The following is a 57,671-nucleotide window of genomic DNA, read 5'->3' on the forward strand; positions in this document are numbered from 1 at the left end:
GCTGCTGCTGCTGCAGGAGCGAGGTGGTCTCGTTCTGCGCGGACAGGTACGACTGCGCCGTGTCGAGCTGGTGTACGTACGCGCCGCCGGAGCCCAGGGCCGCGACCGCGGCGGCGACGATCACGCCGAGCCAGGCCCGCCGCGCGATGGCCCGTTCGCGGCGCTCCGTGTGGACCTCGGGCGGGAGGAGGTCGACCCGCGGCTCACGCCCCGCGATCGAGGTGGACGCCGTCGTGCGCGGGCCGCGCGGAGCGCGACCCCGTCCGGGTCCAGGTCCGGTGGTGTCCTCGGGCGCTGCGGCCCGGATGTCGGTGGCGGTCATGCTGCTCGACTCCCCACTGCCAGCCCGTAGGCGACGGCGATCGCGTCCTCGTGGTCCGTCACGTCCTGCACCGGGATCGACCGTGCGAGGTCGACCCCCGCGAAGGCCGAGCCGCGCTGCACCGGGAGGTGGGTGTGCGCGGCGAGCGCCTCCGGGAGGCCGACGAGGCGAGCGCCACCGCCCACGAGGACGATGCGCTCGACGTGGTCGCCCGGGCGCGTGTTGACGAAGTAGCTGATCGTGTTCCGGAGGCTCGCGATGAGCTCCGTGACGGCGTCGGCGATGACCGACACGGCGCGCGCGTCGTCCGGCGTGCGAGCGCCCGTACCGATGCCGAGGTGCCGCTTCACGACCTCGGCCTGTCCGAACTCGATGTCGAGCGCTGCCGCGAGCGTCTTGGTGACGTCGTTCCCGCCCGTCGGGATGATGCGGACGAACTGGGGGACCCCGTCGCTCACGAGGACGACGGTCGTCGTGTCGGCGCCGAGCTGGACCAGCGCCGTGGTGCCGTGCAGCCCCGGCCGGCCCACGAGGACGCGGGTCAGGGCGAACGGGATGAGGTCGACGCCGACCGGGTTGAGGCCAGCGAGCTGCGCGGCCTTGACGTTCGCGAGCACCGCGTCCTTGATCGCCGCGACGAGCAGGCCGTGCACGACGGGACCGTTGTCGCTCATCGCCTCGGCGGTCGGGTAGAAGTCGAGGATCGCGTCGCCGACGGGAACGGGGAGCATGTCCTGCACCTGGAACGGCAGGCTCTCGCGGATCTGCGCCAACGGTGCGGCCGGGACGGTCAGGTCGCGGGAGAGCACGCGTTGGTTGCCCATGCCGAGCACGACGTCCTTCGAGCGGAACCGGCCGATGGACCACAGGGAACGCAGTGCCGACGCGACCGTGTTGGGCTCGAGCACCTCGCCACGGCTGACGGCGTCCGGCGGGGTCGGGACCTCGGCGAACCGCAGGACGGTCGGGCGTGCGCGGTCGGCGTTCGCGACCTCGACCGCGCGGATCGAGGATCCCGCGATGTCGATGCCCACGATGCTCTTGCCCATGTTGCTGCTTTCGTCGAGGAGTGGTCGGTGGAGGAGGCGTCAGGCGAGTCCGAGGACCCCGAGGTAGGCGGTCCAGAGAGCGTGTCCGTAGACGATGCCGATCCACGCGCCGATCAGCATCGACGGCCCGAACGGCACGCCACCGCGCCATCGCGCACGTCGTGTGGTGACCAGCGCGATCGCGACGGTACCTCCGACCACGAAGGCGCCGAAAGCACCCACTGCGAGGGGTCCCCATCCGAGGTACGCGAGGACGAGCCCGAGGACGACGGCGAGTTTCACGTCGCCGAGCCCCATCCCGCCCGGGACCGCGACGGCCAGCGCGAGGTAGGCGCCGCCCAGGACCACCGCCCCGATACCCGCCCGGCCGAGGGCCGCGAGGTCTCCGCTCAGCACCGAGACGACGACCAGGAGGACGACGAGGACCACGGCGGACGGGTAGACGATCGCGTTCGGCAGGGTGTGCGTCTCGAGGTCGATCAGCGCGAGGGCGACGGAGACCGCCATGAGGTAGAGCAGAGCCGCGAGGAGGATCGCCTGGGCCGCAGGGACACGAACGGGTCCGATCACCACGGGTCCGGAGACCGCGACGTCCGCGACCGCGACGAACAGCAGTGCGGTGGACAGCTCGACGATCGGGTACCGAGGCGAGATCGGCTCCGCGCAGTCCCGGCACCGTCCGCGCAGGAGCACCCAGGAGAGCACTGGCACGTTGTCCCGACGCCGGATGGCGTGTCCGCACCCGGGGCAGGAGCTCGGCGGCGACACCACCGAGAGGCCGGCGGGGACGCGGTGCACGACGACGTTCAGGAAGGAGCCGACGAGCAGGCCGAGCACGCCGGCGAGGACGACGACGATCGGCAGGACCTCGCCCACGCCGATCACCTGCACGCCCCCGTGCTGGTCGTCGCGCACGAGCCGTCCGCCTTGAAGGCCGCCTGCACCTCCACCTGCGTGGTCACGCCGTAGGAGGTCGACACGGGTTGGAGGAACTTCGGCGGCGCAGTGGTCAGCAGGCGCTGGTCGTAGACGTAGTTCTTCGAGAACCCCGTGCTGCCCGTGGTCGCGACGGGTCCACGCCAGTTCTGCGCGATGGAGCCGATGACCTTGAGCACACCCAGCTTCGACCCGATGTCGTAGTTCTGGTTCCAGAACGTCCCCGCGTTGCTCGCGATCGCCGCACTGATCGTCAGGGACTCTCCGCCGGAGCGGTTGAGGAGTCGGACGCCGCTCTGGTTGCAGCGTGTGGTGTCGGTGACGTTGCCGACGCCCCACTGGTAGACGGTCGGGTAGGAGGTGCAGCGTGCGGGGTTGTAGACCTCGACGGCGTTCTGCCCGACCAGTCCGAGGATGTCGTTCGTCGCGCTGACGTAGGTGATGTCGTCCGTCACCCAGATGGTGCCGGACGACGCGATGGTCATGGCACCGGCGAACGCGCCGCTGACGAACACGTCTCCCGCCGAGCAGCTGTACGTGTCCGACGCCGACCCGGTCTGTGCGTACGAACCCGACGTGCCGCCGTTGATCCACTCGCCGGCGGCCGGGAAGCCCTGCCCGTTGCTGAAGGGCTGGTTCGTCGTGGTCGTCGTGGTCCCGTTCGATCGCACGGTGACCGTCGTCGTGCAGTACGTGTTCGTGTACTTCGAGGGGAACGTGTTCGCCGCCCAGGAGTTGGCGTTGTTCGAGGCGGTCGGCACGTCCTGGACGTACATGAGGTTCGCCGGGAGGGTCGTGATGGTGGCACCGGCAGCGCTCTGCAGGTCCGAGATGGTCCCGCACAGTGCGGCGGACTTCGCGAGGTCGGCTCCCGCCTTGACCTCACCGGTCGACGCGACCACCTGGATCTGCGTCGCCTTGGACCACGGTGACCAGACGGTCATCTTGCCGTTGCCGAGGAACGACACCCGCGTCGGCCCGGTGTAGAGGCAGCCGGGACGAGGGACCGTGGTCGGGGTGTCCGTGCGGGTCTCCTGCGACATGTTCGAGTTCAGCGCGGGGAGCCCGAGGTAGGGCACCGCGGTCGCGGCGCCGCCGTTGAACACGCCGCTGCACGTCCCGCTGGACGGGCGGACGCTCGTGTCGTGCTGCTCGACGGTGCCGTTGAACACCGTCGAGCAGGCCGCGGTGAACACGTCGTTCGTCCGGATGGGACCGTTCAGGACGTCGGTCCCGGCGAACTGCACCGCCTGGCACTTCGTCCCGCTCTGCCACTGGTACATGGTGGTGCAGGAGCTGCCCGAGATCGCCGGGTTCGACGATTCGTAGTTCGTGAAGTAGAGGTAGTTGATGAAGCCGTCGCCCTTGAGGTTGGCGACCAGGGACCGCACGCTGCCGCCCGACTTGCCGGTCACGCGGACCTTCAGGACGCCCTTCGAGGAGTAGTTCGAGTTGTCGACCTCGTACCGGTACCACTGGTCCGTCGACCCGACGACCCCGGCCCACTTCGAGAAGGCGTCGTTGCCGTTCTGTCCGCTGAAGGTCGACCCGCTGTCCTTGCTGAACTGCGCGTCGGCGTTGCCGTAGAGGGCGTACCCGTTGTCGTTCGAGAGCTTCGACTGGTAGTCGGCGAGCCCCGCGTACGCGGCGGCGATCGCGTTCTGGAAGTTGCGGTCGGTCGCCGACTTCACGGCGCCGGACGTCGACACGGCGATCATGGTCGCGACGAGCAGCATCATGACGGTGCCGAAGATGAGCACGTTGGCGAGGATCATGCCCCGCTCGTCGCGCTGGGCCCGGTCCAGGAGTGCGTGGATCCGCCTCACGGGGTCCCTCCGGTGTTCGTCCCGTAGACCACGTTGAAGAGGTACAGGGTGTTCTGGATGTGGGTGTTCCCGGACAGGCCGGCCGTCGACGAGCCGAGCTCGAGGTTCACGCGCACGGCACGGACGTTCCCGAGCTGCGTCGCGGCGAGCGTGCCGTCCGACTGCGTCGGGACGGTGGTGCCGTTGGCCCCGAGGTACTCGAACAGCGGGTCGCCGTCGACCGTGGGGGACGCGACGGGTCCACCCACGACGACGCTGCGCGTCGGGGTCTGCGTGGTCGCGGGGAACGTCCAGAAGCCGTTGTTGGCGGTGCCGTCCCACTGGTCCAGGACGATCCGCTTCGCAGCGTTGACCGAGTACCGGATCTGGACGGGCTTGTCGGTGCTGTTGCCGTCCAGGTTGATGTAGGCGTAGAAGGTCGTCCGCGTCGGCGCGGCTTCCGTCAGCGCCGCGGCGTAGCTGCCGTCCGCCTTCGGCAACAGGCTCGCCGCGTGGACGTACCGGGTCAGCGAGTTCATCACGATCGACGCCGACCGTGCGTTCTGGTCGGACGTCGTGTTCGTCGAACCGGCCCGGAGCGTGGCGGTGAAGAAGCCGCCGACGGCGACGAGGATGACCATCGCCACGCTCACCGCGACCAGCAGCTCGGAGAGCGTGACGCCCGACTGGTCGGCGTGCAGCCGACGGAGGGCCCCGGTCACGACGTCTGCCCTCGTGGGTCGAGCGTGAGCGTGTTGTCGTAGCTGATGACCACGAGCGCGCTCTTCTGGTTCACGCGGCCGCTCGTGACCGCGTTCACGTTCGAGGCGTTCGAGGCGATCTCGTTCTTGGTCGTCGCGCCGAAGGACGTCCCCGAGTAGAGGGTCCAGGTCCCGAAGGGCAGGGCGATCGTCGCCGTGTCCGCTGACGAGAGCGGGAACTTCATCGTCATGCCGGCGGAGCACCCCGGGTCACCAGCAGCGGGGTTCGAGGACGACACCGCGGTCACGTAGCGGCTCTTGACCCCCTTCACCGTCGCGACGCCCATCATCACGGACGCCGAGGACGGCACCCCCGGTGACGTCTCGATCGTCCCCGGTGCCGAGCCGACTGCCCCAGAGGGATTCGGTGTCGACCATGCCGACGGGTTCGGGCTGAGACAGCTCGAGGACGACGCCGAACTGTTCGAGTACGGACCCGCGTAGACGGTGTAGCCCGACGTGAACGGGAACACCGGCAGGCTCGGCGTCGAGGCGGACGTGACGGCGAGCGAGGTGCTGGTGACGTCCCACGGCTTGACCGTGTCGAGGCCGCCGACCGTCGAGGAGAGCACCGTCACCATGTTCGTGGGGAGCGTCGCGTTGTAGCCCTTCGCGTACTGCAGCGTCAGCTGGCTCGCGCGGTCGTACACGAACGGGACCGGTGAGCTCGCGCCGGCGGAGACGGTGATCGGCGACTGGGAGGACGGCTGCGCCTGGTTCGTGTCGATGCCACCAGTGGTGTTCGCGGTGACCGTGTAGTCGCCGGGCGCCACGTTGACCGCGTAGGAGCAGCCCTGTGCGTCGGTCGGCTGGACCGCCGTGGTGAGCGCGGAGCCACCGCCGCCGGAGACCGGCGTGACGGTGATGCCGACGCCCGCGTACGGGGCACCGGACGCGGTCGCCACCGAGACGATGAGTGTGCCGTAGCCGGGGTCGGTCACGGCGTCGCTCGGGGCGATCGCCGAGGTGACCGAGGTCGAGCTCGTGCCGCCGCCGCGCGGGTTCGGCCAGCTCACGGTCTCGACGACGCTCTTGTAGGCCAGCTTGCCGGTCGATGTCCCGCAGGCTCCGGTCGCACCGTCGCTCTGCACCCAGGACACCGCACGGTCGATCCGGTACTCGACGTTGCCGACCGTCTTCCGGTTGTCGGCGCCCGCCTTGCCGACGACCTTGAAGATCCCGGCGGTCGACGCCGCGGCGGTCTGCCGGAGCGTGTCGATGTCCTGCGAGGCCAGCGCCACCGCGGTCTCACGGCCGCGGGTCGTCTGGGTGAGCTGCAGGGTGTTCGCGATGCCGTAGGCGATGCCCACCGACATCACCGCGAACACCATCATCGCGACCATGACCTCGATGATCGAGAAGCCGGCCTCGCCGTCGCGCTCGTCGCGCGGGCTGAGGACGTTCCGCAGTCGTTGGATCATGGTCACCTCCTGGTCGGTGTTCGGGTGAGCGAAAGGGCGGTCCGTCCGACGACGGACCGCCCTTCAGGCGATCAGTTGGTTCAGCAACCGCCGGTCTTGACCGACGTCGACTCCGTGATGCTGAAGGTGTTGTTCGCGGACGACGTCTCCTGGATGCAGAAGGTCGAAGCGCCCGCTGCCGGCGCCGTGCCGTACTTGAGGTCCTTGGTTCCGTCGCTGACGGTGAGTCCGTACTTGCCGAGCTCGGTCGTCGCGGCGAGGAACTTCTGGCCGGTCGTCGAACCGTCCGGCAGCGCGCCCTTCTCGGTCTGGTAGGCGATGACCGCGGTCTTGGCGTTCGCGAGGTCGCTCTTCGCCGCGGAGTCCTTCGCGTTGTTCTGCACGTTGAGGTACACCGGGATGGCGATCGCGGCGAGGATGCCGATGATGATCACGACGACGAGGAGCTCGATGAGCGTGAAGCCCTTCTCGTCCTCTTCGAGGAGTCCCTTGCGGCGAGCCTCGAGCTTGCCCATGAGAGCGAAGTACATGGTGTTTCCATTCTTTCGGGAATGCGATGGGAAGATTGTTCGGGGCGTGCTCGCCGCCGCTGACAAGAGTATTCAGGGCCAATTCCGGGCGGAATCCCGAGAACGGGGGGCAAGTGGGGAGCGAAATACCCCCACTCCCGGGGGCAGTGGGGGTAATTCCTCCCCCGCACGAGGGGTAGCGGAAAGTCGCTCCTACTTGATGAGGGACGTGATCTGGAAGATCGGCAGGTACAGCGCCACGATCATCCCGCCGACCACCACGCCCAGGAACGCGATGAGCAACGGCTCGATGAGGGCGGTCAGGGACTCTGTGGTCGCCTCGACCTCGGCGTCGTAGAAGATCGCGATCTTCTCGAGCATGACCTCGAGCGAACCCGCGTCCTCACCGACCGCCATCATCTGCGAGACCATGCTCGGGAATACTTTCTCATTTGCCAGCGGTGCGGAAATCGATTCACCTTTCCGAACGCTTTCCGCAACCCGTTCGAGTGCTTTGTGCCCGACGAAGTTGTTCGAGACTTCACCGACGATCTGCAATGCCTGCAGAATGGGGACGCCGGCCCCGATCATGTTCGAGAAATTGCGTGCGAACCGCGCGATGACGATCTTCTTCGTCAGCGGGCCGAACACCGGCAGACGCATCATCAGCGGGTCACGGACGGCGCGGAAACGATCGGTGTTCTTGTTGGCGCGGAACCAGAGCCACCCGACGACGACCGCGACGGCCAGCACGGGTCCGAGCCACCGCATCGCGTGGGACATCGTCACGAGGATCTGCGTCGGCACCGGCAGCTGCCCGCCGAGGCTCGAGAACATGTCCTGGAAGATCGGCACGATGAAGATGAGCATGATGACGACCGCGAGCAGCGACATCACCAGCACGACGACCGGGTAGGTCATCGCCGACTTGATGGTCGACCGGAGCTTGTGCTCCTTCTCGAAGTTCGTCGCGATGGAGTCCATCGCCTGGTCGAGGAAGCCGCCGGTCTCACCCGCCCGGATCATGTTGATCATGATCGGGGGGAAGTCGACCGGGTACTTCGCCACGGCGTCGGAGAAGGAGACACCGCGCTCGACGTCGTCCCGGACCTTCCCGAGGATCACCTTGAGCTTCTTGTTCTCCGTCTGGTCGGCGAGGATCGACAGCGCGCGGAGCAGGGAGAGCCCCGACGTCAGCATGGTCGACGCCTGACGCGACATGATCGCCAGGTCCTTGAGCCCCACACCCTTCTCGAACCCCGGGATCTTGATCTCGGTCTGCAGTCCGGTGCCGGGCTTCGCCTCGGTGATGGCGATCGGCGAGACGCCCATGCCCCGGAGACGCTGGACGACCGCTCCTTCGGAGGACGCGTCGAGCCGTCCCTTGACGAGCTTCCCGGCGCCGTCGCGCCCCCGGTAGTCGTAGGCGAGCGACATCAGTGGCCTCCTGAGTACTTGTCGCCGAAGTCGATCTCGGACGCGGCGATCGCGGCGGCCGAGGAGTCGGACGGGGACTCGACGCGCTGCACGAGCCGGTCGAAGCCCTCGTGGTCGTGCACCTTCTCCATCGCGGCAGCCCGCGTGACGGTGCCGACGTTGACGAGCTCGGCGAGGTCCTGGTCCATCGTGTGCATCCCCATGTCACGCCCGGCCTGCATGGCGGAGGTGATCTGGTACGTCTTGCCCTCGCGCACGAGGTTCCCGATGGCCGGGGTGGTCCTCATGATCTCGGTGGCGACGACCCGGCCGGCACCGTTGGCCTTCGGCACGAGCGTCTGGCAGACGACACCCTCGAGCGTCGAGGCGAGCTGCGTCCGGATCTGCCCCTGCTGGTGCGGCGGGAAGACGTCGATGACGCGGTCGATCGTGCCGGGAGCGCTCTGCGTGTGCAGGGTGGCGAACACGAGGTGGCCGGTCTCGGCCGCGGTGAGGGCGACGGAGATCGTCTCGAGGTCGCGGAGCTCGCCGATCAGGATGACGTCCGGGTCCTGGCGCAGCACGTGCTTCAGGGCGGCGGCGAACGAGTGCGTGTCGGCCCCGACCTCGCGCTGGTTGATGATCGCCTTCTTGTGGTCGTGCATGAACTCGATCGGGTCCTCGACCGTCACGATGTGGTCGGCCCGGGTCTCGTTGACGAGGTCGATGAGCGCGGCGAGCGTGGTCGACTTGCCGGAACCGGTCGGCCCGGTCACGAGCACGAGTCCGCGCGGCAGCTTGGCGAACTCCCCCACGTGCTCGGGGATGCCGAGCTGCTTGAGGGTCTTGATCTTGGTCGGGATGATGCGGAAGGCCGCGCCCCAGTTCCCGCGCTGCTGGTAGTAGTTCACACGGAAGCGGTACTCGGGCGACAGCGAGTACGCGAAGTCGAGTTCCTGCTCGTGGTCGAACTGCCCGGCCTGCTCCACCGAGAGCAGGGTCTTGAGGGCGGCGATCACCTTGTTCCGCGCCCACGGCCCACCGGGGACCGCCGGTCGCAGGGATCCGTCGACGCGCACGGTCGGGGCCGCGTCCGCGGTGAGGTGGAGGTCCGACGCACCCTGGTAGACGACCTGGGCGAGCGCGGTGATGAGGTCGGGGTCGGCGACCTCACGCGCGTGGCGGGTGAAGTTGATCTCGTCGTGGCCGGCGGGCGCGGGCACGTGGGTGGCCGCGACGTGGGCGACGGTCGGGAGGATCGTGGTCGGTTCCGCAGGCACGACCGGCAGGTGCTGGGTCACCGCGTCGGCGTAGCCGTAGGACGCGGTCGACGGCGGGACGGCGGCGGACGGCGTCGCGGGGCGGGCGTGCGGCTGCGCGACCGGCACGGCGACGGGGTCGCCGGACGGCGCCGGCCAGGACCCGCTCGGGACGTTCGCGGAGGGCGCGGCAGCACCGGGGACGGGCGCAGCCGGAGCCGGCCAGGCGGTGTCACCCGACAGGTCGTAGACCGGCGCGGCCGAGGCGGGGGCGATCTGCGCCTCCACGGCCGGCGACGTCGGCTGCTGCGCCGCTGCGGCCGCGAGCCGGGCTGCGCGGCGACCGCCGATCTCGTTGCCGGGACGGCCGGGGTGCCACCCCGCGACCGGCTCGTCGCCGGGCACGGAGATGTCGTAGACGGAATCGGTCATCGTTCCACTCCCACGCCTACGCGACCACGCGCAGGATCTCGTCGATGCTCGTCATGCCGAGCTTGACCTTCTCCCACCCGTCCTGGCGGAGGGTGAGCATGCCCTGCTGCTGGGCGACGCGGCCGATCTCGGCGCTCGAGGCACGCGAGACGGCGAGGCGCTCGATCTCCTCGGTCACGGTCATGACCTCGTGCAGGGCGATGCGGCCGCGGTACCCGGTGTTCGAACACACGGCGCAGCCGACCGGGCCGAAGAACTCCGGCACGTCGGTGTCCTCGGTGCCCACGAAGCCGAGCGCCACGAGCTGCGCCGGCGTGTACTGCGCCGGGGCCTTGCAGCGGTCGCAGAGCCGTCGTGCCAGACGCTGGGCGACCACGGAGTCGAGTGCGGACCCGACGAGGAACGGTTCGATGTCCATCTCCGTCAGTCGCGTCACGGCCGACGGGGCGTCGTTCGTGTGCAGCGTGGACAGCACGAGGTGGCCGGTGAGCGAGGCCTCGATCGCGATCTGCGCGGTCTCGTGGTCGCGGATCTCGCCGAGGAGCACGACGTCGGGGTCGGACCGGAGGATCGACCGCAGGGCCGACGCGAACGTGAGTCCGGCCTTCGGGTTGACCTGCACCTGGTTGATGCCGGCCATCCGGTACTCGACCGGGTCCTCGACGGTGATGACGTTGATCTCGGGACGGGCGACCGCGTTGAGGGTCGTGTAGAGCGTCGTCGACTTGCCGGACCCGGTGGGACCGGTGACGAGGATCATGCCGTACGGCTTCGAGTAGGAGCGCTGGTACGCCTGGAAGTTCTGCTCGAGCAGGTTGAGGTCCTTGAGGGACATCGACGTGTTCGTGTTGTCGAGGATCCGCATGACGACCTTCTCGCCCCACACGGTGGGGAGCGTCGCGACGCGGAGGTCGATCTGCCGGCCACCGTGGCGCACCGACATGCGGCCGTCCTGCGGCTTCCGACGCTCGGCGATGTCGATGTCGCTCATGATCTTGAGCCGGCTGATGACGCCGTTCTGGATGTTCTTCGGCGCCGGGGCCATCTCGTGCAGCACACCGTCGATGCGGTATCGCACCCGGACCTCGTGCTCGCCGGGCTCGATGTGGATGTCGGATGCGTGGTCCTGGATGGCCTGGGACACGAGCAAGTTGACGAACCGGACGATCGGGACGTCGTCGAGCGCGCCGTCCGTGAGGTCGACCTGCTGCTGGGTCTGCGCCGATGCCTCTTCCTCGAGCGAGGAGGTCAGGTCGTTCAGCTCGTCGTCGGCACGCAGGTAGCGGTCGAGTGCTGCGGCGAGGTCGCGCTCGTCGACCTGCAGCGGCTTCACGGGGCGTCCGGAGGCGGTCCGGGCGTCGTCGATCGCCAGCACGTTCGTCGGGTTCACCATCGCGAGGACGAGGACGTCACCCTCGAACCCGACGCCGAGTACGCCGTGCCGACGGCAGAGGGCCGCCGGGAGCATCGACACCGCGGTGCCGTCGACCGGGTAGTCCGTGAGCGGGACGGTCTTGGAGTTGTTCGACGCAGCGCGCGCGGTGATGTACTGCGCCTCGCTGACGAGGCCCTGGTCGACGAGCGAGCGGATCGAACGGTCGTCGATCTCCTCGTCGCCGGTCATCGAGTCGAGGTGCTCGATCGGCAGGGCTCCGTTGAGGATGAGGATCTCGGACAGCGTGGCCATGAGCTGCGGAGCCTCCTTCGGGTCGCGCGCGGTTCGTGGGGACGAGCGCCGCAGGGGTTCGACGCCCGACCACGCTACGTCCGCACGGAACGGCCACCGCAGTCCCACAACGAGGGGGCGAGGGGGTGTTCGGTGGCCCCAGTGCAGGGGTACCCGCGGGTATCGACACCGCCGACGGCGTGCGCGCCGAGGGCCGCGACGACCCCCGTCAGAGGGTCGTCGACGCGGTGACGTGCACCGGCCCCGGGACGAACCCGAGCCGCTCGTAGATGCGTCCGGCGCCGGTCGGGTTCTCGGCGTCGACGTGCAGGACCGCGGCGGACAGCCCCTCGGCACGCATCCCCTGCAGCGCGGCGTCGAGGACGATCGGCGCGAGTCCCGTCCCTCGTGCCGCCCGCACGACACCGACCCAGTGCACGTACCCGAACGACCGGCCGCGAGCGGCGAAGCCGTCCGGATCCACCTCGACGAGTGCGAACGCCACGATCCGGCCCGCGGGGTCGACGACGACCCGGCCGAGGTCGAGCCGGGCCGTCGCCGCGGTGAGGAACCCGCGCCAGTCGGACTCGACCATCGGTTGCGATCCCCAGTGGTCGCGGAAGGCGTCGTTCTTCGCGATCCGCAGCGGCTCGATGTCGTCGGACGTCGTCGCACGCACGCTGTACCCGTCCGGCAACTGCGGGATCGCGGGCCCGGTGCGCTCGTCGAGCACCGCCTGCATGTCCACCCAGTGCCGGACCGGCTCGAACTCGAAGTGGGCCGCCAGACGTAGCGGACCGGTCCCCTGCGCGGCGCCGACCTCGATCGTCGCCGGGAGGTCGAGGTCGAGCGCGGCGAGTCGCTGCCGCGCGCGCCCGATGAGCCACGCGAGCACACGACGGCCGATGCCCCGGCCGCGCAGTGCGGGGTGGACCGCCCCCTCGAGCACCACGCGAGCGGCGGTGATGCGAGAGGGGACGTCGATGACGATGCCGTACGCCTGCACATGCCCCTCAGCATCGACGCCGACGAGGGTGTCCCGAGCGAGGTCGAGCCCTTCGGTGGAGAACGTCCGCTCCAGGCTCGCTGTGGAGGGACGAGCGTGTGGGTCGTCGACCGCGGCCGCCGCCACGGCGAGGGCGTGCACGGCCGCCAGGTCGTCCCGGGTCGCCGCCCGGAAGGTCAGCCCGGCGATCGGAACCGGGAGCTCGAGGTGGGCTGGGGCGGTGATCCGTTCGCGCAGCGTTGCCATCCGGCCAGCCTGCCATCGGTCACGGGCGCGACGGCGGAAAGTGCTCGACGCGCAGCCCTGCCCCGGGACATGATGAGTCATGGACATCACGAGCGTGACCGTGGGGCTGCCCGTCACCGACATCGAGGCGTCCTGCCTCTGGTACGGCGCCGTGTTCGAACGTGCCGAACCGGACCTCGAGCCCGACGAGGGCATCGCCGAGTACGAGGTCGGCGGCATCTGGATCCAGCTCTACGAGGACGCCGACGCCGAGGAGAACCCCGTGAGCGTCCGCTTCGGCGTCGACGACGTCGCCGCCCAGCACGCGCGCATCGGCGCACTCGGGATCGACATCGGCCCGGTCGAGTGCGTCGACGGAGCCGTCGACTGGTTCGACGTCCGCGATCCCGACGGCAACGTCCTGAGCCTGTTCTCCCTCGTCGACGAGACCGGCCGGGGCTCCGGACGCGACAACGGGGCGGACCGCGCGGTCTGAGCCGTCACGCCACCAACGGGAACGGCCCCCGCATCCGAGGATGCGGGGGCCGTTCCGGTGGAGCTCAGGCTCAGTTGTAGGTGCCCGGCGTGAAGTCGTCCGACGAGAAGCTGTCGAAGTCGACGAAGCTCAGGTCGGCGTCCGAGAACGACGAGTCGTCCGCGAAGATGCGGTTCGGGTACCGCTCCGCCTTCGCTTCTTCCGTCGCGTTCACGTCCACGTCGCGGTACCGGCTGAGGCCCGTCCCGGCGGGGATGAGCTTACCGATGATGACGTTCTCCTTGAGGCCGACGAGGTGGTCCTGCTTGCCCTCCATGGCCGCCTGCGTGAGCACGCGGGTGGTCTCCTGGAAGGACGCGGCGGAGAGCCACGACTCGGTCGCGAGGGACGCCTTCGTGATGCCCATGACCTCCTGGCGAGCGGAAGCGGTCTTGCGACCCTCCTGCAGCGCCGCACGGTTGAGCTCGTTGTACCGCGAACGGTCCACGAGCTCGCCCGGGAGCAGGTCGGTGTCGCCGTGGTCGACGACGGTGACCTTGCGGAGCATCTGGCGCACGATGACCTCGATGTGCTTGTCGTGGATCGGCACGCCCTGCGAGCCGTACACGTCCTGCACACCGTTGACGAGGTGCTTCTGGACCTCACGGACACCCTTGACGCGGAGGACTTCCTTCGGGTCGACGGTGCCGGCGATGAACTGCTCGCCGAGCTCGACGTGCTGGCCGTCCTCGATGAGGAGCGTCGCACGCTTCAGCACCGGGTAGATGAACGGCTCGTCACCGTTGTCCGGCGTGAGGATGATGCGACGACCCTTGTCGGTGTCCTCGATCGTGGCGCGGCCGGGGGCCTCGGCGATCGGGGACGCGCCCTTGGGGGTACGCGCCTCGAAGAGCTCCGTGACGCGCGGCAGACCCTGGGTGATGTCGTCGGCCGAGGCCGAACCACCCGTGTGGAAGGTACGCATCGTCAGCTGGGTACCGGGCTCACCGATGGACTGGGCGGCGATGATGCCGACCGCCTCGCCGATGTCGACGAGGTTGCCCGTGGCGAGCGAACGGCCGTAGCACTTCGCGCAGACACCGACGCTCGACTCGCAGGTCAGGACCGAGCGCACCTTGATGCTCTCGACACCGGCCGCGAGCAGCTTGTCGATGAGGACGTCACCGACGTCCTCGCCGGCCTCGGCGACGACCGTGCCCTTCGCGTCCACGGCCGGGGTGGCCAGGGTGCGGGAGTACACGGTGTTCTCGACGCGCGGGTCGCGCACGAGCTTGCCGTCGGCGCCCACGGTCGCGATCGGGAGCTCGAGCCCCCGGGTCGTGCCGCAGTCGTCCTCGCGGATGATGACGTCCTGCGAGACGTCCACGAGACGACGGGTGAGGTACCCGGAGTCCGCGGTACGGAGCGCGGTGTCGGCAAGACCCTTGCGAGCACCGTGCGTGGCGATGAAGTACTCCGCCACGGTCAGGCCCTCGCGGTACGAGTTGATGATCGGGCGGGCGATGATCTCGCCCTTCGGGTTGTTCACCAGACCACGCATACCGGCGATGTTGCGGACCTGGAGCCAGTTACCACGAGCACCGGACGACACCATGCGGTTGATGGTGTTGTCGACCGGGAAGTTGTCGCGCATCTCCTGCGCGATCTCGTTCGTGGCCTCGGTCCAGATCTTGATCAGGTCGGCGCGACGCTCGGCGTCGGTGATCAGACCCTTGTCGAACTCGCCCTGCACCTTGGCGGCCTGGACCTCGTAGCCCGCGATGATCTCCTTCTTGCGAGGAGGCGTCACGACGTCGGAGAGCGCCACGGTCACACCGGAGCGCGTGCCCCAGTAGAAGCCCGCGTCCTTGATCCGGTCCAGCGCGGCGGCCGTCTCGGTCTTGGAGTAGCGCTCGGCGAGGTCGTTGACGATCGCGGAGAGCACGCCCTTGTCGGTGACCTTCTGGACGAACGGGTAGTTCGCCGGGAGGGTCTCGTTGAAGAGCGCACGGCCCAGGGTCGTCTCGAGCAGCACGGTGTCGCCCTGCTCGTAGCCCTCGGGTGCTTCACCCTCGGCGAAGTGGACGTCCGCCATGCGGATCTTCACGAGCGCGTTGAGGTGCAGCGTGCCCTGGTCCTTCGCGAGGATGGCCTCGGCGACGGAGGAGAACGCACGGCCTTCACCCACGGCGCCCTCGCGGACGGTCGTGAGGTGGTGCAGACCGATGATCATGTCCTGTGCGGGCAGGGTCACCGGACGGCCGTCGGACGGCTTCAGGATGTTGTTCGAGGCGAGCATCAGGATGCGGGCCTCGGCCTGGGCCTCGACCGACAGCGGCAGGTGCACGGCCATCTGGTCACCGTCGAAGTCCGCGTTGAACGCAGCACACACGAGCGGGTGGAGCTGGATGGCCTTGCCCTCGACGAGCTGCGGCTCGAACGCCTGGATGCCCAGACGGTGCAGCGTCGGCGCACGGTTCAGCAGCACGGGGCGCTCGCGGATGATCTCCTCGAGCACGTCCCACACCTGCGGACGCGAACGCTCGACCATGCGCTTGGCCGACTTGATGTTCTGCGCGTGCGACAGGTCGATCAGGCGCTTGATCACGAACGGCTTGAAGAGCTCGAGCGCCATCTGCTTGGGCAGACCGCACTGGTGCAGCTTCAGCTGCGGGCCGACGATGATGACCGAACGGCCCGAGTAGTCGACGCGCTTGCCGAGCAGGTTCTGGCGGAAACGACCCTGCTTGCCCTTGAGCATGTCACTCAGGGACTTCAGGGCGCGGTTGCCGGTACCCGTGACCGGACGACCACGACGACCGTTGTCGAACAGCGCGTCGACCGCTTCCTGCAGCATGCGCTTCTCGTTGTTCACGATGATCTCGGGGGCACCGAGGTCGAGCAGGCGGCGGAGACGGTTGTTGCGGTTGATCACACGACGGTAGAGGTCGTTGAGGTCACTCGTGGCGAAGCGGCCACCGTCGAGCTGCACCATCGGGCGCAGCTCCGGCGGGATGACCGGCACGACGTCGAGCACCATCGCGGCCGGCGAGTTGCCGGTGGCGAGGAAGGAGCTGACGACGCGCAGACGCTTGATCGCGCGGATCTTCTTCTGGCCCTTGCCCTCGGCGATCTGCAGACGCAGCGCCTCGGCCTCGGCGGCCAGGTCGAACGCCTCGAGCCGCAGCTTGATCGCCTCGGCGCCCATGTAGGCGTCGAAGTAGATCCCGAAGCGGTCCTGGAGCTCGTGGAAGACGGCGTCCTCGGGCTTGAGGTCGCCCACCTTGAGGTTGCGGAAGTCCTCCCACACGCGCTCGAGGCGGGTGATGTCCTCGTCGAACGACTTGCGGACCTGGGACATCTCCTTCTCGGCGGTGTCCTTGGTGCGGCGCTTGACGTCGGCCTTGGCGCCCTCTTCCTCGAGCGCTGCGAGGTCGTCCTCGAGCTTCTTGAGGCGGTCGGCGATGATCGAGTCGCGCTGCCCCTCGAGGTTCTTGATCTCGAGGCGCATCTCGTTCTCGAGACCCGGCATGTCGGCGTGACGGCCCTCTTCATCGATGTCGATGATCATGTACGCCGCGAAGTAGATGACCTTCTCGAGGTCCTTCGGCGCCATGTCGAGGAGGTAACCGAGGCGCGACGGGACGCCCTTGAAGTACCAGATGTGCGTGACGGGCGCGGCGAGCTCGATGTGGCCCATGCGCTCACGGCGGACCGAGGACTTGGTGACCTCGACGCCGCAGCGCTCGCAGACGATGCCCTTGAACCGGACACGCTTGTACTTGCCGCAGGCGCACTCCCAGTCGCGGGACGGACCGAAGATCTGCTCGCCGAACAGACCGTCCTTCTCGGGCTTGAGGGTGCGGTAGTTGATGGTCTCCGGCTTCTTGACCTCGCCGTACGACCACTGGCGGATGTCCTCGGCCGTGGCGAGACCGATCCGCAGTGCGTCAAATGAAGTTGCTTCGAGCAATGTTCTTCTCTCTAGCTGGATTCGTTACGAGTACGGGCGGGATCAGATGTCGTCGACGGACGACGACTCGAACCGCGAGGAGATGTTGATGCCGAGCTCTTCAGCGGCACGGAAGACCTCGTCGTCCGTGTCGCGGAGGCTGACCGCCTGGCCGTCGGCCGAGAGGACCTCGACGTTCAGGCAGAGCGACTGCATCTCCTTCATGAGGACCTTGAACGACTCCGGGATACCCGGCTCCTGGATGTTCTCGCCCTTGACGATCGCCTCGTAGACCTTCACGCGGCCGAGGATGTCGTCGGACTTGATCGTCAGGAGCTCCTGGAGGGCGTAGGCGGCGCCGTACGCCTCGAGCGCCCACACCTCCATCTCGCCGAAGCGCTGTCCACCGAACTGCGCCTTACCACCCAGCGGCTGCTGCGTGATCATCGAGTACGGACCGGTCGAACGGGCGTGGATCTTGTCGTCGACCAGGTGGTGCAGCTTGAGGATGTACATGTAGCCGACCGACACGGGCTCCGGGAACGGCTCGCCGGAGCGGCCGTCGAAGAGCTGCGCCTTGCCGGACGAACCGATCAGGCGCTCGCCGTCGCGGTTCGGGAGGGTCGAGTCGAGGAGGCCCTCGATCTCGCGCTCGTAGGCACCGTCGAACACCGGGGTGGCGACCTTCGTGCCGGGCTCCGCGCTGCGGGCTGCCTCGGGGAGGGCAGAAGCCCACTCCTGGATGCCCTCGACGTTCCAGCCCTGCTTCGCGAGCCACCCGAGGTGGATCTCGAGGACCTGGCCGAAGTTCATGCGGCCGGGGACGCCGAGCGGGTTGAGCACGATGTCGACGGGGGTGCCGTCGGCGAGGAACGGCATGTCCTCGACCGGGAGGATGGTCGAGATGACGCCCTTGTTGCCGTGACGACCGGCGAGCTTGTCACCCGCGGTGATCTTGCGCTTCTGGGCGATGTACACGACCACGCGCTGGTTGACGCCCGAGCCGAGCTCGTCGTCGCCGTCCTGCGAGTCGAACACCTTGACGCCGATGATCGTGCCCTCTTCACCGTGGGGCACCTTGAGCGAGGTGTCGCGGACTTCGCGCGACTTCTCGTTGAAGATGGCGCGGAGGAGGCGCTCTTCGGCGCTGAGCTCGGTCTCGCCCTTCGGCGTGACCTTGCCGACCAGGATGTCGCCGGGGCGGACCTCGGCACCGATGCGGATGATGCCGCGCTCGTCGAGGTCGGCCAGGAGGTCCGGGCTGACGTTCGGGAGGTCGCGGGTGATCTCCTCCTTGCCGAGCTTCGTGTCGCGGGCGTCGACCTCGTACTCCTCGATGTGGATCGAGGAGAGCGTGTCGTCCTTCACGAGGTTCTGCGACAGGATCATCGCGTCCTCGTAGTTGTAGCCCTCCCACGGCATGAACGCGACGAGGAGGTTCTTGCCGAGCGCGAGCTCGCCGTTCTCCGTCGCGGGGCCGTCGGCGATGACCTCGCCCTGCTCCACACGCTCACCGGCCGAGACGACCACGCGGTGGTTGTAGCTCGTGCCCTGGTTCGAGCGGTCGAACTTGCGCAGGTAGTAGGTCTGCGTGCCGCCCTCGTCGAGCTGCAGGGTCACGGCGTCGGCCGAGACCTCGGAGACGACACCGGCCTTGTCGGCGGTGACGACGTCGCCGGCGTCGATGGCGGTGTAGCCCTCCATGCCGGTGCCGACGAGCGGCGACTCGGAGCGGAGCAGCGGGACTGCCTGACGCTGCATGTTCGCACCCATGAGGGCGCGGTTCGCGTCGTCGTGCTCGAGGAACGGGATGAGCGACGTCGCGACCGACACCATCTGGCGCGGGGAGACGTCCATGTAGTCGACCTCGTCCTTGCCGACGAGCTCGACCTCGCCGCCCTTCTTCCGGACGAGCACCTTGTCGTCCTGGAAGTGGAAGGAGTCGGTGAGCGGGGCGTTCGCCTGCGCGACGACGAAGTCGTCCTCTTCCGAGGCCGTGAGGTAGTCGATGGTCGTGGTGACCTGACCGTTCACGACGCGGCGGTACGGCGTCTCGATGAAGCCGAAGGAGTTGATCCGACCGAACGACGCGAGCGAACCGATCAGGCCGATGTTCGGGCCTTCCGGGGTCTCGATCGGGCACATGCGGCCGTAGTGCGACGGGTGGACGTCACGGACCTCGACGCCGGCACGCTCACGGGACAGACCACCCGGGCCGAGGGCCGAGAGGCGACGCTTGTGCGTCAGGCCCGCGAGCGGGTTGTTCTGGTCCATGAACTGCGACAGCTGGGACGTCCCGAAGAACTCCTTGATCGCGGCGACGACGGGGCGCACGTTGATCAGGGTCTGCGGCGTGATCGCCTCGATGTCCTGCGTGGTCATGCGCTCGCGGACGACGCGCTCCATGCGGGACAGACCGGTGCGGACCTGGTTCTGGATGAGCTCGCCGACGGCGCGGATGCGACGGTTGCCGAAGTGGTCGATGTCGTCCACGTCGAGGCGCAGCTGCACCGGCTCGCCGTCACGGACACCGTCGAGCGTGGTCTTCTCGGCGTGCAGCGAGACCAGGTACTTGATCGTGCGGACGATGTCCTGCACGGTCAGGACCGAGTCGCTGAGCGGCGCGTCGATGCCGAGCTTGCGGTTGACCTTGTAGCGGCCGACCTTCGCGAGGTCGTAGCGCTTCGGGTTGAAGTAGAAGTTGTCGAGGAGCGCACGCGCGGCCTCGGCGGCGACCTGCTCGCCCGGACGCAGCTTGCGGTAGATGTCCTTGAGCGCCTCTTCCTTGGTGAGGATGGCATCCTTCTCGAGGGTCGACTCGATCGAGGCGAAGCCCTGGAACTCGTCCATGATCTCTTCGCTCGTCATGCCGAGCGCCTTGAGGAACACGGTGACCGACTGCTTGCGCTTGCGGTCGATGCGCACGCCCACCTGGTCGCGCTTGTCGATCTCGAACTCGAGCCAGGCACCACGCGACGGGATCACGCGGGCGGAGTAGATGTCCTTGTCGGAGGTCTTCTCCTGCTGACGCTCGAAGTACACGCCCGGCGAGCGGACGAGCTGCGAGACCACGACACGCTCGGTGCCGTTGATGATGAACGTGCCGCGCTCGGTCATGAGCGGGAAGTCGCCCATGAAGACGGTCTGCGTCTTGATCTCACCGGTCATGTGGTTCATGAACTCGGCGTTGACGTAGAGCGGGGCAGCGTAGGTCTTGCCACGCTCCTTGCACTCGTCGATCGAGTACTTCGGGTCCTCGAGCTCGGGCGACGTGAAGCCGAGCTGCATGGTCTCGCCGAGGTCCTCGATCGGGGAGATCTCCTCGAAGATCTCCTCGAGCCCGGAGTGCAGTGCGAGGTCGGTGCGACCCTGCTCCTGGCCTTCGGCGAGGCGGGCCTTCCAGACGTCGTTGCCGACGAGCCAGTCGAAGCTCTCCGTCTGGAGTGCGAGCAGATCAGGAACCGTGAGGGTGTCCGTGATCTTGGCGAACGAGAGTCGCGAGTGGTTGCGACCGTTCTTGGGGTTGGTGGATGCGTTGGGCGCAGCAGCCAAGGGTTTGACCTCCGGTAGGCCCCGTCGGGCCGGTACTGACGAGCAGCACGTAGGTGAGTGGATTGACGCTTCAGCGCACCCCTCGAAGACACGCGATCACGCGACGGCCGGTGAGCTGTGCACGTGTGCGATGATCTGGGTGGACGGGACCCGCCGACATATACGGGACCGGCACCACCAGGGCACGTTCTGGAAGAACGCTGCGTCGACCGCAATATGACGACACGGATGCCAGGGAGCGCGAACTGCCATCATAGGTCGGGCTCGTCGCGGATGTCCAGTCCTGGCTTGACCGAATTCGGCAGTGCCGTGTATAAGCCGGTGGACAGCGTGGGTATTCCCGCGCATGCGCCCGGAAACGCGGCCGTCAGCGCAGGGCGCGGAACGCCGCCTCAGGCTGCCGCGTCCGCACGAACGTGACGCGTCCGCGGTCGTCGGTGAACTCGATCCCGAGCCCCGGCGTGAGGATGAGCGCGCGGACGCCGCGTCCGATCCGGAGCCCGATGCCGCCGTACGTCGACGCGTCCGCCTCGACGAGTCGCACGTCGGTGATCCGGTCGCGGGCGATCCGTCGCGCGGGCAGCGGCCGGAAGTGCAGGACGACGTGGCTGTCCGTCACCGTCCACCCCGAGCGGGCGACGAGGAGCAGGAACCCGACCGCGACGCCGACGAGCGCCGGCACCAGCAGCGCCGTCTCCGGAGCGTCGCCCGGCCATCCGAGCACCGCTGCGGTCAGCCCGAGCCCGCCCACCAGCAGGACCGCACCCACCGCACGCATCCAGGTCGGCGCGTGCTCGCGCTCGGTGTGGGTGGACGGACGGGAGGCGCGGGTGGCGACCGCGGGACGGCTCGCGGTGGCGCGGCGGTACGTGGGCACGCTCATGGTGTCGGTCATGCGGGTCGACTCCTCGTGGGATCGGGTCCGTTCGTGCTCATATTTTACATAGCGCACGCAATGTGTTCAATGGTCACGGCAGGCGGACCACGGGCGGCGCGCAGGAGAGCGGGGAGCCCGGCGCACGCCGACGGCGCGCACACGAGGGGCAGTGGGGGTGCCGGACGGTCGCGCCGCGGTCACGAGCGGGGTGCGGAAGCGCGCGAGGTGTGGGGCACTGCGCGGATCGACGCACCGAGGTGACGACCCGGTGAACGGTAGGCGACGACCCTTGGCGTCCGCTGGTGGTGCATGTGCACGCATTCACCTGCGCCGGGTGGACCGGCCGGTCGGGACCGCGGACCCGGGTCAGCGCAGGACGAGGGCGACGGCCTCCGCGCGGGTGCGGACGCCGAGCTTCGTGAACACCTGGTTCACGTAGGACTTCACGGTGGGCACGGTGAGGAAGAGCTCGGCGGCGATCTGCGGGTTCGACCGGCCCTCGGCGATGCGCCCGAGCACGTCCGCCTCGCGCGGGGTGAGCGTCGGGAAGCGTGCGCGGAGCGACTCGGTCGGGTCCGGCGTCGCGACGGGCGCGGGCCCGGTGCCGCCGGCCAGCTGGGCGACGAGCCGGGCGCCCACGGTGGCGTCGAACGTCGACTGCCCCGACGCCACCGCACGGATCGCCGTCGCGATCTCGCCGCGGCCGGCGTCCTTGGTCAGGTACCCGCGCGCACCGGCCCGCAGCGCGGTCAGGATCGACTCGTCGTCGGCGAACGTGGTGAGGACGAGCACGGCGACCCCGGGGTACCCCGCGGTGATGCGTGCCGTCGCCGTCGGGCCGTCGACGCCCGGCATCCGGAGGTCCATGAGCACGACGTCCGGGGACTCCCGCTCGACCGCGGCGACCGCCTCGGCGCCGTCCGACGCCTCACCGACGACCTCGAGGTCCTCCACGAGGGAGAGCACCGTCACCAGCCCGTCGCGCACGATGGCCTGGTCATCGACGACGAGGACGCGGATGGTCACGGGCGGTCCCCCTCGGCGGCCAGCTCGTCGACCGGCAGGTGCATCGCCACGACGAACTCGTCGTCCGACCGGTCCGCCTCGACCGCGGCGCCGCTGCCGAGTTCCGCGAAGCGTTCGCGCATCCCGAGCAGACCGTGGCCGCCGCCGGACAGCGGGTTCGCGACCACGACGTCCACGGCGTCGCCGTCCCGGATGACGGACAGGGACACGGGACGGCCGGGGGCGTGCCTGCGGGCGTTGCTGAGCGCCTCCCGGACCACCTGGACCACGGCGGCGCGGTGGGCCGCATCGAGGTCGGTGAGCGCCGTGTCGCCCTGCGTCACGATCTCGCCGCCGAACGACCGGTGCGCGTCGACGAGGGCCGCCAGGCCCGTCGCGGGGTCGGTGGTCGGACGGGAGGCACGGTGCGGGACCGCGGACCGGCCCGCGTCCGCCTCGGCGTCGGTCTCGGTCTCGGCGTCGTCCCGCAGGGCGTGCACCGCACGTCGCGCCTCGGCCAGGCCGTCCGCGGCGAGCGCGCGGGCCTCGGCGGCGCGCTTCGTGGCGTCGTCGACCCGGCCGGCCTCGAGCAGGGCCTCCACCGCGTCGAGCTGGAGCACCAGGCCGCCGAGGGAGTGCGCGAGCACGTCGTGGATGTCCCGGGCGGCGCGGGACCGGTCCGCGAGGAGTTCGGCGCGCTGCTGGTCCCGCTCGGCCTCGCGCGCCCGCTCCGCCGCGATGCGGAACTGCCGCCGGCTGAAGCCGATGAGGACGCCCAGGAGCATGCCGCCGCTCGTCCCGAGGACGAACTGGACCGAGGCGTGCTCGATCGAGGCGGACACCGCGACGACCACGATCGCGGCGAGTGCGGCGACGGATGCCGCCCAGACCGGGACGCGGAGGTTCGCGCCGAGCAGGACGATCCCGACGATCACGGGGACGATCATGAGCGAGTCCGTCGGCACCACCGTCAGGGTGCCCGCGGCGATCATCAGGACCCCGGCGACGACGAGGAGCCGGGGTGTGCGACCGAACTCGCGGAGCGCCCACGCGGCGAGCGCCACCGCGCCGAGCACCCACACCCACGCGGGGTGCTGCAGGGCGATGCCGTTCTTCACGAACCAGAACGCGACGATCGCGATGCCGAGGGCGTTGAGCCCCCAGGCGGCGCCCGAACGGGACCGGCCTCCGGGGAGGTCGGTCTCGTCCTGGCCGGTCAGCAGGGTCACCGGACCATCATGCCGCGCGGCTGGCGGTCGCCGCGGGGGATGCGGCCGTCGATGACGACGGCGCGTGCGGCGCGGTTCAGCGCGAGGACGAGCAGGATCGTGCCGGTCGACGTGAGCAGGTGCGCGCCGAGGTGGCCGCCGAGCACGTCGAGACCGATGCGGACGGCGATGAGGACGAACCAGAGGCCAGCGCCGACGAGGCCCGTGCGGGACTGGATCGTGCGGCCCTTCGCGTCCGGGGTGCCGACCGTGCGGAAGCGGGTGATGCTGCCCATGGTCAGGCCGACCCCGATCGTGATGAGCGCCTCGATCCCGAGGAACACCACGTCGGTGGTCGTGATCGTCGCCTTCGTCTGGGCGAGGACGACCACGCCGACGATCGCCATGATGAGCGGCGTGCGCCAGATGCGCGCCGGGTCGAGGTACTGCCAGGTCGCCTGGCGGTACCCGAGGAACGCGACCAGGGCGATGCCGACGAGGATGTTCACGAGGAGCTGGACCGACATGGTGTCCGCCTTCCGAGGAGGTCCGGCGGGCGTCTCCCGGCCGGTGGTACCAGCCTCGTTCGACGGCGTCGGCGGGCACACCAACCAGGGGTGGGGACGCGGGTGGTGATCGCGGTGGTGTTCGATTGGTGCCATGGCTGATGCGTTCGACGGGTTCCGGATCGGTGCGGGGTACGCGGTGGTCGAGCCGGACCGGCACCGCCCGGGGTCGTTCACGCTCGTGGTGGACGGCACGCCGCAGTCGCACGTCGACCTCGAGGACCCGACGCACCTGGCGTTCGAGTACATCCGGCGGATCGGGCACGCCATCGACCTGCTCCCGGACGGCCCGGTCACGGCGCTGCACCTCGGCGCCGGGGCCCTGACGCTCCCCCGGTACGTCGCGGTCACGCGGCCGGGCTCGCGGCAGCAGGTCATCGAGCTGGAGCGGGACCTCGTCGACCACGTGCGGGACGCGCTGCCATTCCCCCGCGGGGCCTCGATCCGGGTGCGGTACGGCGACGCCCGCGAGGTCCTCGGCAAGCTCCCCGCCGGACTGCGCGGCACGGTGGACCTGGCCGTGGTGGACGTCTTCGGCGGCTCGCAGATCCCCGCGCACGTGACGAGCATCGAGTTCTACCGCGAGGTCGCGGAGTTCCTGTCGCCCACCGGCATCGTGGCCGTGAACGTGGCGGACGGGGCCGGGCTCGCGTTCGCCCGGGGGCAGGCGTCGACGCTGCAGGCGGTGCTGCCGTCGGTGGCGGCCGTCGCGGACACCGGGATGCTCAAGGGCCGGCGGTTCGGGAACATCGTGCTGCTCGGGTCGCCGACGGACCTGCCCGTGGCGGACATGCCTCGTCGGTACTCCTCCGACCCGATGCCGGCGAAGGTCGTGCACGGGGCGGAGCTGCGGGCGTTCATCGCCGGGGCGCCGATCGTCACGGACCAGACCGCGGTGGCGTCGCCGGAGCCGAACCGGAGCGTCTTCGGCGGCTGACGCGCGACCGCGGGTCGGGCCGACGGTCGCCGTGCGATCGGGCGGATGCCGCGCACGCGGAGGGTCCGCCTGCCAGGATGGGTCTGAACGACCGCGCAGGTGCGCGACCGAGCAAGGGGATCCCTGATGACGAACGACGACCGGAGCAACGAGGACCGGACGGGCGACGGCCAGGCGCCGAGCTGGGGCGGAGCGCCGCAGCAGCCCGCTCCCTCGGCCGACGAGCCGCGCTACGGCGAGCGGGTCGACCCCGCTCCCGCCTCCACGCCGCAGTACGGCGAGCCGGCCCCGCAGGCCGACGCGCCGCGCTGGGGCGAACAGGCCCAGCAGCACCAGGCCCCGCAGGGCGAGACCCCGCAGTACGGGTCGACCCAGTACGCCGAGCAGCAGGGCCAGTACGGGCAGCCGCAGCACGGGCAGCCCCAGTACGGCCAGCAGCCCTACGCGGCGGCTCCGGCGAGCGCCGGTGCCCCCTCGTGGCAGGGCTACGAGGAGCCGAAGGCCAAGAAGAAGACCGTCGGCGTCATCGCGTTCGTCGTGGCCGTCGCCGCGCTCGTGGTCGGCATCATCGGCGGCGCGCTGTTCGGCGGCGTCTTCGGCGGCTCCGAGGCGTTCCGCGAGTCCGTGCAGAACGGCGGGGCGACCCCGAGCGACTCCGACATCATGGCGCTCACCACGTCGTCGAGCGCCGTCACCGGGTCGCTGCTGTTCTACCTCGGCTCGGCGCTCGGCGTGTGGGCGATCGTGCAGGGCATCGTCGCCGCGGTCACGAAGCGCGGACGCGGCTGGGGTGTCTTCGCGATCATCCTCGCGGTCGTCGCGGCGATCGCGTTCGTGGTGGCCATCCTCATCTCGGCCGTCTCGGCCAGCGGGATGTCCTGACCCGACCAGATCGTCCCGGACGGCCCGTCGTGCACCCGCACGGCGGGCCGTCCTCGTCCCCGCGGGCGACACGAGCGTGACCCCCGTGCGCGTGGCACCGCTCGCTCTCGGGGCGGCGCGGTTACCCTCGAACCGATGTCCCTCCCGCCCGACGACCGCCAGCAGCCCGACCGCACCGACCGCGCCCGGGAACCGCGTCATGCGGCGCCCGTGACGGCCGGCGTGAGCCCCGGCAGCACCTTCGCTCCGATCAGCCTGCGCCCCGCGGTCGACGCCGACGCCGTCCAGCAGCGGCTGCGCGACCTCGGGCAGAGCCGCAGCACCGACGCGCTCGCGGAGCGTGCCGAGCTCCTCCGCCTGCTCGGTCGGCTCGACGAGTCGCTCGTCATCGCCGAGGAGGTCTTCCGCCTGACGATGTTCACGGGGGAGCGCTCGGACAAGGTCTCCGCACGGATCCGTCGCGCCCACGTCCTGCACGACCTGGGGCGGTACGAGCGTGCCGCGACCGAGTCGGCCCTGGCACGGGACACCGCCCGGACCGAGGAGTGGCCGGAGCTCGAGGGCGCAGCGGCCGAGCTCGAGGGCTGGTCGCTGTTCGAACTCTCCCGCTTCGACGAGGCCCGTGCCGCGCTGTCCCGGGCGTACCAGGCGTTCCGCCAGGCCGGTGCGCCGTCGGAGCGCACCGAGGCGCTCCGCACGGCGGTCGAGGCAGCGCTCCGGGCCTCGGTCGCGCAGCCCCCGGCCGAGGACAAGCCGCGCACCGCCCGCGACGTCGCCGCACGTCGCGCGGACGAGGACGAACCGGCCGCACCCCGCGCTCCGGAGCCCGTGCAGCAGACCCCGACGGTGCGCCGCCGGGTCCTCGGTGCGCCGGACGCCGCCCGGACCGAGGCGGACGAACTCTGGGGCCGCATCGCCGCTCGTGCCGCGCAGAAGGGCCAGGCCGGACGCGACGAACCCGGCGACGACGAACGGTGACGACGCTCGAGGCCGTTCGGTCCCGCGCCGAACACCTGATGACGGCACACCTCGGGGCGGGCAGTTGGTCGTTCGGGTTCGACCACGCGAAGACCCGGGCGGGCCAGTGCGACTTCGCCCGCAAGCGCATCACGGTGAGCCGCCACCTCGCCGTGCGGTTCTCCGAGGACGACGTCGACCAGGTGCTCCTGCACGAGATCGCGCACGCGGTGGCCGGGGCCCGCGCCGGCCACGGACCCACGTGGCGCCGGACGGCGAAGGCACTCGGCTACACGGGCTCGCGCCTGTACGACGGCCCCGTGGCGAGCGAGCTCGCACCGTGGATCGGCACCTGTCCGGCCGGGCACGAGCACTTCCGCTACCGCACCCCGACCCGGCCGCTGGCGTGCGCGAAGTGCTCCCGCCGGTTCGACGCCCGGAACGTCATCGCGTGGGAGCGCCGAGCGGCGGAGGCCAGCCGAGCTACCGCATGATGCCGATCGCATGCGGAGGCGCGCCGGTAACCCGTTAGCCTGGGCGGATGCACACGGGGCAGCACATCCGCACGGACACCGGTTCCACGTGGTTCTTCGACGCCGGACGGATCGCCCTCGACTTCGCGCACACCGGCGGGTTCGCCGACGACCCGGACGGTCGACGTCCGCGGGCGCAGCTCGGCGAACTGCTCGCGACACCGGCCGACCTCGACGAGTGGCTGAGCGACCACACCGAGCCGATCGACGTCGGCGCGACCGCCCGCGAGCTGCAGGACGCCCGTGCCCTCCGCGCAGCGATCGCCCGGCTGGCCGTCGCCGCGGCTCCGGGTCCGGCCTCGACCGCGGCGGAACGGACAGCGGTGGCTGCCGGCCTCCGCGCCGGGACGGGTCGCACGCGCCCGGCACCGGACGACATCGACACGGTCAACCTGTTCGCCGCGCTGCCGGACGTGCCGCCGAGCCTCCCCGGTGGTCGTCGTCGTGCGGGCGCGAACCGGGTGCGGCTCGCCCAGGCGCTGTCGAGCGTCGCACGGGACGCGGTAGCCCTGTTCACCGAGGTCGGCTTCGACGACGTCGCCGCGGACGGACAGCCGACGCGGTTGAGCCGGTGCTCGGCGGACGACTGCGGCCTCGTCTTCTACGACTCGTCGCGCGGGGGCACACGCCGGTGGTGCTCGATGCAGCGGTGCGGCAACCGGGCGAAGGTGCGGGCGCACCGGGCCCGACGCGCGGCGGTCTGAGCCGACCCGCGCCTCCTGGCCTGCTCGTGGCTCCGGCCCGGGCCGATTCGCGTGTGTCACGAAAACAAGGATTCGGCGCGCCGAATCCTCTGGCATGCTGTCTGCATGACCGACACCGCTGCCCGTCCCGCCGAGACGACCACGCCTCGGAAGCGCGCGGCCGGTCTGACCCTGCTCGGCCCCGCGTTCGTGGCGGCCATCGCCTACGTCGACCCCGGCAACGTCGCCGCGAACCTCACCGCGGGCGCGAAGTACGGCTACCTGCTGCTCTGGGTCCTCGTCGCCGCGAACGCCAGCGCGGTCGTCGTGCAGTACCTCTCCGCCAAGCTCGGCGTCGTCACCGGCAAGTCCCTGCCGGAGCACCTCGGCCTGCGGATGAAGCGCACGCCCCGGCTGCTGTTCTGGGCGCAGGCCGAGGTCGTGGCCGCCGCGACCGACATCGCCGAGGTCATCGGCGGCGCACTCGCGCTGCACCTGCTGTTCGGGCTGCCGCTGGTCGCCGGCGGGGTGATCACCGGCGTGGTCTCGATGGCGATCCTCACCCTGCAGAGCCACCGCGGTACCCGGACCTTCGAGGCCGTGGTGACGGCGATGCTCGCGATCCTCACGGTGGGGTTCTGCGCCGGGCTGCTGTTCGCGCAGGTGTCACCGGGCGAGCTCGTCTCCGGGCTCGTCCCGCGGTTCGAGGGGTCCGAGTCGGTGATGCTCGCCGCCTCGATGCTCGGCGCGACGGTGATGCCGCACGCGGTCTACCTGCACTCCGCCCTGGCGCGCGACCGGCACGGCGACGTCCCGGCGGGCCCGGAGCGTCGTCGGGTGCTCGTCGCGACGCGCTGGGACGTCGGACTGGCGCTCCTGGTGGCCGGCGGGGTGAACATCTGCATGCTCGTCCTCGCGGCGGCGACGCTGCCCGGGGTCGCCGACACGGACTCGATCCCCGGAGCGCAGCGGGCGATCGCCGAGCACGTCGGCCCGGTCGTGGGCGTGCTGTTCGCGGTGGGGCTGCTGGCGTCGGGACTCGCCTCGACCTCGGTGGGCTGCATGGCCGGCGCCGAGATCATGAAGGGACTGCTGCACGTGCGGATCCCGCTGCTGGCCCGACGGCTGGTCACGCTGGTGCCGGCCATCGTCTTGCTCGCGGTGAACGCCGACGCGACGATGCTGCTCGTGGTGAGCCAGGTCGTGCTGAGCTTCGGGATCGCCTTCGCGATCGTGCCGCTGGTCGTCTACACGTCCCGCCGCAGCGTGATGGGTGCGGACGTCAACGCGATGACCACCCGCGTCGTCGCGGGGGTCATCGCGTTGGTGATCGTCGCGCTCAACGTGGCGCTCATCGTGCTGACGCTGGCCGGCTGAGCGGGTCGGCGCCAACGAGCCGGCGCCGGTTAGTCGACGACGCGGACGCCCTTCCAGAACGCCACGTAGCCCGAGTAGTCCTTGCCGACGCGGTCGAACGACGACGGGATGGGCGTCGGGTACGACCAGGCGTTGTCCTGCAGCGCCTGCCCGTCGACGTTCACCGTGTAGTACTGCGTGTCGCCCTTCCACGGGCAGTGGTACTGGGTGGGGCTCTCGGTGAACAGCTCGCTCTTCACGCTCGACGGCGGGAAGTACCAGTTGCCCTCGATCTGGATGAGGTCCTCCTGCGGGGCCTCGGCGATCACGGTGTCTCCGACGACTGCCTTCACGGCACGCTCCTTCGCTCTGCGGTCCGGCGGGGTACCGGATGTGGAGGTCGAACGTTACGCGCGCGAACTCGATTCCCGCAGGGTCTCCAGCCGGCCGTCCACCGCGAGCGCCGCGTGCACGTCGGCCGGACCGAGCGCCGTGGCCGCCTCGGACGCGCTGACCAGGTGCTTCACTGCCCGCCGCAGTCCCGTGTACGCCGCACAGGCGGCCGCCGCCTCGGGCGAGGTGTGGTCGATCCCGACCTCGGCGAGCGCGTCGACCACGGCTCCGGCCGCGAGCAGGTCCTCGACCGCGAAGTCCGGTGCGTCCGGCACGTCCGCGGCCTCGCCCGCGGCTTCCGCGGCGTCGTCACCGGGTGCGTGGTGGCGTCCGGCGGCGACGATCGCGACGACGCAGCGGTCACCGCGTTCGGCCTGGAGGCGCGTCACGCGTTCCGCGACCGCCGTCGCGTTGCCGAGGTGGCCGAGCACGACCTCCGGACCGTCCGGCACCTGCGCGGCGACCGCGCGGAGCGCCCGTCGGCGGGTGGGTCCGTCGTGCGCCGCGGACGCCGGGAGGACGTCGACCCAGACGACCAGGTGCGTCCCCGGGGCGATCCGCGCGGCGCCGCCGGTCCCCCATGCGAACCGGACCTGGTACTTCTCCTGCGTGCGTGCTGCCACCTGCGACACGATAGCCGTCGGCGGGTCCCTGATCCTTTCCACAGGTGCTCCGCCGTCCGGGGTTCGTCAGGGTCGGCGACCGTAGGATCTGTTGCCATGGAGATCGCCCCCGCACCCACCTTGACCGGCGACCGCGTGACGCTCGAGCCCCTCGGCTCCGAGCACGCGGACGACCTGCGGGCGGCGGTCGCGGACGGCGATCTGTGGCGCACCTGGTACACCTCGATCCCCGCTCCGGCGCAGGTCGACGACGAGATCGACCGGCGGCTCGCCGAGCAGGCAGCGGGACGGATGGTGCCGTTCGCGGTGCGCGACCGCCCGACCGGCCGGGTCGTGGGGTCGACGACGTTCCTCAACCCCGACACGGGCAACCGCCGGGTCGAGATCGGTGCGACGTTCCTGTCGCGGTCGACGCAGCGCACGGGCATCAACACCGAGGCGAAGCTGCTCATGCTCTCGCACGCGTTCGACGTCTGGCAGTGCATCGCGGTCGAGTTCCGGACCCACTGGCACAACCTCCAGTCCCGCACGGCCATCGCGGCACTCGGTGCGAAGCAGGACGGGGTGCTCCGGAACCACTCGATCGGCCGTGACGGCACGCTGCGGGACACCGTGGTGTTCTCGGTCATCGCGTCGGAGTGGCCGACCGTCCGCTTGTCCCTCGCCGAGCGACTCCGTCGGCACGACCGCGCCGAGGGTGCTCGACGCCGATCCGCCCGGCACGCCTGACCCGGTGCCGTCCGGCACTCCTGCCGCCGGGCCCGCCGCTCGTCCACCGCGCACGAGTAGCGTTCGCGGCATGCACGTGGGCATCCGGATCACCCTCGACGCACCGGTCGAGGCCGTGCGTGACGCCCTGCTGTCCCCGGCGGTGATGGTCGCCGTGACGAAGCCGTTCCTGGTCTACCGGTCGCGCGATCCGCAGGGGTTCCCGGTGCGCTGGGTGCCGGGTGAGCCGCACCCGATCACCGCGAGCGCCTTCGGCGTGGTCCCGAGCGGCGACACGCACGTCGACCTCGACCTGTACGAGGTGCGCGGTGTGCCCGTGCAACGCGACAACGGCGGTGGCACGAGCGGGCTGTTCGGACGGATGTCGATGCAGCACCGGATGGCGACCGTCGACCTCGGGGACGGTCGGACGCTCCTCGTCGACCGGCTCTCGTACCGGATGCGGCCCGCGGTGCTCGGAGTCCTGCTCTGGCCGGGGATGTGGGTGATCTGGCAGTGGCGCGCGCTGCGGATGCGCGCCCTCGCGCCCGGTTGGCGGCGCGCCCGACGAGCCGCGGCCTGACCGCCGGACCCGCGCCGTTCCTCCAGGCAGGGCGTACGCTCGTACCGTGAGCCAGACGCATGAGCCGGCAACCGACGACCGCGTGCACAGCACGCTCGCCACCGTGGACTGGCGGCGGATGACCTTCGACCTGTACCGACGGGTGCGGGCGACGAACGACCCGGAGACCGCCCACGCGCTGTGGCGCGAGACTCGTGACGCGATGTTCGGCGAGCACCCGGCCAGCCCGCTCCTCGACGAGGACGCCCGCGACTTCGAGTCCCTGCCCGTCCCGGACTACGACCCGTCGTGGCGCTTCCGGGCCCGGATCGAGCCGGCGGAGCCCCTCGCGATGGACGTCGAGACGGGTACCGACGGCATCGTGCACTTCGACCGGCTCGGTGTCGTGACCCTGGCCGGCATCGGTTCGCTCGACGTGTGGTCGCACGGCGGCTACGCGGGCGGCGTGTTCATCCCGGTCAAGGACTCGAGCGCCGGCAAGGCCCGTGGGACCTACGGCGGCGGACGCTACCTCGTCGACACGATCAAGGGCGCGGACCTCGGGGGCGACGACGGCGAGCTCGTCCTCGACTTCAACTTCGCCTACAACCCGTCGTGCGCGTACGACCCGGCGTGGGCGTGCCCGCTCGCGCCTCCGGGCAACACCGTCGCGGTCCCGATCCCCGTCGGCGAGCAGTACGACTTCTAGGGTGGAGCACATGTCGGGTCTCGTCGCGATCGACGCCGGAGGGCGCATCCCGCCGTTCGAGCAGGTCCGGTCCCAGATCGCCGCGCAGATCAGCGCCGGATACCTCGTGGACGGTGAACGGCTGCCGAGCGTCCGTGGACTCGCGGACGAGCTCGGGCTCGCTGCCGGGACGGTGGCGCGGGCGTACCAGTTGCTCGAAGAGGCCGGGCTCGTGCAGACCGCACGCGGCGCCGGAACCCGGGTGATCCGACCGGCCGAGGTGCCGTCGTCGGTGACCGATGCCGCCCGTGCCCTCGCTGCCGCCGCACGGGCCGCGGGGCTGTCCGCCGACCAGGCAGCTGCCGCCCTGCGGGACGCCTGGCCCGCCTGAAGCGGGCGCGGGCGCTGCGTCAGCAGCGCTCGAACACGTAGTCGTCGCTCGACGGCGTCACGAGGTCCCGGTCGCGGAGGATCGTCATCGCCGGCCGCTTCGCCGAGGCACACACCGACGACCACGGCTGCTCGCTGTTGTCCGAGTACTCGACGTCGATGACCCGCTTGCCGTACGCCTTCGTGTACTCGCCGCACTCCTGGTAGACGAAGCACTCCTCGGCGACCACGAAGTCGAAGCCGGTCTGCTTCCGCCCGGACGCCCCGAGCTGCGGCGTGTTCTTCTGCCCGACCGCGAGCCCCTTGCCGTGCCCGAGACGGACGAGCGCGGCGGCGAGGGCGAGGTTCCCGGACCGCGTCAGCTTCCCCTTCGAGCGCGTCCACGAGTCGAGGTTGTCGAACTCGACGGCGTCGAACCCGCGATCGGCGCACCGGGCGACGGACTTCGTGAGGACCCGCACGATCGTCGCGCGCTTCGCAGCGGTCGTCGTGTCGAGCAACATCTCGTCCGGCCAGCCCGGGTCGGACACCGGCTTGCCCGATCGGTCGCGGAGGATCGCCGTCGGGTGGTCCCGCTTCCACATCGCGGCGTCCTCCGGCTGGGTCTGGAAGCCGTTGACGTAGCAGATCGAGTACTTCCCCGTCGCTGGTCGTGCGGTGCTGTCGCGCTCGACGATCGTGACACCTGCCGGCGACGCGTACGAGCCGCCCAGCTGGTAGTCGGGGACGCCCGAGGTGGGCAGGTTCCGGTACGACGCGGTGGGCACCGCGGCGGCGCAGGACGCCGTCCCCAGGACAGCGACGAGGGCCGTCGCGACGGTCAGCAGGACGGTTCTGGTGCGCACCGGTGCATCCTCGCACGAGCCGGAGGACACCTCGGCCTGGGGGATCCGACCCGCGCACGCTATGCTGGACGTACTCGAGGCGCCGATCGCCTCGTGCGTCGTACGGACGCCCCCGAACTCCCGGTCCACGGACCGATGATCGAGCACCTCCCGAAGGTGCCAGGCTTCTCTGCTGCGGCGACTGCGCCAGCCACACCCGTTGGCGCGCATCCCGCCCGCGCGCTGCCTCGCAAGCGCGACCACAGCCGGAGCACTCCGGTTGGAAAGGTCACCATGACCAACGAAGACATCCGTTTCTCCGACCTCGGCGTCCCCGCGCCGATGGTCGCCGTCCTCGCCGACCAGGGCAAGGAGACCGCGTTCCCCATCCAGGAGGACACGCTCCCCGACTCCCTGCAGGGCAAGGACGTGCTCGGCCGTGGCCGCACCGGCTCCGGCAAGACGATCGCGTTCGCGATCCCGCTCGTCGCCCGCCTCGCCGCGAGTGGCCGCAAGCGCCGCGCCGGCCGGCCCCGTGCCCTGGTGCTCGCCCCCACCCGTGAGCTCGCGACCCAGATCGACGTCGCCCTCGCCCCGCTCGCCAAGGCCATGGGCCTGAACACCACGACCGTCTTCGGCGGCGTCGGGCAGGGTCGTCAGGTCGACGCCCTGCGCGGTGGCGTGGACGTCGTCGTGGCGTGCCCCGGCCGTCTCGCCGACCTCATGCAGCAGGGCCACGTCAACCTCGGCGACATCGAGGTGACCGTCCTCGACGAGGCCGACCACATGGCCGACATGGGCTTCCTGCCCGGTGTGACCAAGATCATGCAGGCCACGCCCGAGCAGGGGCAGCGTCTGCTGTTCTCCGCCACGCTCGACAACGGCGTGGACAAGCTCGTCAAGAAGTTCCTGCACAACCCGGTCATGCATTCGGTCGACGAGGCGAACAGCCCCGTCGAGGCGATGACCCACCACCTGTTCGAGGTCGCCGACGCCGACGCGAAGAAGGACCTCGTCCGGACGCTCGCGAGCGGCACCGGTCGTCGCATCCTCTTCATGCGCACGAAGCACCACGCCAAGCGCCTCGCCAAGCAGCTCAGCAGCCAGGGCATCCCGGCCGTCGACCTGCAGGGCAACCTGTCGCAGGGTGCCCGTGAGCGGAACCTCGCGAAGTTCTCCTCCGGCGAGGCCCTCGTGCTCGTCGCCACCGACGTCGCCGCCCGCGGTGTGCACGTCGACCACGTCGAGCTCGTCGTCCACGTCGACCCGCCGACCGAGCACAAGGCGTACCTGCACCGCTCGGGCCGCACCGCCCGCGCCGGTTCGTCCGGCGACGTCGTCACCGTGACGATGCCCGCCGAGCGTCGCGACGTCGCGCAGATGATGCGTGCGGCCGCGATCAAGGTCACGCCGCAGCAGGTCACGGCGAACTCCCCCGCCGTCACGGAGCTCGTCGGCGAGGTCGCTCCGGTCCGCCACGTCGCCCCGGAGCAGCCGGCACAGCAGCAGCGCCAGCCCAAGCAGCGCACCACCGAGTCCGACAACGCGGGCGGCGGCCGTCGCCGTGGTCGCGGCGGTCGTCCCGGAGGCGCGGCGCAGCCCGCGCGCACCGGCTCGGCTTCCGGGTCGTCCGGTGCAGGGCGTCGCGGCGGTCGTCCCGCCGAGGCCGGCGCCGGCGCGTCGACCGGCTCCGCCGGTGGGCAGCGCTCGGGGGCCGCGTCCGGCGGTCGCCGCAGTGGTGGCAGCCGTCGTGCGTCGAGCGACACCGTCCGTGGCGGGTCCGCTCCGGTCTGGTCCTCGGAGGGCGGCTACGCCGCCGGTCGTGGGTCCGGCACCGAGTCGGGCGGCAACCGTCGTGGTGGCTCGCGCCGCGCCTCCCGTCCCGCCGGTTCCGCGCGCTGACCTCTCGATCTCAACCTCCACGCCGCCTGAGCACGGACGCACTCCACGGGCGTAGGTTCTCCTTCACCGGATGCCGCGCGAGCGGCTGACGGGGAACTGTCCGCTGTCGGAAGGAGAGCCTATGGCTGGGATCGAAGACGTCAAGAACGCCGCTGCGAAGGCAGCTGGCAAGGCCAAGGAAGCCGTCGGGAACGTGACGGACAACGACCGCCTCAAGGCTGAAGGCAAGACCGATCAGGTCAAGGCCGACACCAAGCAGGCAGGTACGAACGTCAAGGACGCCGCTTCAGGCGTGGCCGACAGCCTCAAGAACGACAACAAGTAAGCCGGTCCAGTACCGCGCTGCGAAGCCCCCGGGTCCGATTCGGATCCGGGGGCTTCGTCGCGTGCGGGTGGCGGCGGCTGCTACATGAGGGCGCCGACCGATGCGAGTCCGGCGCGGAGGAGCGCTCCGCGACCGCCCTCCATCTCGTCGGCGACGGCGTCGGAGGCCGCCTCCATCGGGCTCATCCAGGTCAGCTCGAGGGCGTCCTGCCGCGGCTCGCACGTGCCGGTCACGGGGACGACGTACGCGAGGGAGATCGCGTGCTGCCGCTCGTCCGTGTAGACGGAGGCGCCGGGCAGCGGGAAGTACTCGGCCACGGTGAACGGGGTGGGGCTCGACGGCAGCTGCGGGAACGCCATCGGCCCGAGGTCCTTCTCGAGGTGCCGGAACAGCGCGGTCCGGATCGACTCGCCGAACATCACGCGCCCGGACACGAGGGTGCGGGCGATGGAACCGCTCGGGGCAACGCGCAGCAGCACGCCCACCTCGGTGACGACGCCGAGGCCGTCGGTGCGGACGGGCACCGCCTCGACGTAGCAGATCGGCAGTCGACGGCGGACGTTCGCGAGCTCCTCGTCGGACAGCCAGCCGGAGTCGGGGTCGGGGGTGCGCAGCGAGGCCATGCACCGTGTCTACCAGTCACCGCGGCGAGTTCGGCGGAAGGCGCGGGGGTTGGGGATGGTTGATGCGTCAACTACTGTCGTCCACATGATCGATCGCGATGCCGTCCAGTGGACCCGGAGCCCCTCCGAGCGTGTGGGGGCCCCGCTGCTCGTGACGATGCACGGGGTGGGGTCGAACGAGCGCGACCTGCTCGGACTCGCCCCGGCGCTGCCGTCCGCGTGGACCATGGCGTCGCTGCGTGCGCCGATGCCGTTCGGGCAGGGGTACAGCTGGTACCCGCTCGGCACGCCGGGCTCCCCGGCACTCGGGCCCGTCGACGAGACCGTCGGCGGAGTCCTCGAGTGGATCGACTCGGTCGCGGCCGAGCACCCGCGGATCGGGCTGCTCGGGTTCTCGCAGGGCGGGTCGATGGCGCTGCAGCTGCTCCGGGCACGGCCCGCTGCGTTCGCGTTCGCGGTGTCGCTGTCCGGCTTCGTCGTGCCGGGCGTGACGGACTCCCGTGACGAGGCCGTCGCCGCCGTCCGGCCCCGGGTGTTCCTCGGGCACGGCGACCTCGACCCGGTGATCCCCGGCGAGGCCACCGCCCGGACGCAGGCGTGGGCGGCGACGAACACCACCGTCACGGATCGCACGTACGAGGGCCTGCCCCACGCGGTGTCCGCAGCGGAGCTGGCGGACGTGGCCGCGTTCATCGGCGCGTAGGCGCGCTCGGCGCGTCTCGCGGCGCGCTTGGGTGCTTCCGCGGTTGGTGAGCAGAAATGGTCGAGTCCGACGTGCGGACTCGACCATTGCTGCTCACGATGCGGACGGGAGGCGCGGTGCCAGCTGGCACCGTGCCTCCCGTCACGGGTTCCGACGTCAGTCGGCGAGGATCTGCAGGAGGTCCTTGCGGAGCTGGTCGATCTTGGCGGTCGCCGCCTTCGCCTGCTCCTCCGTCGCGCTGGTGCGGTACATGTGCAGGACGCCCATGGTCTTCCGGAGCGCCTCGATGAACTCGCGGGACGAGTCCGGGAGGCCCGGCGCGTCGAAGGCCGCGGCGATCTCGTCCGCCTTCGCCTCTGCCTCGGCCTTGCCGGCGTCGGTGAGCTCGAAGAGCGTCTTGCGGCCGTCTCCCGTGGAGACGACGAGGTCCTCGTCCACGAGCTGCTGGAGCGTCGGGTAGACCGAACCGGGGCTCGGCTTCCAGGCGCCGCCGGTGCGTTCGGCGATGGTCTTGATGACGGCGTAGCCGTTCTGCGGGCCCTCGGCCAGCAGGCCGAGGATCGCGAGGCGGACGTCGCCGCGGCGACGGCGTTCGCGGCCGAAGCCGGGACCGCCGAACCCCGGACCGCCGAAGCCGGGTCCGAAGCCGCGACCGAAGCCGGGGCCGAAACCGCCGCGTCCGCCGTGGTCGTGGTCACCGCGGTCGCGGCCGGGGAAGCCGGCGCCGTGGTGCTGCCGCGCGCCGCCGAAGCGGGGGCCGCGCGGGTGCTGGGTGGTGTCGAAGTCGTTGTGCATGGGTCGCATGATGCGTCCTTCCGTCGTGCTGAGTCGGCTCGCGAACGGTCTGACCGGAATCGTATTCGTCGTATCGCGATGTGTTAACGATAGATCGGTAACTATCGCTCTGTCAAGGGGTACGCCCGCACGGGCTGCTGTCGGTGGTGGCGGGCAGGATGGGACGGACCATGACGGACGTCCTCGAGCGCTTCTCCCCCGCCACCGCGGAGTGGTTCCGCGGCGCCTTCGCCGCACCGACCCCGGCGCAGGCCGGTGCGTGGGACGCCGTCTCCACCGGGCAGCACGCGCTCGTGATCGCCCCGACGGGGTCCGGCAAGACGCTGGCATCGTTCCTGTGGTCGATCGACCGACTCATCAGCTCGACCGACCGTCCGCCCGCGAAGCAGCGCACCCGGGTGCTCTACGTGTCCCCGCTGAAGGCCCTCGGCGTCGACGTCGAACGGAACCTGCGCAGCCCGCTGGTCGGCATCACCCAGACCGCACGGCGCCTCGGGCTCGAACCACCCGACGTCACGGTCGGGGTCCGCAGCGGTGACACCCCGTCGTCCGATCGGCAGAAGCTGCTGCGGCAGCCGCCGGACATCCTCATCACGACGCCGGAGTCGCTGTACCTCATGCTCACCTCGCAGGCGCGCGAGACCCTGGTGAACGTCGACACCGTCATCGTGGACGAGGTGCACGCCGTCGCGTCCACCAAGCGCGGCGCCCACCTGGCGGTCTCGCTCGAACGGCTCGACGACCTGCTCGAGAAGCCCGTGCAGCGGATCGGGCTCTCGGCGACGGTGCGCCCCCCGGAAGAGGTGGCGCGGTTCCTCGGCGGACGCGCACCGGTGTCGATCATCGCCCCGCCGGCGCAGAAGACGTTCGACCTGCGGGTCGTCGTGCCGGTCGACGACATGGCCGAGCTCGGTGCACCGCCCGTCGGTGCGGACGCGACCGAGTCACCGACGAACGGGTCGATCTGGCCCCACGTCGAGGAACGCGTGGTCGACCTGGTCGAGGAACACCGGTCGACCATCGTGTTCGCGAACTCCCGCCGCCTGGCCGAGCGGTTGACGGCACGGCTGAACGAGATCCACGAGGAACGCGTGCTCGCGGCGGCGGGCTCGGTCGGTGACGGGGCGCTGGTGCCGGCCGGGGCCTCCCCCGCCGACGACGGCCTGCCGGTCGCGCGCGGGCGTCCGCAGTCCCCGGCACGGACCTCGGCACACGCCGTCGCACCGCAGGGCACGAAACGGCCCCCGGCGCAGGTGATCGGCGCGTCCGGGCAGACCGGTGGCGGGGGCTCCGACGCCGCCGTGCCGGTGCTCGCCCGCGCCCACCACGGTTCCGTCTCGAAGGACCAGCGCGCCATCATCGAGGACGACCTGAAGTCCGGTCGACTGCGCTGCGTCGTCGCGACGAGTTCGCTCGAGCTCGGCATCGACATGGGCGAGGTCGACCTCGTCGTGCAGGTCGAGGCGCCACCCTCGGTCGCGAGCGGTCTCCAGCGCGTCGGTCGTGCCGGGCACCAGGTCGGCGAGATCTCGCGCGGCGTGCTGTTCCCGAAGCACCGCGCCGACCTGGTGAACAGCGCCGTGACGGTCGAGCGGATGGTGGCCGGGCAGATCGAGTCGATCTCGGTGCCGGCGAACCCGCTCGACGTCCTCGCGCAGCACACCGTGGCAGCGGGGGCGATCGACACGGTCGACGTCGAGCACTGGTTCGAGCTCGTGCGGCGGAGCGCCCCGTTCAGCGGTCTGCCCCGCTCCGCGTTCGAGGCCACGCTCGACCTCGTGACCGGGCGCTACCCGAGCGACGAGTTCGCCGAGCTCCGCCCGCGCCTGGTGTGGGACCGCGTGCACGGCACCCTGACCGGGCGTCCGGGTGCCCAGCGGCTCGCGGTCACCAGCGGCGGGACGATCCCCGACCGCGGCATGTTCGGCGTGTTCATGGTCGGCGAGAAGGCCTCGCGCGTCGGCGAGCTCGACGAGGAGATGGTCTACGAGTCCCGCGTCGGCGACGTCTTCGCGCTGGGTGCGACGAGCTGGCGCATCGAGGAGATCACCCACGACCGGGTGATCGTCAGCCCCGCGTTCGGGCAGCCGGGCCGCGTGCCGTTCTGGAAGGGCGACGGCATCGGTCGCCCCGCGGAACTCGGCCGTGCCACCGGGGCCTTCGTGCGCGAGGTCGAGGGGGCTTCCGACGACGATGCACGTGCCAGGGTCGCCGCCGGCGGGCTCGACGAGCGGGCCGTGACGAACCTGCTCACCTTCCTCCGCGACCAGCGCGCCGCGACCGGACACGTGCCGAACGACACGACCCTCGTGATCGAACGCTTCCGTGACGAGCTCGGCGACTGGCGGCTCATCCTGCACTCGCCGTACGGCATGCAGGTGCACGCGCCGTGGGCCCTGGCGGTCGCCGCACGACTCCGTGAGCGCCACGGGATCGACGGCGACGCCATGGCCGCCGACGACGGGATCGTCGTGCGCATCCCCGAGACCGATGCCGAGCCTCCCGGCGCCGACCTGTTCGTGTTCGAGCGGGACGACCTCGAAGCGCTCGTGACGGACGAGGTCGGGGCGTCGGCGCTGTTCGCCGCGCGCTTCCGCGAGTGCGCCGCGCGGGCGCTCCTGCTGCCCCGCCGGAACCCCGGGCAGCGGTCCCCGCTCTGGCAGCAGCGGCAGCGGGCCTCGCAGCTGCTCGAGGTCGCCCAGAAGTACCCGACCTTCCCGATCGTGCTCGAGACCGTGCGCGAGGTCCTCCAGGACGTGTACGACGTGCCCGCCCTGCTGGGGATCGCCGACGACATCGCGGGCCGGCGCATCCGGTTGGTCGAGACCGAGACGGAGACGCCGTCGCCGTTCGCGCGCTCGCTGCTCTTCGGGTACGTCGCCGCGTTCATGTACGAGGGGGACTCCCCGCTCGCCGAGCGTCGGGCGGCCGCACTGTCCCTCGACTCGACGCTGCTCGGCGAGCTGCTCGGTCGTGCCGAGCTCCGCGAGCTGCTCGACCCGGCGGTCATCGCCTCGGTCGAGCGTGACCTGCAGCGGCTCTCGCCGGACCGCCGGGCGCGCGACGCCGAGGGGATCGTCGACGTCCTGCGGCTCGTGGGCGCGCTCGACCTCGACGAGATCGTGGACCGGAGCTGGCTGGCGGAGGCGGACGACCGCGCCGCAGCGACGACCGAGGTGCAGACCGTGCTCGCCGCGCTCGAGCGAGACCGCCGCGTGCTCGCGTTCTCGCACGCCGGCGCGACCCGCTGGGCCGTGATCGAGGACGCCTCCCGCCTGCGCGACGCCCTCGGGGTGCCCCTGCCGATCGGCGTGCCGACGGCGTTCGTCGAACCGGTGGCCGATCCGCTCGGCGACCTGGTCGGCCGGTACGCCCGGTCGCACGGGCCGTTCTCCGCGCAGGACGCCGCCGGACGGCTGGGGCTCGGGATCGCCGTCGTGCAGGACACCCTGCGCCGCCTCGTCGCCGACCGTCGCGTGGTCGAGGGCGAGTTCCGTCCCGATCGCCAGGGTGCGGAGTGGTGCGACGCCGAGGTGCTCCGCCGCATCCGCACGAAGTCGCTCGCGGCGCTCCGGCACGAGGTCGAGCCGGTCGCGCCGGACGCCCTCGCGCGGTTCCTGCCCGCGTGGCAGCACGTCCGGACCGCCGGTACCCGCGGTGGGCTGCGCGGCGTCGACGGGGTGCTCCAGGTCGTCGACCAGCTCGCCGGGGTGGCGCTGCCCGCGAGCGCGTGGGAGACCCTCGTGCTGCCGGCACGCGTCGGCGACTACGCGCCGAGCATGCTCGACGAGCTCACCGCCACGGGCGAGGTCCTCTGGTCCGGCGGCGGCACCCTGCCGGGCAACGACGGTTGGATCCGCCTGCACCTCGCCGACACCGCGGCCACGACCCTGGCGGAGCCCTCCGGCGACGAGACGACCGAGCTCCAGCGGGACGTGCTCGGTGCGCTCGCGGGCGGCGGCGCGTACTTCTTCCGGCAGCTCGGGCAGGCCGTGGGCAGCACCGACGACACCGCCCTGTCGACCGCACTGTGGGACCTGGTGTGGGCCGGACAGATCACGAACGACACCTTCGCGCCGTTGCGGGCGATGCTCGGCGGGAAGGCGAAGAGCTCGAGCGCACCCCGCGCACGGGCGTACCGCGGGCGTCGTCGGCCGACGATGCCGACCCAGTCCGGTCCGCCGTCCGTCGGCGGCCGGTGGTCCCTGCTCCCCCTCGCCGAGTCCGACGCGACCGTCCGGGCCGCCGCGACCGCCGAACAGCTGCTCGAGCGGTACGGCGTCGTCACCCGCGGCGCCGTGCAGGTCGAGGGCGTCCGGGGCGGTTTCGCCGGCGTGTACCGGGTGCTCTCCCGCTTCGAGGAGTCCGGCCGGGCCCGCCGGGGCTACTTCGTCGAGGGTCTCGGCGCCGCGCAGTTCGCGACGGGGCCCACCGTCGACCGGCTCCGCACCTACGCGCGCGACATCGACGACGACGAACGGGCCGACCCGGACCGGTCGCGTGATGCCCTGACCCTCGCGGCGACCGACCCGGCGAACGCGTACGGGGCATCGCTGCCGTGGCCGTCCGACGCCGCCGCCGGGCCCGACGACGACGGTGCGGGCAACGCCGACGGTACGGCTGGTCGTCCCGGTGGGGCCGCCGACTCCGCTCCCGTGAAGACGACGGGCCGCGGGCACCGGCCCGGGCGCAAGGCGGGTGCGCTCGTCACGACGGTCGACGGGCACCTCGCGGTGTACGTCGAACGCGGTGGCAAGTCGGTGCTGACCTTCACCGACGACCCGGCGGACCTCGCCGTGGCGGCGGGGTCGATCGCCGCGACCGTGCGGAGCGGCCTGCGGAAGCTCTCGGTCGAGCGGGTGGACGGCGACTTCGTCCTCGAGACCCCGCTCGGTTCGGCGCTGCGCGAAGCCGGCTTCACCGCCACGCCGCAGGGGCTGCGTCTCCGTGTCTGAGCGCACGACGGGGGTGCCCGGTGCCTGAGGGCGACACTGTCTTCCGCGCCGCCCGTCGGCTCCACGCCGCACTGGCGGGGAAGGTCCTCACCCGCAGCGACTTCCGGGTGCCGGCGTTCGCCACGCTCGACCTCGTCGGCCGCACAGTGGACGAGGTCGTCCCGCGTGGCAAGCACCTGCTGCACCGGATCGGCGACCTGACCGTGCACTCGCACCTCAAGATGGAGGGGCGGTGGGACGTCTACGCGCCCGGGGACCGCTGGCGTCGCCCGGCACACCAGGCACGGGTGGTGCTCGACGCTGCGGACGTCTCGACGGTCGGCTTCGCGCTCGGGGTGCTCGAGGTCGTCCCCCGCGACCAGGAGTCCGAGATCGTCGGGTACCTCGGCCCCGACCTGCTCGGTCCCGACTGGGACGCCGACCTCGCGCTGGCGAACCTGACGCGGGACCCTGATCGTCCGGTCGGCCTCGCACTGCTCGACCAGCGGGTGCTCGCCGGCCTCGGGAACGTGTACCGCAACGAACTGTGCTTCCTGCGCGGTGTCCTGCCGACCCGTCCGGTGCGCGAGGTGCACGACCCGGCGCGGATGATCGCCCTGGCGAGCCGGCTCATCCTCGCCAACCGTGACCGCAGCGCCCGTGTGACCACCGGGGTCGATCGGCCCGGTCGGCGCTTCTGGGTGTACGGCCGGGCGGGGAAGCCGTGCCTGCGCTGCGGGACGCCGATCCGGGACGGGGAGCTCGGTGAGTCGGAGCTGACCCTGCGGGACACGTACTGGTGCCCGCGCTGCCAGACCTGACCGGGCGCGGCCACGGCCACCGCGCCGGCGCTCTGTGCGAGGTTCCGACCACTGTGGGACGCGAGCAGGGGCGCACGGTGCGCGGAACCTCGCACGCTGTCGTGGAACGCGCCGGCGCTACGCGCGCGACATGATCCACGCCAGCATGTACGACCGCGAGTTCGCCGAGTCGACCACCGCGTCCGGCAACGCCCGCGCCTCCCGCAGCGCCGTGGCCGCATCGGCCCGTGACGCCAGCGCCCGGTACATGAGCAGGTAGTCGCCGAACTGGACGTCGTACCTCCCGTCCGGCACGGCCTCGGCCAGCACCCGGCGGATCTGCGCCGCCCCGCCGGCATCGACGTACGAGGCCGCCACGGCCGGCATCGGGATGAGCTCGATCCCCGCGGGCGCGGCCGCCGCGGCGCTGAACCAGGTCGCGTGGTCGCGCTTGCCGCCCCAGGTCAGCGAGACCACCCGGTGCCGGAACTCCGGGAACGCGGAGAGGTCCGGGTCGAGCACGTCCCGCGCGGCCGAGGCCGCCTCGTTCGAGAGCAGCCAGGTCCCGACGGACCGGAGCGACGACGACCCCGACGACGACCCCGACGACGAGCCGGACACCGCTCCCCACAGCGCGACGCCGTTCCACGCCGAGACGGCCTCGGACGACGACTCCTGGTTGTTGCCGTCCGCGAACGGCGAGAACCCGGACGCCCACGAGTGCTGCGCGTACGGGTCGTAGACGCGGAGCGCCGGGAACGAGGCGGTGGCCTCCGGCGAGGCGATGTCCGCCGCGACGAGGTCGGCCACGGTCCGCCACCGGCTGACGAGCGCCGGGTCGTCGGCGGCGAGGACGGCGGCTGCGGACAGGACGTAGCCGTAGTGGAAGTGGTGGTCGTTGAACTCGTCGGAGCCGAACGAGGCCTCCTGCCCGACGAGCCCGTGCAGCGTGGGGTCGTAGGCGAAGCACCGCGCCGTCCGGGTCCCGCACCCGGCGGGGTCGAACCACTGGTCGAGCTCGTCGACGACGGAGGTCTTCAGCGCGTCCGCCACCGGCGCGAGGTCGAGCTGCGTCGCGAGCCGGTACAGGTTCGCGACGCGGTACAGGTCCTTCCCGCCGCCGTAGCTGTCCGCGGCGTACGACGAGGCATCCACCGTGGACGCGTCGGCGCGGACCTGGGTGACGAGCGCCGCACGCTCCGAGGACGACAGCCCCGACAGGTCGAGGGTGTCCGAGGGCCGGACCGTGTCGACCGCGAACCGCAGGGCGGCGCCGGTACAGACCGGGGCCGATCCTTGGACGGTCTCGTAGTGCAGGCCGGTGCACTCCAGGCCGGTCGTGCCCTGCCCCGGCTGCGGGACGAGCACGCCCCGGTCGCCGGAGCCGAAGTCGTACGTCAGCGTCGTGCGCTGCTTCCCCCGCGAGGCGCTGCGGTCGAGCGCGACCCCCGTGAGCGGACGGGCGGCGGCGACGAGCCGGGCCGTCTGTGCCGCGGTCGCGCCGTCCGGGACCGGCAGGAGCACGACGCTGCCGCCCGACCGCAGGTCGATCGTGTCGCCGTCGATCGTCCCGTCGCGGACGACGAGCTGCCAGGTCCGGCCGCCGCTGGTGACGGTCCCGGTACCGTCCCCGGTGCCGTCGATCGGCGAGGTCGCGGTGACGGTGCCGGCACGCGCGGCGGTGTACGTCACGAGCGGCGAGCCCTCGGCGACCACCGTGTGCCCGAGGACGGTGGAGCCGTCGCGGTGCTCGACGGTCACGGACACCGAGTCGTAGGCGGACACCAGGGTCGAGGTCGCACCGAGGTCGAGTCCGACCTGCTGCGTCGCGCCGCCGGCGATGGTCTTCTCGGTGGCCGTGACGGTGGGGAGCCCGGCCGCGAAGCCGTCGTCGGTCACCTGCCACGAGATCGGGCTGGGGAACACCGGCTGCGGTGCCGCGCCGAAGACGAGTCCGGAGAACCAGCGGTTCGTCGGCGGCAGCAGGCCGTCGGCGAGGCGCATCGCGCCCGCCTTCGACGACGCGACGTCGCCGAGAGCGGCGACCGCGCGCGCCTGTGCCGCACCGTTCGTGGTGGGCGAGGTGGTCTCGCCGGGGTGATCCGTGCCTCCAGGACCGGTGCACGCGGTCACGAGCATCGCGACGGCCGTCACGACGGTGACGCTGGTGGACAGCCTGGAGGCACGGCGCACGCCGACCCGACGGCGCGCGTCCGGCGCCTGGTCGCGACGGGCAGACCGAGGCAGCCGGAGCATGGGGCTACAGTCCGATCTGCCGCGCGAAGTCACGGACGAGGTCCGTGACGCCCGCGAGCCGGCCGTCGTCCCGCAGGTGCAGGGTGGCGTCCACCGGCGTCCCGGGGCTCGTGATCCCGCTCGACGGCGACGCGGAGAGCTCGGGGCTCTCGACGTCGACCGTGGTCTTCGCCTGTCCCTGGTCGTTGGTCTCGACGCTGACGCTCTTCACGGTCCCCCGGATCGTCGTGTCGTTCGGGAGCACGAGGTCGACCGCGGCGCCGTTCCGGATCCGCCCGTAGTCCCGGGCCGTCACGATGAAGCTCGAGGTGACGAAGAGGCTGTCCTCCTTGTGGATCGTGCCGAGCTCGGAGCCGGCCTGCACGTACCCGCCGGTCTTCACGTCGACCTTGGCGACGGTGCCGGAGACCTCGGCCTTGAACGTGATGAAGCCGTCGGCGCCGATGTCGTACGCGCTCGTCTGCGTGTTCGCGCCCACGACGCCCTTCCGGATGTCCTGCGCGAGCTGGAGGCTCTGCACCTGGAGGAGCTGGTCGCCCTTCCGGACGGTGTCGCCCTCCTCGACGTACTCCTCGGTGACGGTCCCGCCGTAGTCGGTGCCGACGGCGTACTCCTGCGCGGCGATCGCCGCCGAGGTGCTCGCCACGGCGCTCTGCCGCTGGTTGAAGACGAGCGTGAACGCCGCCACGACCACGAGCACCACGATGAGCCCCGCGAACAGCCGGAGTCGGTTCGTCCAGGTCATGCCGTCACCCCGTCCAGCATCGCGGTCAGCCGGTCCGTCACGCGGTTCCGGGCCTGTTCGCGGAACGCGGCGATGATGAACGCGAGGAACACGAGGGTGTTCGTGGTGTTCCAGGCCGTCGCGAGCGTCAGCTGCCCGTTGTCGAGGTCACGCCAGACCGCCACGACGCTCGTCAACGCCAGGAACACGAACACGAGCACCTGCGGGACGATGAAGTTGAACGGGGAGGGCGTCCGACCACGGGAGGCGCCGGTGACGTGCCACGCCTGCTCCTTGCCGCAGACCACGTTCCAGAGCGCGCTCGCGTAGATCGGGAACGAGACCGCGGCGAGCAGGAGCGTCTCGTACCGGAACGACCCGAGGGCGTAGAACGCGAGGAGCACCTGCGCGCCGTAGAAGCCGAGGTAGAACAGCACCCACTCGCCGGCCCCGATCGTCAGGTTCATCGGGCGCAGGTCGAAGTAGATCTCGAGCGGCGGCACGAGCAGGAGGAGCCCGGGGACGATGCCCGTCAGGTAGAAGCTCGCGGTGACGAGGTACTGCAGTCGCTGGTCCATCGTCAGCCGGTGCTTCGGGCGGAACGGGAAGTGCGTGAGCAGGATCTCGAAGCCGCCCGTGGCCCACCGGAGCTGCTGCTTGGTGAAGCCCTCGATGGTCTCCGGGGCGTCTCCGACGGCGAGGGTCATCGGGATGAAGACGGTCTTCCAGCCGCGCTCGTGGAGCATCAGGCTCGTCCAGACGTCCTCGGACTTCGAGTCGGTGTACATGCCGCCGATCTCGTCGATTGCCTCGCGGCGGAAGATGACGTTCGTCCCGACGCAGAACGCCGCGTTGAACCGGTTCCGGCCGGGCTGGATGAACCGGTAGAACACCGTCTGCATGTACCCGGCGCCCCGCGAGACGAGGTTGTGGAGGTTGCCGTACGACTGCGGGGTCTGCACGAAGGCGATCCCGTCGTCGGCGAAGAACGGCACGGTCTCGAACAGGAAGTCCGGCTTCGGCACGAAGTCCGCGTCGAAGACCGCGAAGTAATCGCCCTTGGCGAGCGTCAGCGCGTGGTTGATGTTGCCCGCCTTCGCGCCGTGCGAGGAGAGCCGACGGACGTACCGGGCGCCGAGCTCCTCGGCGAGCGCCCGCACCTCGTCGCTCCGCCCGTCGTCGAGCACCCACGTGCGGTGCTCGCCGCGCATGGCCACCGCGGCCTGCACCGTCGCGGCCACCTTGGTGAGCTCCTCGCCGTAGACGGTGATGAAGACGTCGACGTCCACCCGGCGTCCGCGCACGTGCATCGGCCAGCGGTGGGGCTGGTCGGCGGCGCCGCTGCGGGCGATGGTGTCGCGGTCGAACAGGGTGTCCTGGGTGTGGTGGAACGCGAAGTCCCGGGGGTCGGAGCCGCCGGAGAGGATCGTCCACATGGACAGGAGCGCCTGCCCCACGAGCACGCTCTCGGCGACGATCACGAGCCCGTACGGCAGGAAGTCGCCCCGGTTCGCCGGGTCGAGGAGGAACACCGCGTACGCCATCACGCCGAGCGTGGCGACGAGCACGATGAGGACCATCACGGGGCTGTGCGCCCGGCTCTCGGCACGCGGTCGGACGTAGGGCACCGGCTCGGTCTGTCGGCGGCGTCGGGCGCGCTCGCGGTCGCGCGGCGTGAGCGGGGCCGGGAGCTGGAAGTCGAAGGACTGCCGCTCGTCGGTCGCCTCTGGTGCTCGGAGCGGCGTCGGGGTACGACGAACGTCGGGTGGTGCGGACATGGCGTGGTCTCCTGTCGGGTTCGGAGAGGACTCACGCGTGGTCGAGCGCAGGCGCCGACGCATCGTGAGACGGGCGTCGGCGGCTGCGGCGACATGGATCCGGACCCTCGGGAGGTCCGGCCGGCGAGGGACTAGGGATCCTGCGCCGGCGGTGCTCGCGACCGTGGGTGCGGTCGCGGTGTGCGGTGTTTCGTGTCGTGGTGCGGTCGTGCTGTCGACGGCCCGTCGCCGTCGGTGTTGCGAGCGTAGGTCCGACGGTGGTGCTGGTTCGTGACGAACGTGTGAACAAGTCTCGGGGGCGGCGATCGTGCGGTTTCCCGCAAGCGGCCGCCCCCGACGCGACGTCAGGCCGCGGAGCGTCCCGCGGCGGGGCGTCGGCGCAGGGTGGCGTCGAGCACGGCCGGCGGCTGGTACTGCTGGTCGAGCCGTCCGACGTCGGTGCCCGGCGGGACGATCGCGTCGATGCGGTCGAGGACCTCGTCGGGGAGCACCACGTCGGCGCCGGCGAGCAGGTCGTCGAGCTGCTCCACGGAGCGCGGGCCGATGAGGGCGCTCGTGACGCCGGGGTGCGCGATCGCGAAGGCCATCGCGAGGTGGGTCATCCGGATGCCGGTCTCCTCGGACAGTGCGACCACCTGTTCCACGGCGTCGATCCGTCGCTCGTCGCGGTTGTGCCGGAACATCGTCGCGCGGGCGAGGTCGGTGTCCTGCCCCTTCCGGAAGCGGCCGGTCAGCATGCCGCCGGCGAGGGGACTCCACACGAGGGACCCCATGCCGTACCGCTGGACGACCGGGAGGACCTCGCGCTCGATGCCGCGGTTGAGGATCGAGTACGTCGGCTGCTCCGTCCGGAAGCGCTCGAGCCCGCGGCGCTCCGACGTCCACTGCGCCTCGACCTGCATCGACGCGGGGAAGTCCGAGCTGCCGATCGCCCGGACCTTGCCACTGCGGATCAGGTCGGTCAGGGCGGACAGGGTCTCCTCGAGGTCGACCGTGTCGTCGGGTCGGTGCGCCTGGTACAGGTCGATGTGGTCGGTCCGGAGGCGCCGCAGCGACCCCTCGACGGCCTGCGTGATCCACCGGCGGGAGTTGCCGCGCCGGTTCGGGTCGTCGCCCATCGGGCCGTTGAACTTGGTGGCGATGACGACGTCGTCCCGGCGGCCGGCGAGCGCCTTGCCGAGCAGTTCCTCGGAGCCGCCCTGCGAGTAGCGGTCGGCGGTGTCGATGACGTTGATGCCCGCGTCGAGTGCGCGGTGGACGATGCGGATCGAGTCCTGCTCGTCGCCGTTGCCGATGCTGCCGTCGGTGCCGAGCATCATGGCGCCGAGGGCGAAGGGGCTGACCTGGATGCCGGTGCGGCCGAGGGTGCGGTACTGCATGTGCGGTTCCTCCTGTCGATGGCGTTCCGGGTGTCGGTGCCGTATCGTGGCCCGAAGTGGAACGCTCTTCCGGAACTATACGGAACGGCTTTCCGTTTAAGCAAGAGGAGGATTCCGTGCGCGCCGACGCCCGACGCAATGCCGACGCCCTGACCGACGCCGCCAAGGCCGTCTTCGCGACCGACGGGGTGGACGCCCCCGCGAAGCTGATCGCGGACCGGGCCGGGGTCGGCGTCGGCACGCTGTACCGGCGGTTCCCGCAGCGCTCGGACCTCGTCGTCGCGGTGTTCCAGCGGGCGGTCGAGTCGACGGCGGCCGCCGCGGACGAGCTCGCCGCCGCGCACGCTCCCGACGAGGCGCTCGCCCTGTGGCTGCAACGGTTCACCGAGTTCGTCGCGACGAAGCGCGGGCTCGCCGCCGCCCTGCACTCGGGCGACCCGGCGTTCGAGGCGCTGCCGGACTACTTCCTCGCGCGGCTCGGTGGCGCCCTCGGTGGGCTCCTCGACGCCGCGGCGGCCGCGGGGACGATCCGCCCCGACGTCGACGCGCAGCAGCTCCTGCACGCCGTGGCCGACCTGTGCCACGGGGCTCCGACGATCGAGCAGAGCCAGCTGCTCGTCGGGCTGCTCGTGGACGGGCTCCGCTACCGCGCGACGGCCTGACCGGCGGGGTGGAGCCGCTCGGCCGCGGTCGCCCGGACAGCCTCGGTCACGCGCTCGAGCAGCGGTGAGGCCAGGTTCCAGCGCTGCCACCAGAGCGCCACGTCCGCCCGACGCCCGGGAGTGAGCTCGACGAGGTCGCCCCGGTCGAGGGCATCGAGGCACTGGGCCTCCGGCAGCATCCCCCAGCCGAAGCCGAGCGACACCGCACGGGCGAAGTCCGCCGAGGTCGGGACGAAGTGCCGCGGCCCGGACGGTGCGTGGCCGAGCACCCGCCGCAGGTACCCCTGCTGCAGGTCGTCGTCGCGGTCGTAGTCCACGAGGGGCACCCGGTCGAGGAGCCGTGTCATCCGCTGCTCGCTGTCGACACCCGGCAGGTACCGGGCGACGAACGACGGGGAGGCGACGGCCCGGTACCGGTCGATCCCCAGCGGCACCGAGGAGCACCCCTGCACCGGCTCGGCCTCGGCCGTGACCGCCGCCATCACCGTGCCCGCGCGGAGGAGTTCGGCGGTGCGGTCCTGGTCCTCGCGGTGGAGGTCGAACACGACCTCGGTGTCGGCACGCACGAGGGCGAGCGCGTCGAGGAACCAGGTGCCCAGCGAGTCGGCGTTCACCGCGAGCGGGATCGACGGGACGACCGAGTCGCCGCCGCCGAGCGCCCGGGTGGTCTCCTCGTCGAGCAACCGGGCCTGTCGTGCGTGACGGAGGACGACCTCGCCGTCGGGGGTCGGGCGGACCGGCGTCGTCCGCTGCAGGAGCACCCGGCCCACCTGCTGCTCCATCGACTTGATGCGCTGCGACACCGCCGACGGCGTGATCGACAGCGCTCTGGCCGCGGCGTCGAGCGTCCCGTGGTCGACCGCGGCGAGCAGGGTCTCGAGGTGTTCGCGCTGCAGTCGTGGCATGCAGCTGAGCTTACGCAGCATCAGGAACGTGAGCTGTTCTGCACGTGGCCGCGGCCGTACGGTCGGACCGTGACCACACTCCTCCCCCTGCTCGCCGGCCTCGGTACCGGGCTCGCGCTCATCGTGGCGATCGGTGTGCAGAACACGTACCTGCTCCGGCTCGCGGTGACCTCGTCGGTACGGGTCGTCGCAGCGGCGGTGGTGGTCTGCGCGCTCTCGGATGCCGTGCTGATCCTCGCGGGGGTGCTCGGCGTCGGGGTCGTGGTCGAGCGGTTCCCGGTGGCGCTCGTGGTGATCCGCTTCGTCGGTGCGGCGTTCCTGGTGACCTACGGGGTGCTCGCGGCTCGGCGGGCGCTGTGGCCGTCCGGCGCGGCGATGCGGGTGGAGTCGGCGGCGGCGGACGACAGCGTGCCGGTGGCGACCGCGGCGGTGGGACCGGCCACCCCGGCGACGGTGGGTGCGGGGCGGACGCGAACCGCGCCTCCAGTGCCAGGACGGACCGACCGCGCCGTCACCCTGCGGACGGCCGTCGTGACGATGCTCCTGTTCACGTGGGCCAACCCGCACGTCTACCTGGACACGCTCGTGTTCCTCGGGTCCGTCGCGAACCAGCAGGGGCCGGCGGAGCGGTGGTGGTGGACGGTGGGGGCGGTCCTCGCGAGTTGCCTGTGGTTCGGCGCGCTCGGGTTCGGCGGACGGCTGCTGCGACCGTTGTTCGCGAAGCCGCTGACGTGGCGCGTCTTCGACGGGCTCGTCGCGCTCGTCATGCTCGGGTTCGGCGCGGCGCTCGCACTGGGCGCCTGACGCGGCGCGCGGCGGGTGGCCGCGCCCACGACCGCGTGGAACCACGTTTCCGACACGAAACCAGCCCCCGCGCGTGGTTCGGTGTCGGAAACGTGGTTCGACCCGCCCGCCAGCGCCAGCGCCAGCGCCAGAGCGCGCGCACGCCCTACTGCAGGCCCTTGCCCACCCGGCTGTTGCGACGGCTGTACCCGAAGTAGATCGCGAACCCGACCACGAGCCAGATGACGAACCGGAGCCACGTCTCGACCTCGAGGTTCAACATCAACCAGAAGCACAGCACCGCCGAGACGATCGGCAGCACCGGCGACCACGGCACCCGGAAGGCACGCGGCGCGTCCGGCCGCGAACGACGGAGCACGATGATCCCGATCGACACGAGAACGAACGCGGACAGGGTGCCGATGTTGATCATGCCCTCGAGCTTGTCGACCGCGGTGAAGCCGGCGAGCAGCGCGACGACGACACCCGCGACGACCTGCACGCGCACCGGCGTCTGCGTCTTCTCGTTCGTCTTCGAGAACCAGCGCGGCAGCAGGCCGTCACGGCTCATCGCGAAGACGATGCGGGACAGGCCGAGCAGCAGCACCATGACGACCGTGGTCAGACCGATCAGGGAGCCGATCGCGATGATGCCGGCGGCCCACGGCAGCCCGACGATGTCGAAGGCCGATGCCAGCGACGGCGTCTTCTCCTCGGCCAGGCGCTGGTACGACACCATGCCCGTGATGACGACGCTGACGCCGACGTAGAGCAGCGTCACGATGCCGAGGCCGATGAAGATGCCGCGCGGCAGGGTCTTCTGCGGGTTCTCGGTCTCCTCGGCGCTGGTCGCGACGACGTCGAAGCCGATGAACGCGAAGAACACGAGGGAGGCCGCGGCGAGCAGGCCGAAGACGCCGTACTGGGCGGGCTCCGAGCCGGTGAACCAGGACACGAGCGACTGGGTCCAGACGCTCCCCTCCGAGCCGCGGGCGGGCGACGCCGGCGGGATGAAGGGGGTGAAGTTCGCGGCCTTGACGAAGAACGCACCGGCGACGATGACGAACACGACGATGGCGACCTTGATGACCGTGATGACGGCCGAGACCCGCGACGACAGGCGGGTGCCGAACGCGAGCAGCACCGTGAAGATGCCGACGATCAGGACCGGGCCCCAGGTGAACGGGATCGGCCCGAGCTGGATCGTGCTCGGCAGGTCGACGCCGAACACCTCGAACGCGGTGCTGAGGTAGATGCCCCAGTACTTCGCGATGACGGCGCTGGCGGTGAGGGTCTCGAGGATGAGGTCCCACCCGACGATCCAGGCGAGCAGCTCGCCCATCGTGGCGTAGGTGAACGTGTACGCGGAGCCGGCGACGGGGATCGTCGAGGCGAACTCGGCGTAGCACATGATCGCGAGGCCGCAGGTGACGGCGGCGAGCAGGAACGAGATGATGACGCCGGGTCCGGCGAAGTTCGCGGCGGCGTTCGCACCGACCGAGAAGATGCCGGCGCCGACGGCGACCGCGATCCCCATCGCGGCGATGTCGAACGTCTTCAGGGAGCGTTTCAGGGACCGGCCCTGCTCCTCGGAGTCGGCCAGTGAGGCCTCGATCGACTTGATGCGGAGCTTCTGTGCCATGGGGTGGATCCCGTCATCGGCTGGCGGCGGACCCCGCGACATTACTGGTGTACCACCCCGACACGCAAACACCGCGGACGGGCGTGGCCCGGCAGCGCGGCCTGCGACAGCGCGTGGTCCGGGGCCCGGGAGGCGCGGCTCGGCTCAGACAGACCGGCGCCAGTCCGACAGGAACCGCGCTCCGGCGTCGTCGTGGATCACGCCGTCGGGTGCCGTGAGCACCGGGTAGGGCGTCGCCGGGACCCCGTCGGACGGGCGGACGTCGACGTGCGCCACCTCGTGGCCGTTCGCGTGCAGCCAGTCCGCCATCGCGTAGTCGCTCCGGGAGTCGCCCATCGTCCGCCACGCCAGGGGCAGCTCGCCGTCCTGCGCGAGGAGCTCGAGCGACCGCTCCGCGCCCATGTCCTTGCCGCTGCGGTCGGACTCGACGTCGGTCGAGATGATCGTCGGGTCGATGCGCCACTGCACGGCACCGTCCGCGTCGGGGCGGACGTCGTCGAGCCGGCGGACCCCGAGCCCGCGACGCTGGAGTGCGGCCATGGCCTTCGCGTCGAACTCCGGCTGGCGGGCGAGGTACGTCGCGTTCGGCACCTCGACGCGCTGCTCGATCGAGACCATCGCGCGCTTCGTCTCGTCGAAGAAGACCAGGTCGGCGTACTCGTCGCGGACGAGCTCGCGCATCTCGTCGGCGTAGTCCCGCGGCAGCGCCAGGTCCTCGGCGACGGTCAGCTCGCCCATGCCGCCCTCGTACTGCGGGCCGATCGAGCACCAGACGGCGCCCTTCTCGCACACGGCGTGCACCCGGCCGCCCGCCGCGAGACCGCCGGCGAGCAGGGGTCCGACGACCTCCTGCCGGATGAAGGCGTCGCTCCGCCCCGTGTTGAACACGACGGGGATCCCCTCGGCCGCGAGCGCGACGAGGTCCTCGATGATGCTCGGGATCGCGATGGTGCGCGAGACGGGGCTGGCGATGGGCCCGTCGACGTCGAGCAGGAGTCCGAGGCGAGGTGCGTTCACGACGACCATCCTTGCAGCCCCGGTGGTCAGCGCCGTGCGGCCGTCCGCGCGGTGAAGCGGTCGAGCAGCTGGCCGAGGGCCTCGGGTGCGGGCACGTGTCCCTGCCCCGGTACCTCGGCGTACTCCGACCCCGGGACGGCCTCGACGACCGCCCGGGCCGCCTGCCGCATCCACTCGAGGCCGTCGCCGCCGGCCGCGACGAGGACGGGCACGCCCACGGCTGCGGCCACCCGCTCGGGGATCGCGAGACCGTTGAGGACCCGGACGTCACGGCTCAACACGTGCGCGTCGACGACGAGGGATCGCCACAACGCACCCTTCAGCCGGAGTGCGGTGATCTGGCCCATGGGGACGCCGAGAACGTGCGCGAGGAACGCGCGGACGGCCTGGGCGCGACGTCCGACCGCGACGTGCTCGTCGAGGACGTCCGCGAAGACGACGTCGTCGGCGTGCGGATCGACGGTGGCGCGGTATGGCGGTTCCCAGAGCACGGCGGCGTCGAGTCGGACGCCGCCCGCGAGGCCGTGCAGCACCACGCCCGCGCCCACGCAGAGGCCGACCGCCGTGACGGGACCCTCGACGTCGGCGACGACGGCCGCGAGGTCCTCGACCTCTCGCTCGATCGCCCACGGGTCGGTGTCGCCGCTCGCGCCGCGGCCGCGTCGGTCGTAGGTGATGACCCGGTAGCGGTCCTGCAGGGCCGCGGTCAGGCCGGTGACGAACGGGGTGCCGTGGTGGTCGAACGCCCCGCCGACGACGACGAGCGCGGGGCCGGTCCCGGCGTCGGACACGGCGAGCACCGTGCCGTCCGCGGAGACGACCGTGCGGTCGACGTGCTGGTCCATGGGGTCCTCGAAGGTGGGTCGACCGCGGTGCGCCGCTGGCGCGCGTGGGGTCCTTCGGGTCTGGTCCTTGGCGGGTCGGTTGTGTCGAGCATGACAGCCCCGTGCCCCCGCGTCGACACCCGCAACCAGGGGGAGAACACCGGTCCGGCCGCTCTCGACTCAGACCAGTGCCGTCGTCCCCACCGACTCCCGCTCGAGCAGGGACCGCTTCACGTCGAGCCCCCACGCGAAGCCGCCGAGCGTGCCGTCGGTCCGCAGCACACGGTGGCACGGCACGAACAGCGCCGGGGCGTTCCGCGCACACACGCTCGCCGCGGCCCGGACGGCGTCGGGTCGCCCCATCGCCGCGGCGAACCCGGTGTAGGTCAACGTCCCGCCGGCGGGGATCAGTCGGAGCTGCCGCCAGCCCTCGGCGAAGAGCTCGGTGCCGAACTGACGCACCGGCACCTGCATCGCGTGCTCGACCTCGCCCGCGTAGAACGCGTCGACGGCGTCCGCCGAGGCCACCCGCCCGTCCACCACGCGTTCCGGCCGGTGCCGGTCGGCGAGGCGCGCGAGGATGCGCTCCGCGTCGTCCGTCCAGCCCGAGGCGAGGACACGGCCCTCGGTGTCCTCGAGCACGGTGAAGGGGCCGTCGGGGGTGTCCAGCGTCTGGATCGTCGCATCGGTCATCGTTCGTCCTTCCGGGCGGCCGGAGCCGCGGTCGTGTGGGTCGCACCGGTCGTCGCCGTCGCGCGGTCGATGATCGGTCGCCAGCAGTGCATCGTGAGGTAGCTCCGCCACGGCGCCACCTGCTCCGACCATAGGGAGAGCTCGCGCGCCGAACCGGGCAGACCGAGTTCCTGTGCACCGTTGCGCACGGCGAGGTCGCTGTGGAGGAAGACGTCCGGGTGGTGGCGGACCCGGAGCGCCACGTAGTCGGCGGTCCAGGGCCCGATGCCCTTCACCGCGAGGAGTCCGGCGCGCAGCTCGTCGAGCGACTGCCCGCCGTCGACCACGAGCGACCCGTCGGCGAGCGCGGCGGCCACCCGGAGGATCGTGTCGACGCGGGCAGCCGGGCCACGGAGCACCTCGTGCCCGCGGGCCGCGATGACGGCGGCGGACGGGAACAGCAGGCCGCCCGGCGCGATCGCGGACGGCACGGGCGCACCGAGCGCCGCGACCAACCGTGTCTGCGCCGTCCGGGCCGCCGCGACGGACACCTGCTGGCCGATGAGGGTCCGGAACACGATCTCGTGCGGGTCCACGGCGCCGGGCAGCCGGATGCCGGGGACCCGGGCGACGGCGTCGGCCAGCTGGGGCACCGCGCCGAGCACGGCGTCGACGGCTTCCGGATCGGCGTCGAGGTCGAAGTACGAGCGCACCCGCGCCACGAGCGTCGGGAGGTCGGAGAGGTCCGTGACCCGCACGCGCAGGTCGATCCCGGTCCCCCGCCCGGCCACCCCGGGGACGGCGGCCGAGGCGCTGAACCAGGCCGCGCCTCCTGGCAGGTCGAGCACCCGTCCGTACGACGTGACCCGCCCGGTGTCGTCGACCTCCACCTGCTCCGTGCCCGCCAGGGCGTGCAGCGCGTGCCAGTCGAGGAGCCCCTGCGCGTCGAACGGCGCGCGCGCCGGCAGG

The 57,671-nt window shown here is 71.2% G+C and carries 50 protein-coding genes (2 of these 50 running past the window's edge); 18 read left to right on the forward strand and 32 right to left on the reverse strand.

The window, feature by feature from the left end; all coding sequences use genetic code 11:
* The 11 genes from JSX79_RS06790 to JSX79_RS06840 all read right to left on the reverse strand — a co-directional run.
* Positions 1-322, reverse strand: the start of a protein-coding gene (locus JSX79_RS06790; RefSeq protein ID WP_229085549.1) for a hypothetical protein. It extends 422 nt beyond the left edge of the window; 322 of the gene's 744 nt are visible here — the first part of the coding sequence; its start codon is at positions 320-322; its stop codon lies off the left edge, out of view.
* Complete coding sequence (pilM, locus tag JSX79_RS06795) at positions 319-1,371, reverse strand: type IV pilus assembly protein PilM (protein ID WP_070417672.1); 1,053 nt, start codon at positions 1,369-1,371, stop codon at positions 319-321. The genes JSX79_RS06790 and pilM overlap by 4 nt, the downstream gene beginning before the upstream one ends.
* A gap of 39 nt (positions 1,372-1,410) precedes the next feature.
* Entirely contained in the window at positions 1,411-2,286 is an 876-nt protein-coding gene (locus JSX79_RS06800; RefSeq protein WP_229085550.1) for an A24 family peptidase, read from the reverse strand.
* Positions 2,253-4,082: a hypothetical protein gene (locus tag JSX79_RS06805; RefSeq protein ID WP_229085551.1), complete on the reverse strand. Its 1,830-nt coding sequence runs from the start codon at positions 4,080-4,082 to the stop codon at positions 2,253-2,255. Before JSX79_RS06805 ends, JSX79_RS06800 begins: the two co-directional genes overlap by 34 nt.
* A 47-nt stretch (positions 4,083-4,129) precedes the next feature.
* Complete coding sequence (locus tag JSX79_RS06810; RefSeq protein WP_071302480.1) at positions 4,130-4,834, reverse strand: type II secretion system protein J; 705 nt, start codon at positions 4,832-4,834, stop codon at positions 4,130-4,132.
* Positions 4,831-6,294, reverse strand: coding sequence for a prepilin-type N-terminal cleavage/methylation domain-containing protein (locus JSX79_RS06815; RefSeq protein WP_229085552.1), 1,464 nt, complete (start codon positions 6,292-6,294; stop codon positions 4,831-4,833). Before JSX79_RS06815 ends, JSX79_RS06810 begins: the two co-directional genes overlap by 4 nt.
* An 80-nt stretch (positions 6,295-6,374) precedes the next feature.
* A complete protein-coding gene (locus tag JSX79_RS18630) occupies positions 6,375-6,824 on the reverse strand; it encodes a type II secretion system protein (RefSeq protein ID WP_092385304.1) in 450 nt (149 codons plus the stop codon).
* A 192-nt stretch (positions 6,825-7,016) separates the two neighbouring features.
* Positions 7,017-8,240, reverse strand: a complete 1,224-nt coding sequence (locus JSX79_RS06825; protein ID WP_229085553.1) for a type II secretion system F family protein — start codon at positions 8,238-8,240, stop codon at positions 7,017-7,019.
* A complete protein-coding gene (locus JSX79_RS06830; RefSeq protein ID WP_275951221.1) occupies positions 8,240-9,910 on the reverse strand; it encodes a PilT/PilU family type 4a pilus ATPase in 1,671 nt (556 codons plus the stop codon). The genes JSX79_RS06825 and JSX79_RS06830 overlap by 1 nt, the downstream gene beginning before the upstream one ends.
* Positions 9,911-9,926: 16 nt before the next feature.
* A complete protein-coding gene (locus JSX79_RS06835) occupies positions 9,927-11,597 on the reverse strand; it encodes a GspE/PulE family protein (RefSeq protein WP_229085554.1) in 1,671 nt (556 codons plus the stop codon).
* A gap of 208 nt (positions 11,598-11,805) precedes the next feature.
* Positions 11,806-12,828, reverse strand: a complete 1,023-nt coding sequence (locus JSX79_RS06840) for a GNAT family N-acetyltransferase (protein WP_229085555.1) — start codon at positions 12,826-12,828, stop codon at positions 11,806-11,808.
* Between the two features lie 79 nt (positions 12,829-12,907).
* On the opposite strand from JSX79_RS06840, the gene JSX79_RS06845 reads away from it, so the two are divergent.
* The gene (locus tag JSX79_RS06845) at positions 12,908-13,303 is read left to right on the forward strand and encodes a VOC family protein (RefSeq protein WP_071295200.1); all 396 of its coding nucleotides are present in this window, start codon (positions 12,908-12,910) and stop codon (positions 13,301-13,303) included.
* 70 nt (positions 13,304-13,373) lie between these two features.
* Here JSX79_RS06845 and rpoC read toward each other — a convergent pair whose 3' ends face one another.
* From rpoC to JSX79_RS06875, 6 genes are all read right to left on the reverse strand, one after another.
* Complete coding sequence (gene rpoC, locus JSX79_RS06850; protein WP_070417663.1) at positions 13,374-17,255, reverse strand: DNA-directed RNA polymerase subunit beta'; 3,882 nt, start codon at positions 17,253-17,255, stop codon at positions 13,374-13,376.
* Between the two features lie 42 nt (positions 17,256-17,297).
* Positions 17,298-20,786, reverse strand: coding sequence for a DNA-directed RNA polymerase subunit beta (rpoB, locus tag JSX79_RS06855; protein ID WP_070417662.1), 3,489 nt, complete (start codon positions 20,784-20,786; stop codon positions 17,298-17,300).
* Positions 20,787-21,153: 367 nt separating this feature from the next.
* Positions 21,154-21,681: a hypothetical protein gene (locus JSX79_RS06860; protein WP_229085556.1), complete on the reverse strand. Its 528-nt coding sequence runs from the start codon at positions 21,679-21,681 to the stop codon at positions 21,154-21,156.
* A 348-nt stretch (positions 21,682-22,029) separates the two neighbouring features.
* The gene (locus tag JSX79_RS06865; protein ID WP_229085557.1) at positions 22,030-22,689 is read right to left on the reverse strand and encodes a response regulator transcription factor; all 660 of its coding nucleotides are present in this window, start codon (positions 22,687-22,689) and stop codon (positions 22,030-22,032) included.
* Complete coding sequence (locus tag JSX79_RS18635; RefSeq protein ID WP_229085558.1) at positions 22,686-23,897, reverse strand: histidine kinase; 1,212 nt, start codon at positions 23,895-23,897, stop codon at positions 22,686-22,688. Before JSX79_RS18635 ends, JSX79_RS06865 begins: the two co-directional genes overlap by 4 nt.
* A complete protein-coding gene (locus JSX79_RS06875) occupies positions 23,894-24,403 on the reverse strand; it encodes a hypothetical protein (RefSeq protein ID WP_229085559.1) in 510 nt (169 codons plus the stop codon). The genes JSX79_RS18635 and JSX79_RS06875 overlap by 4 nt, the downstream gene beginning before the upstream one ends.
* Before the next feature lie 133 nt (positions 24,404-24,536).
* On the opposite strand from JSX79_RS06875, the gene JSX79_RS06880 reads away from it, so the two are divergent.
* The 6 genes from JSX79_RS06880 to JSX79_RS06905 all read left to right on the forward strand — a co-directional run bounded on the left by JSX79_RS06880 (position 24,537) and on the right by JSX79_RS06905 (position 29,811).
* A complete protein-coding gene (locus JSX79_RS06880) occupies positions 24,537-25,379 on the forward strand; it encodes a spermidine synthase (protein ID WP_092385318.1) in 843 nt (280 codons plus the stop codon).
* Between the two features lie 126 nt (positions 25,380-25,505).
* A complete protein-coding gene (locus tag JSX79_RS06885; RefSeq protein WP_229085560.1) occupies positions 25,506-26,261 on the forward strand; it encodes a hypothetical protein in 756 nt (251 codons plus the stop codon).
* Between the two features lie 135 nt (positions 26,262-26,396).
* On the forward strand, positions 26,397-27,239 hold the full coding sequence (locus JSX79_RS06890) for a hypothetical protein (protein WP_070417655.1): 843 nt from the start codon (positions 26,397-26,399) through the stop codon (positions 27,237-27,239).
* Positions 27,240-27,277: 38 nt separating this feature from the next.
* On the forward strand, positions 27,278-27,712 hold the full coding sequence (locus JSX79_RS06895; protein ID WP_071302512.1) for a SprT-like domain-containing protein: 435 nt from the start codon (positions 27,278-27,280) through the stop codon (positions 27,710-27,712).
* Between the two features lie 47 nt (positions 27,713-27,759).
* A complete protein-coding gene (locus JSX79_RS06900) occupies positions 27,760-28,455 on the forward strand; it encodes a CGNR zinc finger domain-containing protein (protein WP_070417654.1) in 696 nt (231 codons plus the stop codon).
* A 105-nt stretch (positions 28,456-28,560) separates the two neighbouring features.
* A complete protein-coding gene (locus JSX79_RS06905; RefSeq protein ID WP_229085561.1) occupies positions 28,561-29,811 on the forward strand; it encodes an Nramp family divalent metal transporter in 1,251 nt (416 codons plus the stop codon).
* Positions 29,812-29,840: 29 nt separating this feature from the next.
* On the opposite strand, the gene JSX79_RS06910 is transcribed toward JSX79_RS06905, so the two are convergent.
* Together JSX79_RS06910 and JSX79_RS06915 are read right to left on the reverse strand one after the other, a co-directional pair.
* A complete protein-coding gene (locus JSX79_RS06910) occupies positions 29,841-30,143 on the reverse strand; it encodes a DUF427 domain-containing protein (RefSeq protein WP_070417652.1) in 303 nt (100 codons plus the stop codon).
* A gap of 54 nt (positions 30,144-30,197) precedes the next feature.
* Complete coding sequence (locus tag JSX79_RS06915; RefSeq protein WP_229085562.1) at positions 30,198-30,806, reverse strand: 2-phosphosulfolactate phosphatase; 609 nt, start codon at positions 30,804-30,806, stop codon at positions 30,198-30,200.
* 96 nt (positions 30,807-30,902) lie between these two features.
* Between JSX79_RS06915 and JSX79_RS06920 the strand changes: the two genes are divergently transcribed.
* The 4 genes from JSX79_RS06920 (at position 30,903) to JSX79_RS18185 (ending at position 33,155) form a co-directional block, all read left to right on the forward strand.
* Entirely contained in the window at positions 30,903-31,535 is a 633-nt protein-coding gene (locus JSX79_RS06920; RefSeq protein WP_071295193.1) for a GNAT family N-acetyltransferase, read from the forward strand.
* 70 nt (positions 31,536-31,605) lie between these two features.
* Positions 31,606-32,097 (forward strand): hypothetical protein, encoded by a 492-nt coding sequence (locus JSX79_RS06925; protein ID WP_070417649.1) that lies wholly within the window; start codon positions 31,606-31,608, stop codon positions 32,095-32,097.
* Positions 32,098-32,215: 118 nt separating this feature from the next.
* Positions 32,216-32,785, forward strand: coding sequence for a DUF1684 domain-containing protein (locus JSX79_RS06930; protein ID WP_071295230.1), 570 nt, complete (start codon positions 32,216-32,218; stop codon positions 32,783-32,785).
* 10 nt (positions 32,786-32,795) lie between these two features.
* Positions 32,796-33,155 (forward strand): GntR family transcriptional regulator, encoded by a 360-nt coding sequence (locus tag JSX79_RS18185; protein WP_071295229.1) that lies wholly within the window; start codon positions 32,796-32,798, stop codon positions 33,153-33,155.
* A gap of 19 nt (positions 33,156-33,174) precedes the next feature.
* Here the strand turns inward: JSX79_RS18185 and JSX79_RS06940 are convergent, their stop codons facing one another.
* Entirely contained in the window at positions 33,175-33,999 is an 825-nt protein-coding gene (locus JSX79_RS06940) for an endo alpha-1,4 polygalactosaminidase (protein WP_229085563.1), read from the reverse strand.
* A gap of 273 nt (positions 34,000-34,272) precedes the next feature.
* On the opposite strand from JSX79_RS06940, the gene JSX79_RS06945 reads away from it, so the two are divergent.
* Positions 34,273-35,880, forward strand: coding sequence for a DEAD/DEAH box helicase (locus JSX79_RS06945; RefSeq protein ID WP_071302469.1), 1,608 nt, complete (start codon positions 34,273-34,275; stop codon positions 35,878-35,880).
* A gap of 121 nt (positions 35,881-36,001) precedes the next feature.
* A complete protein-coding gene (locus JSX79_RS06950; protein WP_070417647.1) occupies positions 36,002-36,205 on the forward strand; it encodes a CsbD family protein in 204 nt (67 codons plus the stop codon).
* 80 nt (positions 36,206-36,285) lie between these two features.
* On the opposite strand, the gene JSX79_RS06955 is transcribed toward JSX79_RS06950, so the two are convergent.
* Positions 36,286-36,828, reverse strand: coding sequence for an NUDIX hydrolase family protein (locus JSX79_RS06955; RefSeq protein WP_070417646.1), 543 nt, complete (start codon positions 36,826-36,828; stop codon positions 36,286-36,288).
* Positions 36,829-36,913: 85 nt separating this feature from the next.
* Between JSX79_RS06955 and JSX79_RS06960 the strand changes: the two genes are divergently transcribed.
* Complete coding sequence (locus JSX79_RS06960; protein WP_229085564.1) at positions 36,914-37,531, forward strand: alpha/beta hydrolase; 618 nt, start codon at positions 36,914-36,916, stop codon at positions 37,529-37,531.
* A 156-nt stretch (positions 37,532-37,687) separates the two neighbouring features.
* On the opposite strand, the gene JSX79_RS06965 is transcribed toward JSX79_RS06960, so the two are convergent.
* Positions 37,688-38,326 carry a PadR family transcriptional regulator gene (locus tag JSX79_RS06965; protein WP_071295190.1) on the reverse strand — a complete coding sequence of 213 codons (639 nt, stop codon included), beginning with the start codon at positions 38,324-38,326 and terminating at the stop codon, positions 37,688-37,690.
* A 170-nt stretch (positions 38,327-38,496) separates the two neighbouring features.
* Here JSX79_RS06965 and JSX79_RS06970 point away from each other — a divergent pair, with 170 nt between their 5' ends.
* Together JSX79_RS06970 and JSX79_RS06975 are read left to right on the forward strand one after the other, a co-directional pair.
* The gene (locus JSX79_RS06970) at positions 38,497-43,281 is read left to right on the forward strand and encodes a DEAD/DEAH box helicase (RefSeq protein WP_229085565.1); all 4,785 of its coding nucleotides are present in this window, start codon (positions 38,497-38,499) and stop codon (positions 43,279-43,281) included.
* Positions 43,282-43,301: 20 nt separating this feature from the next.
* A complete protein-coding gene (locus JSX79_RS06975) occupies positions 43,302-44,081 on the forward strand; it encodes a DNA-formamidopyrimidine glycosylase family protein (RefSeq protein WP_229085566.1) in 780 nt (259 codons plus the stop codon).
* Between the two features lie 117 nt (positions 44,082-44,198).
* On the opposite strand, the gene JSX79_RS06980 is transcribed toward JSX79_RS06975, so the two are convergent.
* The 4 genes from JSX79_RS06980 to JSX79_RS06995 form a co-directional block, all read right to left on the reverse strand.
* The gene (locus JSX79_RS06980) at positions 44,199-46,316 is read right to left on the reverse strand and encodes a glycosyl hydrolase (protein ID WP_229085567.1); all 2,118 of its coding nucleotides are present in this window, start codon (positions 46,314-46,316) and stop codon (positions 44,199-44,201) included.
* Positions 46,317-46,320: 4 nt separating this feature from the next.
* A complete protein-coding gene (locus tag JSX79_RS06985) occupies positions 46,321-47,061 on the reverse strand; it encodes an HlyD family efflux transporter periplasmic adaptor subunit (protein ID WP_070417640.1) in 741 nt (246 codons plus the stop codon).
* On the reverse strand, positions 47,058-48,818 hold the full coding sequence (locus JSX79_RS06990; protein ID WP_229085568.1) for a glycosyltransferase: 1,761 nt from the start codon (positions 48,816-48,818) through the stop codon (positions 47,058-47,060). The genes JSX79_RS06985 and JSX79_RS06990 overlap by 4 nt, the downstream gene beginning before the upstream one ends.
* A gap of 344 nt (positions 48,819-49,162) precedes the next feature.
* Positions 49,163-50,197 (reverse strand): aldo/keto reductase, encoded by a 1,035-nt coding sequence (locus tag JSX79_RS06995; protein WP_229085569.1) that lies wholly within the window; start codon positions 50,195-50,197, stop codon positions 49,163-49,165.
* Positions 50,198-50,313: 116 nt separating this feature from the next.
* Between JSX79_RS06995 and JSX79_RS07000 the strand changes: the two genes are divergently transcribed.
* Positions 50,314-50,859 (forward strand): TetR/AcrR family transcriptional regulator, encoded by a 546-nt coding sequence (locus JSX79_RS07000; protein WP_083295158.1) that lies wholly within the window; start codon positions 50,314-50,316, stop codon positions 50,857-50,859.
* On the opposite strand, the gene JSX79_RS07005 is transcribed toward JSX79_RS07000, so the two are convergent.
* Positions 50,841-51,764, reverse strand: a complete 924-nt coding sequence (locus JSX79_RS07005) for a LysR family transcriptional regulator ArgP (RefSeq protein ID WP_070419344.1) — start codon at positions 51,762-51,764, stop codon at positions 50,841-50,843. The genes JSX79_RS07000 and JSX79_RS07005 overlap by 19 nt on opposite strands.
* Positions 51,765-51,833: 69 nt before the next feature.
* Between JSX79_RS07005 and JSX79_RS07010 the strand changes: the two genes are divergently transcribed.
* Positions 51,834-52,568 (forward strand): LysE family transporter, encoded by a 735-nt coding sequence (locus JSX79_RS07010; protein ID WP_229085570.1) that lies wholly within the window; start codon positions 51,834-51,836, stop codon positions 52,566-52,568.
* 145 nt (positions 52,569-52,713) lie between these two features.
* Here JSX79_RS07010 and JSX79_RS07015 read toward each other — a convergent pair whose 3' ends face one another.
* The 5 genes from JSX79_RS07015 to JSX79_RS07035 form a co-directional block, all read right to left on the reverse strand.
* Positions 52,714-54,189, reverse strand: coding sequence for an amino acid permease (locus tag JSX79_RS07015; RefSeq protein WP_070417635.1), 1,476 nt, complete (start codon positions 54,187-54,189; stop codon positions 52,714-52,716).
* 144 nt (positions 54,190-54,333) lie between these two features.
* Entirely contained in the window at positions 54,334-55,215 is an 882-nt protein-coding gene (locus tag JSX79_RS07020; RefSeq protein WP_070417634.1) for a hypothetical protein, read from the reverse strand.
* 17 nt (positions 55,216-55,232) lie between these two features.
* Complete coding sequence (locus JSX79_RS07025; protein WP_229085572.1) at positions 55,233-56,051, reverse strand: alpha/beta fold hydrolase; 819 nt, start codon at positions 56,049-56,051, stop codon at positions 55,233-55,235.
* 159 nt (positions 56,052-56,210) lie between these two features.
* On the reverse strand, positions 56,211-56,723 hold the full coding sequence (locus JSX79_RS07030) for a methylated-DNA--[protein]-cysteine S-methyltransferase (RefSeq protein ID WP_070417632.1): 513 nt from the start codon (positions 56,721-56,723) through the stop codon (positions 56,211-56,213).
* Positions 56,720-57,671 carry the 3' portion of an AlkA N-terminal domain-containing protein gene (locus tag JSX79_RS07035; RefSeq protein WP_229085573.1) on the reverse strand. It continues 608 nt past the right edge of the window, so the window shows 952 of its 1,560 coding nt (coding positions 609-1,560); the start codon falls outside the window, past its right edge; it ends in the stop codon at positions 56,720-56,722. Before JSX79_RS07035 ends, JSX79_RS07030 begins: the two co-directional genes overlap by 4 nt.

Source organism: Curtobacterium sp. GD1 (assembly GCF_020882855.1).
GTDB lineage: Bacteria > Actinomycetota > Actinomycetes > Actinomycetales > Microbacteriaceae > Curtobacterium.

Excerpts from the sequence above, each read along its gene's own strand:
- pilM (WP_070417672.1), bottom strand. The coding sequence starts at position 1,371 with ATGGGCAAGAGCATCGTGGGCATCGACATCGCGGGATCCTCGATCCGC.
- JSX79_RS06805 (WP_229085551.1), bottom strand. The coding sequence starts at position 4,082 with ATGATCCTCGCCAACGTGCTCATCTTCGGCACCGTCATGATGCTGCTC.
- JSX79_RS06815 (WP_229085552.1), bottom strand. The coding sequence starts at position 6,294 with ATGATCCAACGACTGCGGAACGTCCTCAGCCCGCGCGACGAGCGCGAC.
- JSX79_RS18630 (WP_092385304.1), bottom strand. The coding sequence starts at position 6,824 with ATGTACTTCGCTCTCATGGGCAAGCTCGAGGCTCGCCGCAAGGGACTC.
- JSX79_RS06825 (WP_229085553.1), bottom strand. The coding sequence starts at position 8,240 with ATGTCGCTCGCCTACGACTACCGGGGGCGCGACGGCGCCGGGAAGCTC.
- JSX79_RS06830 (WP_275951221.1), bottom strand. The coding sequence starts at position 9,910 with ATGACCGATTCCGTCTACGACATCTCCGTGCCCGGCGACGAGCCGGTC.
- JSX79_RS06835 (WP_229085554.1), bottom strand. The coding sequence starts at position 11,597 with ATGGCCACGCTGTCCGAGATCCTCATCCTCAACGGAGCCCTGCCGATC.
- JSX79_RS06840 (WP_229085555.1), bottom strand. The coding sequence starts at position 12,828 with ATGGCAACGCTGCGCGAACGGATCACCGCCCCAGCCCACCTCGAGCTC.
- JSX79_RS06845 (WP_071295200.1), top strand. The coding sequence starts at position 12,908 with ATGGACATCACGAGCGTGACCGTGGGGCTGCCCGTCACCGACATCGAG.
- JSX79_RS06860 (WP_229085556.1), bottom strand. The coding sequence starts at position 21,681 with ATGACCGACACCATGAGCGTGCCCACGTACCGCCGCGCCACCGCGAGC.
- JSX79_RS06875 (WP_229085559.1), bottom strand. The coding sequence starts at position 24,403 with ATGTCGGTCCAGCTCCTCGTGAACATCCTCGTCGGCATCGCCCTGGTC.
- JSX79_RS06880 (WP_092385318.1), top strand. The coding sequence starts at position 24,537 with ATGGCTGATGCGTTCGACGGGTTCCGGATCGGTGCGGGGTACGCGGTG.
- JSX79_RS06885 (WP_229085560.1), top strand. The coding sequence starts at position 25,506 with ATGACGAACGACGACCGGAGCAACGAGGACCGGACGGGCGACGGCCAG.
- JSX79_RS06890 (WP_070417655.1), top strand. The coding sequence starts at position 26,397 with ATGTCCCTCCCGCCCGACGACCGCCAGCAGCCCGACCGCACCGACCGC.
- JSX79_RS06895 (WP_071302512.1), top strand. The coding sequence starts at position 27,278 with ATGACGGCACACCTCGGGGCGGGCAGTTGGTCGTTCGGGTTCGACCAC.
- JSX79_RS06900 (WP_070417654.1), top strand. The coding sequence starts at position 27,760 with ATGCACACGGGGCAGCACATCCGCACGGACACCGGTTCCACGTGGTTC.
- JSX79_RS06905 (WP_229085561.1), top strand. The coding sequence starts at position 28,561 with ATGACCGACACCGCTGCCCGTCCCGCCGAGACGACCACGCCTCGGAAG.
- JSX79_RS06920 (WP_071295193.1), top strand. The coding sequence starts at position 30,903 with ATGGAGATCGCCCCCGCACCCACCTTGACCGGCGACCGCGTGACGCTC.
- JSX79_RS06925 (WP_070417649.1), top strand. The coding sequence starts at position 31,606 with ATGCACGTGGGCATCCGGATCACCCTCGACGCACCGGTCGAGGCCGTG.
- JSX79_RS06930 (WP_071295230.1), top strand. The coding sequence starts at position 32,216 with ATGACCTTCGACCTGTACCGACGGGTGCGGGCGACGAACGACCCGGAG.
- JSX79_RS18185 (WP_071295229.1), top strand. The coding sequence starts at position 32,796 with ATGTCGGGTCTCGTCGCGATCGACGCCGGAGGGCGCATCCCGCCGTTC.
- JSX79_RS06945 (WP_071302469.1), top strand. The coding sequence starts at position 34,273 with ATGACCAACGAAGACATCCGTTTCTCCGACCTCGGCGTCCCCGCGCCG.
- JSX79_RS06950 (WP_070417647.1), top strand. The coding sequence starts at position 36,002 with ATGGCTGGGATCGAAGACGTCAAGAACGCCGCTGCGAAGGCAGCTGGC.
- JSX79_RS06955 (WP_070417646.1), bottom strand. The coding sequence starts at position 36,828 with ATGGCCTCGCTGCGCACCCCCGACCCCGACTCCGGCTGGCTGTCCGAC.
- JSX79_RS06960 (WP_229085564.1), top strand. The coding sequence starts at position 36,914 with ATGATCGATCGCGATGCCGTCCAGTGGACCCGGAGCCCCTCCGAGCGT.
- JSX79_RS06965 (WP_071295190.1), bottom strand. The coding sequence starts at position 38,326 with ATGCACAACGACTTCGACACCACCCAGCACCCGCGCGGCCCCCGCTTC.
- JSX79_RS06970 (WP_229085565.1), top strand. The coding sequence starts at position 38,497 with ATGACGGACGTCCTCGAGCGCTTCTCCCCCGCCACCGCGGAGTGGTTC.
- JSX79_RS06980 (WP_229085567.1), bottom strand. The coding sequence starts at position 46,316 with ATGCTCCGGCTGCCTCGGTCTGCCCGTCGCGACCAGGCGCCGGACGCG.
- JSX79_RS06985 (WP_070417640.1), bottom strand. The coding sequence starts at position 47,061 with ATGACCTGGACGAACCGACTCCGGCTGTTCGCGGGGCTCATCGTGGTG.
- JSX79_RS06990 (WP_229085568.1), bottom strand. The coding sequence starts at position 48,818 with ATGTCCGCACCACCCGACGTTCGTCGTACCCCGACGCCGCTCCGAGCA.
- JSX79_RS06995 (WP_229085569.1), bottom strand. The coding sequence starts at position 50,197 with ATGCAGTACCGCACCCTCGGCCGCACCGGCATCCAGGTCAGCCCCTTC.
- JSX79_RS07005 (WP_070419344.1), bottom strand. The coding sequence starts at position 51,764 with ATGCCACGACTGCAGCGCGAACACCTCGAGACCCTGCTCGCCGCGGTC.
- JSX79_RS07015 (WP_070417635.1), bottom strand. The coding sequence starts at position 54,189 with ATGGCACAGAAGCTCCGCATCAAGTCGATCGAGGCCTCACTGGCCGAC.
- JSX79_RS07020 (WP_070417634.1), bottom strand. The coding sequence starts at position 55,215 with ATGGTCGTCGTGAACGCACCTCGCCTCGGACTCCTGCTCGACGTCGAC.
- JSX79_RS07025 (WP_229085572.1), bottom strand. The coding sequence starts at position 56,051 with ATGGACCAGCACGTCGACCGCACGGTCGTCTCCGCGGACGGCACGGTG.
- JSX79_RS07030 (WP_070417632.1), bottom strand. The coding sequence starts at position 56,723 with ATGACCGATGCGACGATCCAGACGCTGGACACCCCCGACGGCCCCTTC.